Consider the following 56,208-nt stretch of genomic DNA (forward strand, 5'->3'; position numbering starts at 1 on the left):
GTGCTCTGTACGTGCCACGGGTATTCGGTACCGCGGTACAGGTGCAGGTCCGGCGTGGTCAGCAGGGTGATTTCGCTGGCTTTCAGGTGTTCGACCTTGTCAGCGGTCATTTCGTACTGCAGCTTGCCGTCGGGCAGGAACTGCACGCTGTGGGCGTTGACTGCGTAGTAGTCGATGGCGCTTTCGTCGACCTGGGCCACAGGCTTGTCGAGGAAGCTTTCCGGGCTGACATTCCAGTAGCCGATCGCCACCAGCAGGGCGGCGATCACCGCGAGCAGCGCAATGTTGCGGGCTTTCTTGCTGAACATGGGCAGCCTTACAGGTAGTTGGCGTTGGCAGCGTCCAGGGTGCCCTGGGCCTGCATGATCAGTTCGCAGAATTCACGGGCCGCACCTTCGCCGCCACGTGCCTGGGTCACGCCATGGGCGTGCTGGCGAACGAACGGCGCGGCGTTGGCCACCGCCATGCCCAGTGCGACCCGGCGGATCACCGGCAGGTCGGGCAGGTCGTCGCCAAGGTAGGCCACTTGAGCATAGCTCAGGCCCAGTTCGGCGAGCAGGCCGTCCAGCACCACCAGTTTGTCCTCGCGGCCCTGGTACAGGTGCGGGATGCCGAGGTTCTTCGCCCGGCGCTCGACCACCGGGGTCTTGCGCCCGCTGATGATCGCGGTGGTCACGCCCGAGGCCATGAGCATCTTGATGCCCTGGCCGTCGAGGGTGTTGAAGGTCTTGAACTCGCTGCCGTCCTCGAGGAAGTACAGACGCCCGTCGGTGAGCACGCCGTCCACGTCGAACACTGCCAGCTTGATTTCCTTGCCGCGTTGCATGAGGTCCTGGTTCATTCCATCGCTCCTTTACATCACGCCGGCGCGCAGCAGGTCGTGCATGTTCAGGGCGCCGGTGGGGCGGTCCTCGCGGTCCACCACCACCAGAGCGCCGATCTTGTGGTCTTCCATGATCTTCAGGGCCTCGGCCGCGAGCATTTCGGCGCGGGCCGTCTTGCCGTGCACGGTCATGACCTGATCGATCAGGGTGGTGTGGACGTCGATGTTGCGGTCCAGGCTGCGGCGCAGGTCGCCGTCGGTGAAGATCCCGGCCAGCTTGCCGTCGGCTTCGACGATCACGGTCATGCCCAGGCCTTTGCGGGACATTTCAAGGAGTGCGTCCTTGAGCAGGGTGCCGCGGGGCACCTGGGGCAGTTCGTCGCCGGCGTGCATCACGTTCTCCACCTTGAGCAGCAGGCGGCGGCCCAGTGCACCACCCGGGTGCGAGAAGGCAAAGTCCTCGGCGGTGAAGCCGCGGGCTTCGAGCAGGGCAATGGCCAGCGCGTCGCCCAGCACCAGCGATGCGGTGGTGGAGGAGGTGGGGGCCAGGTTCAGCGGGCAGGCCTCTTGTTCGACGCGGGCGTCGAGGTTGACCTCGGCAGCCTGGGCCAGGGGCGAGTCCGGGTTGCCGGTCAGACTGATCAGCTTGATGCCCAGGCGCTTGATCAGCGGCAGCAGGGTGACGATTTCGGCGGTGCTGCCGGAATTCGACAGGGCAAGGATGACATCATCGCGGGTGATCATGCCCATGTCGCCATGGCTGGCTTCGGCCGGGTGCACGAAAAATGCCGGTGTGCCGGTGCTGGCCAGGGTGGCGGCGATCTTGTTGCCGATGTGCCCGGACTTGCCCATGCCGACCACGACGACCCGGCCCTTGCTGGCCAGGATCAGTTCGCAGGCCTTGACGAAATTGTCGTCGATGCGCGCCAGCAGGGCCTCTACGGCCTCGAGTTCCAGGCGCAGGGTGCGTTGGGCGGATTGGATCAGCTCGCTGGATTGGCTCATGTCGAAAAAGCAATGCCTGATGAAAAGGCGGCGATTATAGCTGCAATGAAAGAAACCCTCACGCTTTCGATTGCCGTGGTGAATGTCTCGCCAGCCTGTCGCAGGGCTGAACGACTCGCTAGCCGACCTTGGGGCGGCGCTGTCAGCGGTGCTATAGTTCGCCGCTATTCGGCCTGCCAGGGGCGCTTGTGCCTTCCAGATGGAGGCCGACGTCCATTAGGACGAGGCTGCACCAGCAAGGAGTCTAGATGAGTGTGGATAGCGCCTACGCGGTCGAGTTGAAGGGGGTTACCTTCAAACGTGGTTCGCGCAGCATTTTCAGCAACGTCGACATTCGCATCCCGCGCGGCAAGGTCACCGGTATCATGGGGCCATCGGGTTGCGGCAAGACCACGTTGCTCCGCCTGATGGGCGCGCAGTTGCGCCCCTCCAGCGGTGAGGTCTGGGTTGCCGGGCAGAACCTGCCGACGTTGTCGCGCAGCGACCTGTTCGACGCCCGCAAGCAAATGGGGGTGCTGTTCCAGAGCGGCGCGCTGTTCACCGATCTCGATGTGTTCGAGAACGTCGCGTTTCCGCTGCGCGTGCACACCCAGCTGTCGGACGAGATGATCCGCGATATCGTGCTGATGAAGCTGCAGGCCGTGGGGTTGCGCGGTGCCATCGACCTGATGCCCGACGAGCTGTCCGGTGGCATGAAGCGCCGTGTGGCGTTGGCCCGTGCGATTGCCCTGGACCCGCAGATTCTCATGTACGACGAACCGTTCGTCGGCCAGGACCCGATCGCCATGGGTGTATTGGTGCGTCTGATCCGCCTGCTCAACGACGCCTTGGGTATCACCAGCATCGTCGTTTCCCACGACCTGGCGGAAACCGCCAGCATCGCCGACTACATCTATGTCGTAGGTGATGGCCAGGTGCTGGGCCAGGGGACGCCTGACGAGCTGATGGGCTCGGACAATCCGCGGATTCGCCAGTTCATGAAGGGCGACCCGGACGGCCCGGTGCCTTTCCATTTCCCTGCGCCTGACTACCGCGCCGACCTGCTGGGAGCGCGTTGATGCGCAGAAAATCCTTACTCGAACGTGTCCGCCTGCTGGGGCGCTCGGCCATCGACGTATTGGCGGTGCTGGGGCGCTCCTGCCTGTTCCTGTTCCATGCGCTGATCGGCCGTGGCGGCATCGGCGGCGGCTTCCAGCTGCTGACCAAGCAGCTGTACTCGGTGGGCGTGCTGTCGCTGGCGATCATCGTTGTGTCCGGGGTGTTCATCGGCATGGTGCTGGCGCTGCAGGGCTTCAGCATCCTGACCAAGTACGGCTCGGAGCAGGCGGTGGGGCAGATGGTCGCCCTGACCCTGCTGCGTGAGCTCGGCCCGGTGGTAACGGCGTTGCTGTTCGCCGGCCGTGCCGGTTCGGCGCTGACCGCAGAAATCGGCAACATGAAGTCCACCGAGCAGTTGTCGAGCCTTGAAATGATCGGCGTCGACCCGCTCAAGTACATCGTCGCGCCGCGCCTGTGGGCCGGTTTCATCTCGCTGCCGTTGCTGGCGCTGATTTTCAGCGTGGTCGGCATCTGGGGTGGATCGTGGGTGGCGGTGGACTGGCTGGGCGTCTACGAGGGCTCGTTCTGGGCCAACATGCAGAACAGTGTTTCGTTCACCGACGACGTGCTCAACGGGCTGATCAAGAGCCTGGTATTTGCCTTCGTCACGACCTGGATCGCCGTATTCCAGGGGTACGACTGTGAGCCCACCTCAGAAGGGATCAGCCGTGCCACCACCAAGACCGTGGTCTATGCCTCGTTGGCAGTGCTGGGTCTGGACTTTATTCTGACCGCCTTGATGTTTGGAGATTTCTGATGCAAAACCGCACCCTGGAAATCGGTGTCGGCCTGTTCCTCCTGGCCGGGATCCTGGCGCTGCTGCTGCTGGCCCTGCGTGTCAGCGGGCTGTCGGCCAGCCCGAGCAGCGATACCTATAAAGTTTATGCCTACTTCGACAATATCGCCGGTTTGACGGTCAGAGCTAAAGTGACCATGGCCGGTGTGACCATCGGCAAGGTTACCGCCATCGATCTGGACCGCGACTCCTACACCGGTCGGGTGACGCTGCAGCTGGACAAGTCGGTGGACAACCTGCCGACCGACTCGACTGCCTCGATCCTGACCGCCGGGTTGCTTGGCGAGAAGTACATCGGCATCAGCGTGGGCGGTGAGGACCAGGTGCTCAAGGACGGCGGGACCATCCACGACACCCAGTCGGCACTGGTGCTGGAAGATCTGATTGGCAAGTTCCTGCTCAACTCCGTTGGCAAAGAACCGAAAGAAGCGCAACCGGCTAATTAAGGAGTTTCCATGATTTCCATCCTGCGACGTGGCCTGCTGGTCCTGCTGGCAGCCTTCCCCCTGCTGACCGTGGCTGCGCAGACGCCACACGATGTGGTTCAGGGCACCACCACTGAACTGCTGGGCGACCTCAAGGCCAACAAGGAACAGTACAAGTCCAACCCCAATGCCTTCTACGATGCGCTGAACCGCATCCTCGGCCCGGTGGTGGACGCTGACGGTATTTCCAAGAGCATCATGACCGTCAAGTACTCGCGCAAGGCCACCCCCGAGCAGATGCAGCGCTTCCAGGAAAACTTCAAGCGCAGCCTGATGCAGTTCTATGGCAATGCCCTGCTCGAGTACAACAACCAGGGCATCACCGTCGACCCGGCCAAGGCTGATGACGGCAAGCGCGCCAGCGTTGGCATGAAGGTCACCGGCAACAACGGTGCCGTGTATCCCGTGCAGTACACGCTGGAGAACATCGGTGGCGAGTGGAAGGTGCGTAACGTGATCGTCAACGGCATCAACATCGGCAAGCTGTTCCGCGACCAGTTCGCCGACGCCATGCAGCGCAATGGCAACGACCTGGACAAGACCATCGACGGCTGGGCCGGCGAAGTGGCGAAGGCCAAGCAGGCCGCCGACAACTCCCCGGAGAAGACCGTCAAATGAGTGAGGCCGGTGTAAGCATGGCCGAGCCGGGCGTGCTGCGCCTGGCCGGCGTGCTGGACTACCGCAGCGGGCCGGTCCTGCGCAAGCAGGGCAAGGCGCTGATCGCGGCATGCCGCGAGGCGCAGCTGGTGCTCGATTGTTCGGCAGTGCAGCGTTCCACCAGTGTCGGCCTGTCGTTGCTGCTGGCCTTCATGCGCGATGCCCAGGCCGCCGGCAAGGGTTGTCAGGTGCGCAGCATGCCGGACGACATGCGGGAAATTGCCGAGGTCTATGACCTCGATGAAGTGCTGGCAACCTGATGGCCCGGCACGGATGATGGCCCCTCGGTCAGTGAAGCCCTCGTTGGGCTTCGCAGGCGAGGGGCTTTTTTGTATGATGGCCGACCCGTGCGCATCGGGCGCCGATTGAGGTTGAGCATGCAGGCCGTAGAAGTTAAAAGCTTCCTTGAAGAGAAATTGCCGGGTTCCCGGGTCGAAGTTGAAGGCGAAGGCTGCAACTTCCAGTTGAACGTGATCAGCGACGAGTTGGCTGGCCTGAGCCCGGTCAAACGCCAGCAGGCGATCTATGCTCACCTGAATCCGTGGATCGCCAATGGCAGCATCCATGCGGTAACCATGAAATTTTTCAGCAGCGCAGCCTGGGCTGAGCGCACCTGAGCCAACGTGGCGGCGAGATTCCAATGGACAAACTGATTATTACTGGCGGCGCTTGCCTTGATGGCGAGATCCGCATTTCGGGCGCGAAGAACGCAGCCTTGCCAATTCTGGCGGCGACCCTGCTGGCCGACGGCCCGGTCACCGTGGGCAACCTGCCGCACCTGCACGACATCACCACCATGATCGAGCTCTTCGGCCGCATGGGCATCGAGCCGGTGATCGACGAAAAGCTGGCTGTCGAGATCGACCCTCGCACCATCAAGACACTGGTTGCACCTTACGAGCTGGTCAAGACCATGCGCGCCTCGATCCTGGTGCTGGGCCCGATGGTTGCCCGTTTCGGCGAGGCCGAAGTGGCCCTGCCTGGCGGTTGCGCCATTGGTTCGCGCCCGGTCGACCTGCACATCCGTGGCCTCGAGGCCATGGGCGCGAAGATCGAAGTCGAAGGCGGCTACATCAAGGCCAAGGCACCTGAGGGTGGCCTGCGCGGTGCGCACTTCTTCTTCGACACCGTCAGCGTGACCGGTACCGAGAACATCATGATGGCCGCTGCCCTGGCCAAGGGCCGCAGCGTGCTGCAGAACGCCGCGCGCGAGCCGGAAGTGGTCGACCTGGCCAACTTCATCAACGCCATGGGCGGCAAGGTCCAGGGCGCTGGTACCGACACCATCGTCATCGATGGCGTCGAGCGCCTGCACTCGGCCAACTACCGCGTGATGCCGGACCGTATCGAGACCGGTACCTACCTGGTTGCCGCTGCCGTGACCGGCGGCCGCGTCAAGGTCAAGGACACCGACCCGACCATCCTTGAAGCCGTACTGGAAAAACTCAAGGAAGCCGGCGCCGACATCAACACTGGCGAAGACTGGATCGAGCTGGACATGCACGGCAAACGGCCGAAAGCCGTCAACCTGCGTACCGCCCCGTACCCGGCGTTCCCGACCGACATGCAGGCGCAGTTCATCTCGCTCAACGCCATTGCCGAAGGCACCGGTGCAGTGATCGAGACGATCTTCGAAAACCGCTTCATGCACGTCTACGAAATGCACCGCATGGGCGCGCAGATCCAGGTCGAAGGCAACACTGCCATCGTCACTGGCGTCAAGGCGCTGAAGGGTGCCCCGGTAATGGCCACCGACCTGCGTGCTTCCGCCAGCCTGGTGCTGTCGGCGCTGGTAGCCGAAGGCGATACCCTGATCGATCGCATCTACCACATCGACCGTGGTTACGAGTGCATCGAAGAAAAACTGCAGATGCTGGGCGCGAAGATCCGTCGCGTACCGGGCTAGTCGTCTGCCTGGTGCATCCTGTGGGGGTGGGATTTGCCCGCTTTCGCAGGATGTGCCTAACGAATTGAATGCGGTCGGGCTCGACGCCCGGCCGGCAGTAGCCGCTTAAGGACCGACGTTCCAATGTTGACCATCGCGCTTTCCAAAGGCCGTATTCTCGACGATACCCTGCCGTTGCTGGCCGAGGCCGGTATCGTGCCGACCGAGAACCCGGACAAGAGCCGCAAACTGATCATCCCCACCACGCAGGACGATGTGCGCCTGCTGATCGTGCGTGCGACCGACGTGCCGACCTATGTCGAGCATGGTGCCGCCGACCTGGGTGTGGCCGGCAAGGATGTGCTGATGGAGTACGGCGGCCAGGGCCTTTACGAGCCCCTGGACCTGCAGATTGCCCGTTGCAAGCTGATGACCGCTGGCGTGGTCGGCGCACCCGAGCCCAAGGGCCGTCTGCGCGTGGCTACCAAGTTCGTCAACGTAGCCAAGCGCTACTACGCCGAACAGGGCCGCCAGGTCGACATCATCAAGCTGTACGGCTCGATGGAACTGGCTCCGCTGATCAACCTCGCCGACAAGATCATCGACGTGGTCGACACCGGCAACACCCTGCGTGCCAACGGCCTGGAGCCCCAGGAACTGATCGCCACGATCAGCTCGCGCCTGGTGGTCAACAAGGCCTCCATGAAAATGCAGCACGCCCGTATCCAGAGCCTGATCGACACGCTGCGCGGAGCGGTCGAATCGCGACACCGCGGCTGACTCTCTACCGACTGCGCGCGGCCTTCGCTGCCGCGCCCGTCTATCCGCGTCATAGCCATTTTTCTCGGGTGCCCGCGCGGATGGACTGGTAGCCTAGGGCGCCTGAGCATTCGCCAATAATCGAGGCCCTCGCCATGACCGTGTCCACTGCAATTGCCCGTCTCAACGCTGCTGATCCGGATTTCGCCCGACATCTGGATCATCTGCTGAGCTGGGAAAGTGTGTCCGATGACGCGGTCAACCAGCGCGTGCTCGACATCATCAAGGCCGTGCGCGAGCGCGGCGATGCGGCACTGGTGGAATTCACCCAGCGTTTCGATGGTGTCGATGCCAAGTCCATCGATGACCTGATCCTCGGTCGCGAGCGCCTGGAGCTGGCGCTGACCCGCATTACCCCGGCCCAGCGCGAAGCCCTGGAGAAGGCCGCCAACCGTGTGCGCATGTACCACGAGCGGCAGAAGCAGGACTCCTGGCAGTACACTGAGGCCGACGGCACCGTGCTCGGCCAGAAGGTCACCCCGCTGGACCGCGCCGGCCTGTATGTGCCGGGTGGCAAGGCGTCGTACCCGTCGTCGGTGCTGATGAACGCCATCCCGGCCAAGGTCGCCGGCGTGGCCGAAGTGGTGATGGTGGTGCCGACCCCGCGTGGCGAGGTCAACGAACTGGTGCTGGCGGCTGCCTGCATCGCCGGTGTCGACCGTGTGTTCACCGTCGGTGGCGCCCAGGCTGTTGCCGCGCTGGCCTACGGTACCGAAAGCGTGCCGCAGGTGGACAAGATCGTCGGCCCGGGCAACATCTACGTCGCCACCGCCAAGCGCCACGTGTTTGGCCAGGTGGGTATCGACATGATCGCCGGCCCGTCGGAAATCCTCGTGGTATGCGACGGCCAGACCGACCCGGACTGGATCGCCATGGACCTGTTCTCCCAGGCCGAGCACGATGAAGATGCCCAGGCCATCCTGGTCAGCCCGGACGCCGCCTTCCTCGACCGCGTTGCCGCCAGCATCGACAAGTTGCTGCCGACCATGGAACGTGCCGAGATCATCGAGAAGTCGATCAATGGCCGTGGCGCGCTGATCCAGGTGCGTGACATGCAACAGGCCATGGAAGTGGCCAACCGCATTGCCCCGGAGCACCTGGAGCTGTCGGTCGCCGACCCGCAGGCCTGGCTGCCGCACATCCGCCACGCTGGCGCGATCTTCATGGGCCGCCACACCAGCGAAGCGCTGGGCGACTACTGCGCAGGGCCCAACCACGTGCTGCCGACCTCCGGTACCGCGCGTTTCTCGTCGCCGCTGGGGGTGTATGACTTCCAGAAGCGTTCGTCGATCATTTTCTGCTCCGAGCAGGGCGCGTCCGAGCTGGGCCACACCGCCTCGGTCCTGGCCCGTGGCGAGTCGCTTACCGCCCACGCCCGTAGCGCTGAATACCGCATTCTGACCCAAGAGAAGGGGAACTGAGCATGAGTCGATTCTGGAGCCCCTTCGTCAAGGACCTGGTGCCTTACGTGCCGGGCGAACAGCCCAAGCTGGCCCGCCTGGTCAAGCTGAACACCAACGAAAACCCCTACGGCCCGTCGCCCAAGGCGCTGGAGGCCATGCGCGGCGAGCTGAACGACAACCTGCGCCTGTACCCGGACCCGAATGGTGACCGGCTGAAGCAGGCGGTGGCCGAGTACTACGGCGTGACCCCGGCACAAGTGTTCGTCGGCAACGGCTCGGACGAGGTACTGGCGCACATCTTCCACGGGCTGTTCCAGCACGACGCACCGCTGCTGTTCCCGGACATCAGCTACAGCTTCTACCCGGTCTACTGCGGTCTTTACGGTATCGCCTTCGAGCAGGTGGCTTTGGACGAGCAGTTCCAGATTCGCATCGAGGACTACAACAAGCCCAACGCCGGCATCATCTTCCCCAACCCCAATGCGCCGACCGGCTGCCTGATGCCGCTGCAGGCGGTGGAGCAGTTGCTGCAAGCCAACCGTGATTCGGTGGTGGTGGTGGATGAAGCCTACATCGACTTCGGTGGCGAAACGGCGATCAGCCTGGTGGACCGCTACGACAACCTGCTGGTCACCCAGACCCTGTCGAAGTCGCGCTCGCTGGCGGGGCTGCGGGTTGGCCTGGCGGTTGGCCACCCGGACCTGATCGAAGCGCTGGAGCGGATCAAGAACAGCTTCAACTCCTACCCGCTGGACCGTGCCGCGATCGTCGGCGCAGCGGTGGCGTTCGAGGACCGCGAGTACTTCGAAGAAACCTGCCGCAAGGTGATCGACAGCCGCGAGGTATTGGTCGGGCAACTGCGGGCCAAGGGCTTCGAAGTGCTGCCGTCGGCGGCCAACTTCATCTTCGCCCGCCACCCGCAGCACGATGCCGGTGAGTTGGCTGCACGCCTGCGCGAGCAGGGGGTGATTGTGCGCCACTTCAAGCAGCCGCGTATTGCCCAGTTCCTGCGCATCACCATCGGTACGCCAGAGATGAACCAGGCGCTGCTCGATGCGTTGACTTGACGCCATCCACTGCCCTGCGCGGTCCTTGTAGGAGCGGCCTTGTGTCGCGAAAGGGCCGCAAAGCGGCCCCAGCAGTTTTTGCATCTGCGCTGAAATCCAGGGGCCGCTTTGCGGCCCTTTCGCGACACAAGGCCGCTCCTACAAAAAATCGCGGCAGGTTTTTAATCGCTGCTCTCTCCAATGACAAACACTTTGCCCACCGGTATGCTGCGCCAATTCATCGGATGATTGGTTGAGTTGCATGAGTACCGAATTGACCAAGCGCTCCCTGGTCGAACTGGCCGTCGAGCGTATGCGCGAACGCATCGTGCTGGGCGATTGGCAGGTTGGCCAGCGTTTGCCGACCGAGCCGGAACTGGCCCTGCAGTTGGGCATAAGCCGCAACACCGTACGCGAGGCCATGCGTGTGCTGGCGTTCAGTGGCCTGGTGGAGATTCGCCAGGGGGATGGCAGCTACCTGCGCACGGCCCAGGACCCGCTACAGGCGGTGCAGGCGATGTCACGCTGCACGCCCGAGCAGGCCCGTGAGACCCGGCACATCCTTGAAGCCGAGGCCATCGGCCTGGCCGCGCTGCGCCGAACCGACGCCGATCTTCAGGCGCTTCGTGATGCCCTGGCCAACAGTGCCGGGCATTTTCACGGTGATATCGATGCTTATGTGGCCTGCGACCTGGTGTTTCACCAGCGGCTGGTCGATGCCGCCCACAACCCGGCCTTGAGTGAGCTGTATCGATACTTTTCCGGGGTGGTGGCTGCCGCGCTGCAGCACAACATGGCAACCGTGCCGCGCTGCCAGGCCACGTTCGACCTGCATGGGCAGATCCTTGCCGCAATCGAGCAACGCGATGCGGAGCAGGCCAAGCGCCTGAGCCGTACCCTTATCGAATCCTGACTCCGAGAAGGCCATGGCTGATTCCATCACCCGTAACACCCCACCGAGCGAGCGGGACCTCGATGAGTTGCTGATCGACGCCGAGGCTGACGACGAGCAGGTCCAACAGCAGCCGGTACAGATACAGCGGCCTTGGCTGTTGTTGCTCGGCCTGGTGCTGGTGGCATTGAACCTGCGCCCGGCATTGTCGAGCATGGCGCCGGTGCTGGGCCAGGTGTCCGAAGGCTTGGGGCTGAATGCCTCGCAGGCCGGTTTGCTGACCACCTTGCCAGTGCTGTGCCTGGGCCTGTTCGCTCCCTTGGCGCCGGTGCTGGCGAGGCGTTTTGGCAGCGAGCGGGTGATCCTCGGCATCCTCGCCACCCTGGCGCTTGGCATCGTCGTGCGCAGTAGCCTGGGGGCCACCGGGGTGTTCCTCGGCAGCCTGATGGCCGGGGCCAGTATCGGCATCATTGGCGTGCTGTTGCCGGGCATCGTCAAGCGCGATTTCCCGCAACACGCTGGCACCTTGACCGGCGTATACACCATGGCGCTGTGCCTGGGCGCCGCCATGGCTGCAGGCGCCACGGTGCCTCTGGCCCAGCACTTCAACGACAGCTGGGCGCTGGGGCTTGGCTTCTGGATGCTGCCGGCCCTGCTGGCCATGCTGGTATGGCTGCCGCAGGCCCGCCAGGGTCATGGCCTGCACAAGGTGGCTTATCGCGTGCGTGGGCTATGGCGGGACCCGCTGGCCTGGCAGGTGACCCTGTACATGGGCCTGCAGTCGTCACTGGCCTATATCGTCTTTGGCTGGTTGCCATCGATCCTGATCGGTCGCGGCCTGAGCCCGACCGAGGCGGGGCTGGTGCTGTCGGGGTCGGTAATCGTGCAGCTGGTCAGTTCGCTCAGTGCGCCCTGGCTGGCCACTCGCGGCAAGGACCAGCGCCTGGCCATCGTGCTGGTCATGCTGATTACCCTGACCGGCCTGTTCGGTTGCCTGTATGCGCCGCTTTCCGGGCTGTGGGGCTGGGCGGTTGTGCTGGGCCTGGGGCAGGGCGGTACCTTTGCCCTGGCGCTGACCTTGATCGTGCTGCGCTCGAAGGATGCCCATGTCGCGGCGAACCTGTCGAGCATGGCGCAGGGGGTGGGTTATACCCTGGCGTCGATGGGGCCGTTTGCGGTGGGGCTGGTACATGACCTGACCGGGGGCTGGGTGGCAGTGGGGTGGATTTTTGCCGTGCTGGGGGCGGGGGCCATCGTGTTCGGCCTGGGGGCTGGGCGGGCTTTGCATGTGCAGGTGAGCAGCGAGAAAGTCTGAAGCTGATATTGGCAGTGCTGGCCCTTTCGCGGGTAAACCCGCTCCTACAGGGATCGCACATAGCTTGAAGCCGTGATGTATCCGCGAAAGGGCCGGTACTGGCATAAGCAACCGGGGCAGATTATCGTGCTGCTTTCATCCCCAGGACGGACCAGCCCACATGAGCGACGCCAACCGCGACCTGATCACCCGCTTCTACCAGGCCTTCCAGCGCCTGGACGCCGAGGCCATGGTCGCCTGCTACAGCGACGATATCGTCTTCAGCGACCCGGTCTTCGGCACCTTGCGTGGCAAGGATGCAGGCGACATGTGGCGAATGCTCACCAGCCGGGCCAAGGACTTCACCCTGACCTTCGACAACGTCCGCGCCGATGAACGCACGGGCGCCGCACATTGGGTGGCCACCTACCTTTTCAGCCAGACCGGCCGCATCGTGGTCAATGATATCCAGGCGCGTTTCGTGATCCGTGACGGTTTGATCTGCCAGCACGATGACCACTTCGACTTGTGGCGTTGGTCGCGGCAGGCGCTGGGTGTGCCTGGCATGCTGCTGGGCTGGTCGCCGCTGGTGCAGAACAAGGTACGCCAGCAGGCGTTCAAAGGATTGCGAGCATTCCAGCAGGCCCAGGGTGAGTGACCCCGTTGAAATTGCCGCCAGCAAACCCTGGTATGTCTACTTGGTAAGGGCTGCCAATGGATCGCTGTATTGCGGTATCAGCGATGACCCGCAGCGGCGCTTTCTGGCGCACCAGAAAGGGCAGGGCGCGCGTTACTTCAAGACCAGCCCGGCCCAGGCGCTGGTGTATGTGGAGCAATGGCCGGACAAGGGCGAGGCGTTACGCCAGGAGCGGCTGGTGAAGCGGCTGCGCAAGTCGGCGAAGGAGGCGTTGGTGGCCTCCTATGGCGCAGTAGTGGCTGCTAATTAGGGCCGCTTCGCGCCCCATCGCCGGCAAGCCAGCTCCCACTTCGACTGCATAGACCTCAGGCCTGTGCAGTACCTGTGGGAGCTGGCTTGCCGGCGATGGGCTGCGCAGCAGCCCCGGGGTCATCAGTCCTTGCGCCGCTTCAACTGATCCACCAAGGTGGTCGGAAGGCCCTTGATGATCAAGGTCCCTGCCGCTTCGTCATACTCGACCTTGTCCCCCAGCAGGTGCGCTTCGAAGCTGATCGACAACCCCTCGGCACGGCCGGTGAAGCGGCGGAACTGGTTGAGGGTGCGCTTGTCCGCAGGGATTTCCGGCGACAGACCGTAGTCCTTGTTGCGGATGTGGTCGTAGAACGCCTTGGGCCGATCCTCGTCGATCAGGCTGGACAGCTCCTCCAGCGTGACCGGTTCGCCGAGCTTGGTCTGGGTAGTGGCGTACTCGACCAGGGTCTGGGTTTTTTCGCGGGCGGACTCTTCCGGCAGGTCTTCGCTCTCGACGAAGTCGCTGAAGGCCTTGAGCAGGGTGCGGGTTTCGCCCGGGCCGTCGACGCCCTCCTGGCAGCCGATGAAGTCACGGAAGTAGTCCGAGACCTTCTTGCCATTCTTGCCCTTGATGAACGAAATGTACTGTTTGGAGTTCTGGTTGTTCTTCCACTCCGACAGGTTGATGCGCGCCGCCAGGTGCAGCTGGCCAAGGTCGAGGTGCCGCGAAGGCGTCACATCAAGCTCGGCGTTCACTGCCACACCTTCGCTGTGGTGCAGAAGGGCGATCGCCAGGTATTCGGTCATGCCTTGCTGGTAGTGGGCAAACAGGATGTGGCCGCCGGTGGACAGGTTGGACTCTTCCATCAGCTTTTGCAGGTGCTCCACGGCCACACGGCTGAAGGAGGTAAAGTCCTTTTCTTCGTCCAGGTACTGCTTCAGCCAGCCGCTCAGCGGGTAGGCGCCGGACTCGCCGTGGAAAAAGCCCCAGGCCTTGCCTTGCTTGGCGTTGTAGCTGTCATTGAGGTCGGCCAGAAGGTTTTCGATGGCGTCGGAGGCAGCCAGTTCGGAATCGCGGGCATGCAGCACGGCGGGGCTGCCATCGGGCTTTTTGTCGATCAGGTGAACGATGCAATGACGGATTGGCATGGAATTCTCGGCGAGCTGCAAAAGTTGTCCAGTTTACCCTAGACACCAGGTGATGCAGTGGCCGGATGTTGGCAGAAATGCCGGTTGTTCGTTTTTTGTTCAATTTTGTGCGTTTTAGGCTAAAACCCCCGAAAAACCTGCATTAAATCGAAGCGTGCAGCGGATATTTATCTGCTCCTGTGGTAGCTTTGCGCGGTCTTGCGCCCCTTGTGTGGCGCATTGCTGGCAGCGTGCTGTCGTCGTGTCGAACCAAACGTCGATTTGCGTATCTACATACGCGATTGGCGCGGCCCTCCACTTTCAGGGGCTGGCCCGATAACGTCGTAGTCCGCTGCATAACCATCGAATTTGATAGGGAAGGAACACCACCATGGCATTGACCAAAGACCAACTGATTGCCGACATCGCCGAATCGATCGCCGCGCCCAAAGCCACCGCCAAGAACGCTCTGGAGCAACTGGGCCAGATCGTTGCCGACCAGCTGGAAAACGGCGCTGAAATCACTCTGCCAGGTATCGGCAAACTGAAAGTCGCTGAGCGTCCTGCCCGTACCGGCCGCAACCCTTCGACTGGCGCTGCCATCGAAATCGCTGCCAAGAAAGTCGTCAAGTTCGTTCCGGCCAAAGTGCTGACCGACGCCATCAACAAGTAATTGTTGAAGCTTTGACGAAACCGCGCCCGGCTTGCCCGGACGCGGTTTTTTCATGCCTGGGTTTTACGCCCGGCGTGCCAGGCTTGGCGCGCCTCGTCGTCGTGGAAGCTCCAGGCGACCATGCGGCTTTGCTTCTGCCCCTGGCCCATTTCACTGATGCGCACGGCCCTGGCGCCCGCTTTCCTGAGCGCAGCCTCGATCCCCGGCAAGTTGCTGGCCTTGGACACCAGGCTGGTGAACCACAGTACCCGTTCGGCGTACTGCACGCTTTCACTGACCAGTTGGCTGACAAAGCGGATCTCGCCGCCCTCGCACCACAGTTCGTTGTTCTGGCCACCGAAGTTGAGCACCGGCAGCTTGCGCTTGGGGTCCTGCTTGCCGAGGTTCTTCCACTTGCGCTGGCTACCACGGGTGGCTTCGTCGCGTGAGGCATGGAAGGGTGGGTTGCACAGGGTCAGGTCGAAGCGTTCGCCCTCCTGCAGCAGGCCGCTGAGGATGTGCGCACGGTTGGCCTGTTGGCGCAGGGTGATGGCCTTGCCCAGGCCGTTGGCCTGGACGATGGCCTTGGCCGAAGCCAGGGCCACGGGGTCGATGTCCGAGCCAAGGAAGCGCCAGCGGTAGTCGCTGTGGCCCAGCAACGGGTAGATGCAGTTGGCCCCCACGCCGATGTCCAGCGCACGCACCTGGGCGCCCTTGGGAATCTCGCCGGCATTGTCATCGGCCAGCAGGTCGGCGGCGACGTGGATGTAGTCGGCGCGGCCAGGAATCGGCGGGCACAGGTAGTCGGCGGGGATATCCCAGTGCTGGATGCCGTACTGGGCCTTCAGCAGAGCACGGTTGAACACCCGTACGGCCTCGGGGTTGGCGAAGTCGATGCTGGGTTTGCCGTGGGGGTTGGTGATGGTGAAGCGCGCCAGGTCAGGGTGGGCCTTGATCAGGCTGGGGAAGTCGTAGCGGCCCTGGTGGCGGTTGCGCGGGTGCAGGGTGGGTTTGTTCGGGGTCATGGCAGTGTCCAGCCCTATACGAGCGGTGGCTGATAGAGCCTGGGGCTGCTTTGCAGCCCTTTCGCGACACAAGGCCGCTCCTACAGGATAGCGGCGCCCTTCAGACCGGCGCCGTCCCTGTAGGAGCGGCCTTGTGTCGCGAAAGGGCCGCAAAGCGGCCCCAGCTTTTCTCTAGTGATTAAAGCGCTGCAATCCGCGCATGCTGCTCGGTGAAGTTGGCCAGGGCCTGTTCGGACTCGGCCAGCTTGGCGCGTTCCTTCTCGATCACGGCAGGTGGTGCCTTGTCGACGAAGGCGGCGTTGGACAGCTTGCCACCCACGCGTGCCACTTCACCCTGCAGGCGCTGGATTTCCTTGTTCAGGCGCGCCAGCTCGGCATCCTTGTCGATCAGGCCGGCCATTGGCACCAGCACTTGCAGGTCACCGACCAGGGCGGTGGCCGACAGCGGCGCTTCGTCGGCATCGCCCAGTACGGTAAACGATTCGACCTTGGCCAGCTTCTTCAGCAGGGCTTCGTTTTCCTGCAGGCGACGCTGGTCGTCGGCGTTGGCGTTCTTCAGGAACAGCGGCAGCGGCTTGCCCGGGCCGATGTTCATTTCGGCGCGGATGTTGCGCAGGCCGACCATCAGCTCCTTGAGCCACTCGATGTCGCCTTCGGCGGCAGCATCGATGCGGCTTTCATTGGCCACCGGCCATGGCTGCAGCATGATGGTCTTGCCTTCGATGCCGGCCAGCGGCGCGATGCGCTGCCAGATTTCTTCGGTGATGAACGGCATGAACGGATGCGCCAGGCGCAGCGCCACTTCCAGCACGCGCACCAGGGTGCGGCGGGTGCCACGGGCGCGCTCGACCGGGGCGTTCTCGTCCCACAGCACCGGCTTGGACAGCTCCAGGTACCAGTCGCAGTACTGGTTCCAGATGAACTCGTACAGCGCCTGGCTGGCCAGGTCGAAGCGGAACTGCTCCAGCTGGCGGGTCACTTCGGCTTCGGTACGCTGCAGCTGCGAGATGATCCAGCGGTCAGCCAGCGACAGCTCGTAGGCCTCGCCGTTCTGGCCGCAGTCTTCGCCCTTATCCAGCACGTAGCGGGCGGCGTTCCAGATCTTGTTGCAGAAGTTGCGGTAGCCTTCGACGCGGCCCATGTCGAACTTGATGTCACGGCCGGTGGAGGCCAACGAGCAGAAGGTGAAGCGCAGGGCGTCGGTGCCGTAGCTGGCGATACCTTCGGGGAACTCGGCCTTGGTCTGCTTGGCGATTTTTTCGGCAAGCTTGGGCTGCATCATGCCGCTGGTGCGTTTTTCCAGCAGGGCGTCGAGGGTGATGCCGTCGACGATGTCCAGCGGGTCCAGCACGTTGCCTTTGGACTTGGACATCTTCTGGCCCTGGCCGTCACGTACCAGGCCGTGCACGTACACGGTCTTGAACGGTACCTGCGGGGTGCCATCCTCGTTCTTGATCAGGTGCATGGTCAGCATGATCATGCGCGCAACCCAGAAGAAGATGATGTCGAAGCCGGTTACCAGCACGTCGGTGGAGTGGAATTTCTTGAGGAACTCGGTCTGTTCCGGCCAGCCCAGGGTGGAGAAGGTCCACAGGCCCGAGCTGAACCAGGTGTCGAGTACGTCGTCGTCCTGGCGCAGGACCACGTCGGCGCCCAGGTTGTGCTTGGCGCGCACTTCTTCCTCGTTGCGGCCGACATAGACCTGGCCGGCCTCGTCGTACCATGCCGGGATGCGGTGGCCCCACCACAGCTGTCGGCTGATGCACCAGTCCTGGATGTCACGCATCCAGGAGAAGTACATGTTCTCGTACTGCTTGGGCACGAACTGGATGCGGCCATCTTCCACGGCGGCGATGGCAGGTTCTGCCAGCGGCTTGGTGGAAACGTACCACTGGTCGGTCAGCCACGGCTCGATGACGGTGCCCGAACGGTCGCCTTTCGGCACTTTCAGCGCGTGGTCGTCGATGCTCACCAGCAGGCCCTGGGCATCCAGGTCGGCGACGATCTGCTTGCGTGCGACGAAGCGGTCGAGGTTGGCGTACTGGGCCGGCAGGCGGGTGTCCACCTGATCGTTGATGCTGCCGTCGAGGTTGAAGGCCTGCGCGCTGGCCAGCACGAAGGCATTCTTGTCGAAGATGTTCAGCAGCGGCAGGTTGTGGCGTTTGCCGACTTCGTAGTCGTTGAAGTCGTGGGCCGGGGTGATCTTCACGCAGCCGGTACCGAACTCGGGGTCGCAGTAGTCGTCGGCGATGATCGGGATGCGGCGGCCGACCAGCGGCAATTCGACGAACTTGCCGATCAGTGCCTGGTAGCGCTCGTCGTTCGGGTTGACTGCCACGGCCGCGTCACCCAGCAGGGTTTCCGGACGGGTGGTGGCGACGACCAGGTAGTCCTTGCCTTCGGCGGTCTTGGCGCCGTCGGCCAGCGGGTAGCGCAGGTTCCACAGGTGGCCCTTCTCGTCGTGGTTTTCCACTTCGAGGTCGGAGATGGCCGTGTGCAGCTTGGTGTCCCAGTTGACCAGGCGCTTGCCGCGGTAGATCAGGCCGTCTTCATGCAGGCGCACGAAGGCTTCCTTGACCGCTTCGGACAGGCCGTCGTCCATGGTGAAACGCTCGCGGCTCCAGTCGACCGACGAGCCCAGACGGCGGATCTGACGGCTGATGTTGCCGCCGGACTGGTCCTTCCATTCCCAGACCTTTTCCAGGAACTTTTCGCGGCCCAGGTCATGACGGTTCTGGCCCTTGGCCTCTAGCTGGCGCTCGACCAGCATCTGGGTGGCGATACCGGCGTGGTCGGTGCCTGGCTGCCACAGGGTGTCGCGGCCTTGCATGCGGCGGAAACGGATCAGGGCGTCCATGATCGCGTTGTTGAACCCGTGGCCCATGTGCAGGCTGCCGGTCACGTTCGGCGGCGGGATCATGATGGTGTAGGACTCGCCTGCACCTTGTGGGGCGAAATAGTTCTCGGACTCCCAGGTGTTGTACCAGGAAGTTTCGATGGCGTGCGGCTGGTAGGTCTTATCCATGCGCGGCGGGACCCTGTGCATTTATTCGGGAAAGCCGGGAAGTATAACCAAGCTAGGGGCCGCAGGCGACAAGCTGCTGCTATCTGGCAGGCAGGGACGGCCTATTCGCGGGTAAACCCGCGAAGAAGGCACCGCCGAATTTCGGTTTTACTCGGAACGCTTGATCAACCGCTCGATCCGCGCATCCAGCCGGCGCTTGATCTCGTTCTCGATGTGGGGGGTAAAGTCGTTGATCACGTCCTGCATGATCATCTGCGCCGCCGCACGCAGTTCGCTTTCCAGGTGCAGGAGGGTGTCCTGGCGGCGGGTCTGCGGGTCGTCTTCGGGTTCGGCAGCTATCGGTTCGGCCGCAGGCACATGGTTGCCGGGCGCTTCTTCCAGCAGCAACGGGATCTGCTCCACCGTCTCGGTCAGCAGCGGCGGTTGCAGGTCGGCGTCGCCAAGCAGCTGGCGTATCGACTCGAGGTCATCGAGCAGATGGGCGGAATCGGGCAGGGGGGAGGGCTTGTCCATCGTCGTCAAAGTCGCTGTAAGCGGTGGTCTTGCAGAGCATAGCCCTGTTCACGGTAGAAACGGAATCGTTCACGGGCCGATTGGCGGATGCCAGGCTCTTCAACGACGATTTCGGCCACTCGCTCGAACTGGCCGACGAAGGCCGGTACGCCGGTGCCCAGGTTGATCAACAGGTCGTGGTGGTCGCCCGCACTGTCGGCGGCCAGGCCCAATGCCACGCTGGCATCGGCATGTACCTCCGCGAGGTCGTGGGGCACGAAGGCCTCGCCCTTGAAGCGCCACAGGCGTTGGTCCAGCTCGCTGCGCTGCTCGGCGTCCTGGCAATGCAGGTAGACCCGGTGGCCAAGGCGCCAGGCCTTTTCGCACAGCTTGCAGGCGAAATCGAGCCGCGCCGACAGCGAGTCGGTGGGCAGGATGTAGAAATCGACTTTGCTCATGGTGGTATCGCCGGCCGGTGGAGCGCGGGGCGCCACCGGCTCAATGGCGTCAGGCGCCGGCGCGGTCCAGCAGGTACTGGGTCAGCAGGGGTACAGGGCGGCCAGTGGCGCCCTTGTCCTTGCCGCCGCTGACCCAGGCGGTGCCGGCGATGTCCATGTGCGCCCAGTCGTAGGCCTTGGCAAAGCGCGACAGGAAGCAGCCGGCGGTGATGGTGCCGGCCTTCGGCCCGCCGATGTTGCCCATGTCGGCGAACGGGCTGTCCAGCTGCTCCTGGTACTCATCGAACAGCGGCAGCTGCCAGGCACGGTCGTCGGCGCGCTTGCCGGCGTCGAGCAACTGGCCGACCAGGTCGTCGTTGTTGCCCATCAGGCCAGTGGTGTGGCTGCCCAGGGCGACGATGCAGGCACCGGTCAGGGTAGCGATGTCGATGACTGCCTGCGGTTTGAAGCGCTCGGCGTAGGTCAGGGTGTCGCACAGCACCAGGCGGCCTTCGGCGTCGGTGTTGAGGATTTCCACGGTCTGCCCGCTCATGGTGGTGACGATGTCACCCGGACGGGTGGCGCCGCCGCTCGGCATGTTCTCGGCGCAGGCCAGCAGGCACACCAGGTTGACCGGCAGCTGCAGCTCGAGCACCGCACGCAGGGTGCCGAGCACGCTGGCGGCACCGCACATGTCGTACTTCATTTCGTCCATGCCGGCACCAGGCTTCAGGCTGATGCCGCCGGTGTCGAAGGTAATGCCCTTGCCCACCAGCACGAACGGCTTGTCCGCCTTCTTGCCGCCCTGGTAGTTGAGCACGATCAGGCGTGGCGGCTGGTCGCTGCCCTGGCCGACGGCGTAGAACGCGCCCATGCCCAGGTCCTTGATCTTCTTCTCGTCCAGCACTTCGACCTTCAGCGCCTTGTGCGCCTTGGCCAGGTCCTTGGCCTGTTCGGCCAGGAAGCTTGGGTGGCACAGGTTGGGCGGCAGGTTGCCCAGGTCGCGCGTGAAGGCCATGCCGGTGGCGATGGCACTGGCATGCTTGACGGCACGTTCGACCTCGGCCTGGCCGGCCTTGTCGGCCAGCAGGGTGACCTTCTTCAGTGCGCGTGGCTCGGCCTTCTGGCTCTTGAAGCGATCGAACACGTATTCGCCGTCGAGCAGGGTTTCGGCCAGCAGGCGGTACTTGCCGTAGTGGGCGTCACGGTTGCTGACCGCGATGTCGTCCAGGGCAAGCACGGCGTCAGCGCCGTTCAGGCCCTTGAGCACGCCGGCGACGCTGGCGACCAGTTTGCGCCAGGCGCGGTCGCCCAGGGCTTCGTCCTTGCCGCTGCCCACCAGCAGTACGCGCTCGGCCTTCAGGCCCGCGAGGTTCTGCAGGAGCAGGGTCTGGCCCGGCTTGCCGGCCAGGTCGCCACGCTTGAGCACGGCACTGATGGCGCCTTCGCTGGCCTGGTCGACGGCCTTGGCCACGGCGCCGAGCTTGCGGTTTTCACCTACCGGGAGGACCAGGGTGGCGGTTTTTACGGATGCAGCAGCTACGCTTTTTACAACCAGTTCCATGTCAGGATCCCCGAATGATCGATACAGTCGGCGCTGTGTATTCCAGCGCTCTGGACGGGCCTGGCCGCGTCGTCGCGCGCCAGCGGAAAAGCTGCCAGTTTGAGCCTGCGGGAAGCGTGCTGACAACCCCGTTATGCGCCTTCATGCGCGGCGAAGTGACAGGGGCGGTCAATCACAGGATAATGCGCGCACTTTACATGGAGGTTCGCCTTTGGCGAACCGGCATTGGTCTTGGCTGTACTAAGTCATTGTCTGGCGCCATTGATTGGCAGTCCGCCCTGACAACCCAGGAGTGTCTGGTTTGATCGTCTTTCGTTATCTGTCCCGCGAGGTCCTGGTGACCTTGAGCGCCGTCAGCGCCGTGCTGCTGGTGATCATCATGAGCGGGCGCTTCATCAAGTACCTGGCCCAGGCTGCCCAGGGTGTGCTCGACCCGAGCGTGCTGTTCCTGATCATGGGCTTCCGTCTGCCGGGCTTCCTGCAGCTGATCCTGCCTCTGGGGCTGTTCCTCGGCATTCTCCTGGCGTACGGGCGCCTGTACCTGGAAAGCGAGATGACCGTGCTGTCGGCCACCGGCATGAGCCAGCAGCGCCTGCTGGGCCTGACCATGGCGCCGGCCGCCCTGGTCGCCCTGCTGGTGGCCTGGCTTAGCCTGAGCCTGGCACCGCTGGGCGTGGCCCAGGTGCAGCAGATCATCGCCCAGCAGGATGCCCTGACCGAGTTCGACACCCTGGTGCCGGGCCGCTTCCAGACCCTGCGCGACGGCTCGCGGGTGACTTACACCGAAGAGCTGTCGGACGACCGCATCAACCTGGCCGGGGTGTTCATTTCCGAGAAGCGCTTCAACCAGGACAAGACCAAGGACCGCGCCCCGTCGGTGCTGGTTGCCGAAAAAGGCCACCAGGAAATCCAGGCCGACGGCAACCGCTACCTGGTGCTGGAAAACGGCTACCGTTACGACGGCAACCCGGGCCAGGCCGATTACCGTGCAATCAAGTACGACACCTACGGCGTGCTGCTGCCCAAGCCGGAAGTCGCCGAGGAAGTGACCGATCGCGAAGCCATCCCCACTTCCGAGCTGATCGGCAAGAAGGGCCTGCGTGAGCGCGCCGAGCTGCAATGGCGGCTGTCGCTGCCGATCCTGGTGTTCATCGTCACCATGCTGGCGGTGCCGCTGTCCCGGGTCAACCCGCGCCAGGGCCGCTTCCTCAAGCTGCTGCCGGCAATTCTTCTGTACATGGCCTACCTGACAATGCTGATTTCCGTACGCGGCGCCCTCGAGAAGGGCAAACTGCCGATCGCCCTGGGCATGTGGTGGGTCCACGGCCTGTTCCTGCTGATCGGCCTGGGCCTGATGTACTGGGAGCCGCTGCGCCTCAAGCGCGCCGCCCGTCGTGCGGAGGTGGCCCATGGGTAAGCTCGACCGCTACATCGGCCAGAGCGTGCTGCTGGCCATCCTCGCCGTGCTGGGGATCATCCTCGGCCTGGCTTCGCTGTTTGCCTTCATCGACGAGATGAGCGACCTGAGTGACACCTACACGGTGATGGAGGCGGGCAACTTCGTCCTGCTGACCGCACCGCGGCGGCTGTACGAAATGCTGCCGATGGCCGCCTTGATCGGCTGCCTGATCGGCCTGGGCAGTCTGGCCAGCAGCAGCGAACTGACCATCATGCGTGCTGCCGGGGTTTCCATCGGGCGCATCGTCTGGGCGGTGATGAAGCCGATGCTGGTACTGATGCTGGTGGGCCTGCTGATCGGCGAGTACGTGGCGCCGGTGACCGAGAACAAGGCCCAGGCCGACCGTTCCCTGGCCCAGGGCGGTGGTGAGGCGCAAAGCTCCAAGCGCGGCATGTGGCACCGCCAGGGCGAGGAGTACGTGCACATCAACGCCGTGCAGCCTAACGGCCTGCTGCTGGGTGTGACCCGTTACCGCTTCGACAGCGAGCGCAAGATCGTCACCTCGAGCTTCGCCCGCCGTGCACAGTACCAGGACGACCACTGGATGCTCAGCGACGTGCGCACCACCTTCTTCCGTGGCGACCACACCGAAGTGGTGACCGCGCCACAGGAGCGCTGGGACGTTTCGCTCACGCCGCAACTGCTCAATACTGTGATCCTCGCGCCGGAGTCGCTGTCCATCACCGGGCTGTGGGACTACATCCACTACCTGTCCGACCAGGGCCTGAACAATGCCCGTTACTGGCTGGCGTTCTGGACCAAGGTATTGCAGCCGATGGTGACCGCGGCGCTGGTGCTGATGGCCATTTCCTTCATCTTCGGCCCGCTGCGTTCGGTAACCCTTGGCCAGCGCGTGTTCACCGGTGTACTGGTGGGCTTTGTGTTCCGCATCGCCCAGGACCTGCTGGGGCCTTCGAGCCAGGTGTTCGGCTTCCCGCCGCTGCTGGCGGTGGTGATCCCGGCAGGCATCTGTGCGCTGGCCGGCGTGTGGTTGTTGCGCCGGGCAGGTTGATGGCCTGAGCTGTACAAAAAAAGCCGACCTCAGGGTCGGCTTTTTGCTGCTTGACCAATAGCTGTAGGCTTGCGGCGAACTTGAAGGAGCAGCCTTGTGCTGCGAAAGGGCCGGTCTGGCAAAACACTCTCGTTGCCAGTGATGGCCTCTTCGCAGCACAAGGCTGCTCCTACAGGTACATTGGTTGCCCTGAAGCTTGTACTTATCTCTTCTGCTTAGGCACCCGCACCAGATGGCTTTCCGAATAGATGTCATGCCAGCCCCGCTGGCGCTTGTCGATCAACGCCCAGAAAAAACCCAGCCCCAGGCACAGCCACGAAGCAATCGACACCACGAAGCGCAGCAGCGCCTGCCACAGGCTGATGGCCGTGCCATCGGCGTTCTGCACCCGCACGCCCCACACCTGCATGCCCAGGGTCTGCCCGCCATGGGTCCAGAACTTGGCAAAGAAACCGAACAGGACGAACAGCAGCACCGTCGACAGCAGCGGGTCGCCGTCCAGTGCGCCAGCCTCGGTCAATTCACGCATGCGGGCTTCGCCGATGATCGCCATCTGGATCATCTTGTAGGCACCTGCGGTCACGATCAGCAGCGCCGTGCACAGCAGGAAGTCGTAGAACATCGCCGCCAGGCGTCGGCCCAGGCCGACCGGAGGAAAATCACCCTGGGGTGTGAGCAGAGGCTTGGACATGCAAAACGGCTCCAGAAGACGAAGCCGCTATTCTACGGGCAAAAAAAAGCCCCTGCACTTGGCAGGGGCTTTTCTCGAAGTCGGGTTCGGCTTAGCCGGCGACCTGAACTTTGTCAGCCTGCATGCCTTTCTGGCCCTGGACTGCTTCGAAGGTGACCTTCTGGCCTTCTTTCAGGCTCTTGAAGCCGTTACCTTCGATAGCGCGGAAGTGCACGAACAGATCCGGACCGCTTTCTGGGGTGATGAAGCCGTAACCTTTTTCGTCATTGAACCACTTGACGGTACCGTTCTGACGCTCAGCCATTGTCTTATTTCCTATGAAGCTTGAATTTTGATGACAGTTTCTTTTGCAATAAAGGAAGCAAAAGATTACTGGGCTGGGTTGCAGGAAAGTAAGAGACGTCGAACGGGTTGTAGCAGATTGCGGCTACTGGCCCAGGTCACGAACTGTTGCGACCCATGCAAACACAGTGCAGTGACTCTACGCCAACTCCCGAGCGAAAAACAAGCCCTTGGTCGTATGGAAAATCGGCCGTTTGCCGATAACCGACCGATTTGTCGGAAACGGCATGGCGCCTGGCCTGGCGCCATGTTCAAAAGTTATTGGACAGGTTCGAAAACGAATATGTCGAACCTGCCCGCAACCTTCACAAAGCGGCTTCAGCCCCGGTAGTAACGTTGTGCCACGAAAGGCATTTTGCTGACTTTCAAGGCAACCTTCTTGCCACGCACCACGGCAAACAGTGGGGTGTCGATAGCGGTATGTTCACTATCGATATAACCCATTGCTACAGGTGCACCGAGTGTCGGGCCAAAGCCGCCGCTGCAAACTTTGCCTACAGGTTTATCGTTTGCATCGACAATATCCGCGCCTTCGCGTACTGGCGTACGTTCCTGCGGCAACAGGCCCACACGTTTGCTCGACACGCCCTCGCGCTGATGGGCGAATATGGCCTCGGCACCCGGGAAGCCGGCGGCACGCGCGCCATCGGCACGGCGAACCTTGGAAATGGCCCACAGCAGGCTGGCTTCCACTGGCGTGGTTTCGGTATTCATGTCGTGGCCATACAGGCACAGGCCGGCTTCCAGGCGTAGCGAGTCACGCGCACCCAGGCCGATCGGTTGTACTTCGGGCTCTGCCAGCAGGCGGCGAGCCAGGGCTTCGGCGGCATGCACCGGTACCGAAATTTCGTAGCCATCTTCGCCGGTGTAGCCTGAGCGGCTGACGAAGCAGTCTTCACCCAGCAGTTTCACCGGGCGGAACTGCATGAAGGTCATGCCGGCCACTTCCGGGGCCAGGCGTTCCAGCACCTTGACTGCCGCCGGGCCTTGCAGGGCCAGCAGTGCGCGTTGCTCGAACAGCGGCTGCACCTCGCAACGGCTGCCGATGTGCGCTTGCAGGTGGGCCAGGTCCTGATCCTTGCAGGCGGCGTTGACCACCAGGAACAGCGTGTCGTCGCCCAGGTTGGCAACCATCAGGTCGTCGAGGATGCCGCCTTGCTCATTGGTGAACATGGCATAGCGCTGCATGCCCACCGGCAGGTCGATGATATCCACCGGCACCAGGCTTTCCAGGGCCTTGGCGGCATCGGTGCCGCGCAGGGTGATCTGGCCCATGTGCGAGACATCGAACAGGCCGGCCTGCTCGCGGGTGTGCAAGTGTTCCTTGAGCACGCCCAACGGGTACTGCACCGGCATGTCATAGCCGGCGAACGGCACCATGCGCGCACCCAGTTCCAGGTGCAGGGCGTGCAGTGGGGTCTTGAGCAGTGTTTCGGACATCGGTGACTCCTTGCTGTTGTTGTCGGGTCAACATTCGATGATGTTGACGGCCAGGCCGCCACGGGCGGTCTCTTTGTATTTGCTTTTCATGTCGGCGCCGGTCTGGCGCATGGTGCGGATGACCTTGTCGAGCGACACGTAGTGCTGCCCGTCGCCGCGCAAGGCCATGCGCACCGCGTTGATCGCCTTCACCGAGCCCATGGCGTTGCGCTCGATGCAAGGCACCTGGACCAGCCCGCCAATCGGGTCGCAGGTCAGGCCCAGGTTGTGTTCCATGCCGATTTCGGCAGCGTTTTCCACCTGTTGCACGGTGCCGCCCATCACCTCGCACAGCGCGCCGGCGGCCATCGAACAGGCCACGCCAACCTCGCCCTGGCAGCCTACTTCGGCACCGGAAATGGAGGCGTTTTCCTTGTACAGGATGCCGATGGCCGCGGCGGTGAGCAGAAACCGCACCACCCCGTCCTCGTTGGCTCCCGGTACGAAGCGCATGTAGTAATGCAGCACCGCCGGGACAATGCCCGCCGCGCCGTTGGTCGGCGCAGTGACCACACGCCCGCCGTAGGCGTTTTCCTCGTTCACTGCCAGGGCATAGAGGTTGACCCAGTCGAGCACCGACAGGGCATCGCGCAGGCTGGCCTCGGGATTGCGGCTCAGTTGGCGGTACAACGCCGGCGCCCGGCGCTTGACCTTGAGCCCGCCCGGCAGGATGCCTTCATGCTGGCAACCGGCTTCGACGCAGTCCTGCATCACCTGCCAGATGCGCAGCAGCCCGGCACGGGTTTCCGCCTCGGGGCGCCAAGCCGCCTCGTTGGCCAGCATTACCTGGCTGATCGACAGGTTTTGCCCGGTGCAATGGCCGAGCAGCTCCTTGGCGGTCTTGAACGGGTAGGTCAGCGGTGTGCTGTCCTCGACGATGCGGTCGTGGCCGGCAGCGTCCTGGTCGACCACGAAACCGCCGCCCACCGAGTAGTACTCGCGGCTGCGGATTTGCAAGCCGGCCTCGTCGAAGGCGCGGAAGATCATGCCGTTGGGGTGGTAGTCCAGCGGCTTGCGGATCATCGCCAGGTGCTGCTTTTCGATGAACGCGATGCTGTGCTCGCCGAGCAGGTTCAGCCGACCGCTGTCGCGGATGGCCTGCAGGCGGGCAGGGATGGTGTCGGTGTCGATGACATCGGGGTGTTCGCCTTCAAGGCCCAGCAGCACGGCCTTGTCGCTGCCGTGGCCCTTGCCGGTGGCGCCGAGCGAGCCGTACAGCTCGGCCTTGACGCTAACCGTGCGGGCGAGCAGGCCATCACGACGCAGCCCTTCGGCGAAACGCGCGGCGGCGCGCATCGGGCCGACCGTGTGCGAGCTGGAGGGGCCGATGCCGATCTTGAACAGGTCGAAGACGCTCAAAGACATTGCTCATTCCCTCCGAAAGGTAAGGCGAGTGCTGCGCACTCGATCGCCGGCAAGCCAGCTCCCACAGGTACTGCACCAGCCTTGGAAAACAGGTGAGCCCTTTAGGGCTGGCAAGCCAGCTCTCACAGGTATTGCTCCAGCCTTGGGTGCGGTGAGGCCCCTGTGGGAGCTGGCTTGCCGGCGATGAGGCCAGAGCGCCGGGTCAGGCGTCCTGATAGCTCTCGATCGACGGGCAGGCGCACACCAGGTTGCGGTCGCCGAATACGTTGTCGACCCGGCCGACCGGCGGCCAGTACTTGCCTTCCACCAGGCTTGGCAGCGGGTACACCGCCTGCTCGCGGCTGTAGCCATGGGCCCATTCGCCAACCAGTTCGGCCGCAGTGTGCGGGGCGTTCTTCAGCGGGTTGTCGTCCTTGTCCAGGCTACCGTTCTCGACCGCGCGAATTTCTTCTCGGATCTGGATCATCGCGTCGCAGAAGCGGTCCAGTTCTTCCTTGGACTCGCTTTCGGTCGGTTCGATCATCAGCGTGCCCGCCACCGGGAAGGACATGGTCGGGGCGTGGAAGCCAAAGTCGATCAGGCGCTTGGCCACGTCGTCGACGCTGATACCGCTGGTGTCCTTCAGCGGGCGCAGGTCGAGGATGCACTCGTGCGCCACCAGGCCGTTGCCGCCGGTATAGAGAACAGGATAGTGCTCTTCCAGGCGACGGGCGATGTAGTTGGCGTTGAGGATTGCCATCTGCGAGGCACGCTTGAGGCCGGCACCGCCCATCATGCGGATATACATCCAGGTGATCGGCAGGATGCTGGCGCTGCCGAACGGCGCGGCACAAACCGCGCCCTCGGTGTTTTCCAGCTGCGCGTGGCCGGGCAGGAACGGCGCCAGGTGCGACTTGACGCCGATCGGGCCGACGCCCGGGCCGCCACCGCCGTGCGGGATGCAGAAGGTCTTGTGCAGGTTCAGGTGGGAAACGTCGCCGCCGAACTTGCCTGGGGCGCACAGGCCGACCATGGCGTTCATGTTGGCGCCGTCGATGTACACCTGGCCACCGTTGTCGTGGATGATCGCGCAGATTTCGCCGATCGCTTCCTCGAACACGCCGTGGGTCGACGGGTAGGTGATCATGATCGCGGCCAGGCGCTCGCGGTGCTCGATGGCCTTGGCGCGCAGGTCCTCGACATCGACGTTGCCGCGGGCATCACAGGCGGTGACCACCACGCGCATGCCGGCCATGTGCGCGGTTGCCGGGTTGGTGCCATGGGCCGACGACGGGATCAGGCAGATGTCGCGGTGGCCTTCGCCACGGCTGCGGTGGTAGGCGCGAATGGCCAGCAGGCCTGCATACTCACCTTGGGAACCGGCGTTGGGCTGCAGCGACACGGCGTCGTAGCCGGTGGCGGCGCAGAGCATGGCTTCCAGCTCGGTGGTCATCTGCAGGTAGCCCTGGCTCTGCTCGGCGGGGGCGAACGGGTGCAGGTTGCCGAACTCGGCCCAGGTGACCGGGATCATTTCGCTGGCGGCGTTCAGCTTCATGGTGCACGAGCCCAGCGGGATCATGCTGCGATCCAGCGCCAGGTCCTTGTCGGCAAGGCGGCGCAGGTAGCGCATCAGCTCGGTTTCGCTGTGGTAGCGGTTGAATACTGGGTGCGAGAGGATGGCCGACTGGCGCAGCAGGGCGGCAGGCAGCAGCGAGCCGGTGCTGGCGGCCAGCGCGTTGAAGTCCGGCTGGGCCTGGTCGCCACCGATCAGTTGCCACAGGGTCTCGACATCGGCCTGGCTAGTGGTTTCGTCCAGCGACAGGCCCACGTGGGCGGCGTCGATCTGGCGCAGGTTGATGCCCTGGGCGCGGGCCTTGTCATGCAGGCTGGCAGTGGCGCTGCCGGTGGCCAGGGTCAGGGTGTCGAAGGCGCTGGCGCCCACTACCTGCACGCCCAGCGTCTTCAGGCCGGCGGCCAGGATCGCGGTCAGGGCATGGGTACGTTCGGCGATGCGCTTGAGGCCGGCCGGGCCGTGGTACACGGCGAACATGCTGGCGATGTTGGCCAGCAGCACCTGGGCGGTGCAGATGTTGCTGGTGGCCTTTTCGCGGCGGATGTGCTGTTCGCGGGTCTGCATGGCCAGGCGCAGGGCGGTCTTGCCGAAGCGGTCGATCGACACGCCGACCAGGCGGCCTGGCATGTCGCGCTTGAATGCGTCACGGGTGGAGAAGTAGGCCGCGTGCGGGCCACCAAAGCCCAGCGGCACACCGAAGCGCTGGGCGCTGCCGATGGCCACGTCGGCACCGAACTCGCCCGGCGGGGTCAGCAGGGTCAGGGCCAGCAGGTCGGCGGCCACGGCGACCAGGGCGTTGGCGGCGTGGAAGCGCTCGACCACTTCGCGGTAGTCGAACACTTCACCGTTGCTGGCCGGGTACTGCAGCAGGGCGCCGAAGAAGGCGCTGACATCGCCCAGCTCGCGTTCGTCGCCGACCACGATCTCGATACCCAGCGGCTCGGCACGGGTGCGCAGCACGTCGAGGGTTTGCGGGTGGCAGTGCACGGAGGCGAAGAAGGCGTGGCTGGCCTTGTTCTTCGACAGGCGCTTGCAGAAGGTCATGGCCTCGGCCGCAGCTGTGGCTTCGTCGAGCAGGGAGGCGTTGGCGATCGGCAGGCCGGTCAGGTCGCTGATCAGGGTCTGGAAGTTCAGCAGCGCTTCCAGGCGGCCCTGGGAAATTTCTGGCTGGTACGGGGTATAGGCGGTGTACCAGGCCGGGTTTTCCAGCAGGTTGCGCAGGATCGGCGCCGGGGTGTGGGTGTTGTAGTAGCCCTGGCCGATGTAGCTCTTGAACAGCTGGTTCTTGCCGGCGATGGCCTTGAGCGCGGCAAGCGCGTCGGCTTCGCTCTGCCCGTCGTGCGAGCCGAGCACGCTGGTGCCCTTGATGCTGTCAGGGATGACCGCTGCGGTCATGGCTTCCAGCGAGTCGAAGCCGAGGGCGGCCAGCATGGCCTGCTCGTCAGCGGCGCGCGGGCCGATGTGGCGGGCGATGAATTCGTTGGCGGTGCCGAGGTTGATGGTCATGGCGGGGTTCCTCAGGCGTCGTCGTTGGCTTTGATCAGGCGGTCGTAGGCGTCTTGGTCGAGCAGGGCGGTGACTTCGCTCATGTCGGCCGGGTTGAAGCGGAAGAACCAGCCGTCTCCCAGCGGGTCTTCGTTGACCAGCTCGGGGCTGTCGTTGAGGGCTTCGTTGACGGCGACCACTTCACCGGCCAGGGGCATGTACACGCCGCTGGCGGCTTTCACCGATTCCACGGTGGAGGCTTCGGCGCCTTTGTCGTACTGCTGCAGCTCTGGCAGTTGCACGTAGACCACATCGCCAAGGGCGTTCTGGGCGTAGGCGGTGATGCCCACGGTAACGCTGCCATCGGCTTCGACGCGCAGCCATTCGTGATCTTCAGTGAAACGCAACTCGCTCATGGGGAATCCTCGGGAAGCAGGGCGTTAGGCGCGGTGGCTCCGCGCTCTTGGGGTTGGGATTCCCTTAGCAAAAATGCGGCCAATCGTTAAAAAACCTTTTAAATCAATATGTTAATTGTTTTACGTATTCAGTTTGTCATTCTTGTGGAATGAAAACGCTACAGCGGGAGGGGGATGGAAAAGGGTTTGGGGATCAAACCCTTGCACTGCCGTATCTGAATGTGTGTGTATCGATTTGAATACGGTGTATTTAAATCGATACGGTATTGCCTGCGGGGTGCCAGCCTGGCACCGCTGACCGTTTCGACATTGTGCGAGTATTTTTGCGGTCATGGTGTAACTACTTCCTGGTCCTGGTCCTGGTCCTGGTCCTGGTCCTGGTCCTGGTCCTGGTGGGCGCGCTATGTTGTTCAAACCAGCCGTGGTCACGATACCACGCCACCGTATCGGCGATTGTCAGCTCCAGCGCCCGAAAGCTCAGGCCAAGCGCGTGCTCGCTTTTGCTGTGGTTGAAACGCGTACGATCCTTTTCGCGTACCAGCAGGCGCAGCGTGGCCAAGCTCAGCAGGATGGGCTGGCCGGTGAGCCGTGAATACATTTCCTGTACTGCGGCCAGGCAGAATAACAACGGCAACGGTAAATGCCGCGCGGGCGTTCGTACGCCGGCCAGACGGCCTACTATTGGTACCAGTTCAGCCATGGTCATATGTCGCCCGGCCGCCAGGTAGCGTTCGCCGCTTCGTCCTTGTGTGGCTGCGGCAATCTGCGCCAACGCTACATCGCGGGCGTCGACCACCGAGAAACTACCCGGGATCAAGCCAGGCAATTTGCCGCGCACGACATCGTTGACCAGTTGCCCGGCTGACGTAGGGCCGATGTCGCCAGGGCCCCACATCCAGCCGGGGAGCACCATGCAGGCGTGCATGTCGGGGCAGGCATCGAGAAACTCAGTCACGACGCGGTCGGCGAGGAGCTTGCTGCGGTAGTAGTCATCTGCATCTGCTTCGGCCCGCAGGCATGTCTCATCGATCGACGTGCCTGGTGCCCCGTCGAGCACTGCAATGGACGAGGTATGGATAAACCGCCGGATGCCGGCCAGGTAGGCTTGCTCCAACAGGTGGCGGGTACCGGTCACGTTGATCTGCTCGAGTGCTTGCCAGTGGCTACCGCCTTTGTAGTTGTCACGAAAGAACGCTGCAGTATGGAACACCGTATCGCAGCCGCGCAGCGACGCCGCGAAAGCGTCGACATCGGCCATGTCGCCTTCGACCAGCTCTACTTCGGGCAGATCAGCGAACTGCTGTTCCCCCTTTGCTCTTGACCGCACCAGCCCTTTGACCGTGTAGCCATGAGCGACCAGTTCACGGACCAGGTTGTTGCCCAGCAAGCCGGTTGCTCCGGTAACGAACACATTGCGCATGGCTCAACCCTCGCTCTGTTCGGCAGATGGCTTCAACATGGCACTGTCGAAAAACACCGCTTCACGGATGGCCAGGCCATTTCTGAAGGTGAAGTGCGCCGCATAGTGCACGCAAATCCGACGCCCATGGGCCGGAACGATCACGCCTGCTGGCAGCAGCAGCGGGGCAGTGAAGGTGCCGGTCAGGACGGCGGTCATTGCCAGCCGATCGTCCGAGACCATGAATGGGGTCAGGGCCACCTGGGCATCAGGGAGTGCGCTGAACAGCGCCATCTCCCGCGCGCGCATGGCTTCGCGCCCGGTTTGGGTCGTCATGCCGTCCAGGTACACGAAGTCTTCGTCGACCAGTGCCAGCAGCCCTTGCACATCACGCTGGTTAAAGGCATTGGCGGCGCGTTGGGCATAGTCCTTGGGGCTAGTCATCATGCAATCCATTCCATTTGTTCAGAGGGGCCCAAGGTATACTCCCGCGCTTGCTGTCGAAAAACAGCGCCTACTGCATAGTGGGTTTGCGAATTTGCAGACCAGGGAGAGGCCAGCACATATGGCATTGCAGGAAAACTGGGACGATCTTCGGCTGCTATTGGCCGTATCGCGGCGTGGCAGCTTTCTTCGCGCTGGCGAGTTGCTGGGTATTGCACCATCGACCGTTTCGCGTCGCCTGACCCAGCTTGAGGCAGCATTGGGCGAGCCGCTCGTCGAGCGGGGCGTAGAGGGATGCAGGCTGACCTCGCGCGGTCAATCGCTGGTCGAAGTGGCCCAGGCAGCAGAAGCTGGGCTACGGCGCCAGACGCCTGCTGGCGCAGCCGAGCTGCCTTGCGAACTCTCTGGCACTGTGCAGGTGAGCGCAGGGGAAGGCTTCTCGACTTGCGTACTGGAGGCGGCCAATCGCTTCACCGGACTACACCCGGGGTGCTCGGTGGAGTTGACCGTGACCGCCGACTTCCACAAGATCGTCCGGGGTGTGGCGGACATTGCCGTGCGCACGGCCCACCTGGGTGAGCCCTCACTGATTTATCGGCCGATAGGCCGGCTTGGCTATGGTGTGTTCGCCGCTGCTGGTTACCTGCACCGTTTTCCGGGGGTTACCCCTGCGACGGCGGTCAATATCGGCCTGCTTCCGCCGCTGGACGTGTTGCCGCAAGTACGTGCGGCAAAGGCGGGGGGGCTGGAACGTGCGCCGATCCGCGTGACCTCGTTCAGCGCACAGCTCGAATCGGTGAGACGAGGCATGGGGGTGGCGGTACTGCCCCGGATTCTGGCCAAGGATTTGATCGAGTTGTTCGTCGACCTTCCCCTTCCAGATTTGGAGGTCTACATGGTGACCCGGCCACAGGCATTGAAGCAGCCTCACATAAAGTGCTTTTTCTCGATCCTGGAGGAAATGCTGCACCAGGCCCTGTCTACGGATTCTGGGCAGGACCTGGCGCAGCAACATACCGGCTGAGCGTTCAGCGTCTGGCTCAAAAGAACGGCAACGCCAGATACAGCTTGATCACGATGACATTGATGATGTCGATGAAGAACGCCCCCACCATCGGCACCACCAGGAAGGCAATGCGCGAGGCTCCGTAGCGCTGGGTCACCGCTTGCATGTTGGCGATTGCCGTTGGCGTTGCACCCAGGCCGAAACCACAGTGCCCGGCGGCCAGTACCGCTGCATCATAGTTGCGGCCCATGACCCGGAACGTGACGAATATCGCGAACAGTGCCATGACCAATGTCTGTGCGGCGAGCAATGCAAAGAATGGTAATGCCAGCGCTGAAAGGTCCCACAACTTGAGCGACATCAAGGCAATGGCCAGGAATAACGACAAACTCACATTGCCCAATACCGAGACTTCCCGTTCGAAGACTTGATAAAAGCCGAGCGCCGAAAGGCCGTTTCGCAACACCACGCCCACAAACAACACGCAAACGAACGTAGGCAGTTCAAACGCAGTGCCTTTCAGCATACCGTTAAGTAACGAGCCTGCGAGCAAACTGACAGCGATCAGCGCCAATGTTTCGATAAATGAAAACGGCGTGATCAAGCGTTCTTTGTCTGGTTGTTCGAAACCCTTGGGCAGTTGTGGTGCTGGTTCTTCGATACCAGGTGTCGTTACCCGTCTGATCAACAACCGGGCGACCGGGCCACCAATAAGGCCACCCAGTACCAGGCCGAAGGTAGCTGATGCCATTGCCAGTTCGGAGGCCGACGCCAGACCGAACTTTTCGGTGAAAGTGGCCCCCCACGCGGCGCCTGTACCGTGACCGCCGGACAAGGTAATAGAGCCGGCCAGCAGGCCCGTCAGCGGGTCGAGGCCCAGCGCCGTTGCCAGGCCGATACCCATGGCGTTCTGGACCAGCAACAAGCCGGTCACCACCAGCAGGAACACGGTAACCACGCGGCCACCTTTTTTCAGGCTGGCGAAGTCTGCACTCAAACCGATGGTGGCGAAGAATGCCAGCATCAGAGGAGTTTGCAGTGAAGTATCGAATTGCACGTGGATATCGAAACTGCGCAACGCCAGGAACGCCAAGGCCACTACCAGGCCGCCAGCGACAGGTTCCGGAATATTGTAAGTGCGCAGGAAACCAATACGCGCGACCAGGCCGCGCCCCAATAACAGTACCAAAGAGGCGGCTACAAGCGTCCCGTAAAAATCGAGTTCAAACATCAGGTGCTCTCGTTATATCCAGTAGCGGACCACTTCCCGCTATGGGGCGGACAAGTGGGGTGACAGGTGGGAATACACTGTCACCATTCTACGAGGCATACGTGGGAGAGTATCTTTCACTGGCGTAGGAAAAGCCTGAATAACAACCGGGTTATTACAATAACTATCAGGGGCCGCTTTGCGGCCCATCGCAGGCAAGCCAGCTCTCACATGGCACAACACATGACTCATTGGTTCAGCGAGGTACTGTAGGAGCAGCCTTGTGCTGCGAAGAGGCCGGTACTGACAAAGCCTGTCTATTGCTTGTACCGGCCTCTTCGCAGCACAAGGCTGCTCCTACAAAGGACGCTTCAATCGAGCGATATTTGTTCTCTGCGCGACAGCGCAGCCCAAAAGGGCTGGCTTGCCTGCGATGGGCTACGTAGCAGCCCCGTTGACGCTATCTGACACGTATCAGGCTTTGCTCGGTATTCCATATTTGCGCAGGCGCTGCGCAATGGCGGTATGTGAAGTTTGCAAGCGCCCGGCCAGTTGCCGCGTGGATGGGTAGCTGGCGTACAGGCGTTGCAGCAGTTCGCGCTCGAAATCACTCACGGCCTGTTCCAGGCTGGCCACTTCGCCGTCCTGACCACGGGCCACCGAGGTGCCGGCGATGTCCAGGTCACCAATATCCACCAGGTTGCCCTCGCAGATGGCTGCGGCGCGGAATATCACGTTCTGCAGCTGGCGCACATTGCCCGGCCAAGGGTTGGCCAGTAGCGCCGAATGGGTGGCCGGGGTCAGCCTGCAGGGTGGACGCTGGATCTGCGTGCAGGCCTGCTGCATGAAGAAATGCGCCAGCATCAGGATGTCCTGGCCACGGTCGCGCAGCGGTGGCACTTGCAGATTGAGCACGTTCAGGCGGTAGAACAGGTCTTCGCGGAAGCTGCCTTCGGCGACCATGCGCTCCAGGTCGCGGTGGGTGGCGCTGATGATGCGTACATCCACCTTCACTTCGCGGTCACCACCCACCCGGCGGAAGCTGCCATCGCTGAGAAAGCGCAGCAGCTTGGCCTGCAGGTATGGCGACATCTCGCCGATTTCATCGAGGAATACCGTGCCCTGGTTGGCCAGCTCCATCAGCCCGGGCTTGCCGCCCCGTTGTGCGCCGGTGAAGGCCCCGGGGGCGTAGCCGAACAGTTCGCTTTCGGCCAGGCTCTCGGGCAGCGCAGCACAGTTCAGCGCCAGGAATGGTGCCGCGTGGCGGCTGCTGATGGCGTGGCAGGCGCGGGCTACCAGTTCTTTGCCGGTGCCGGTTTCGCCATGCACCAGCAGCGGTGCATCGAGCGCCGCCACGCGCAGGGCGCGGGCCTTGAGGGTGCGGATGGCCGGTGACTCGCCGAGCAAGGCATCGAAGCCTTCGGCATGGTCGTGGTGCAGGGCCGACAGGCGTTCGCCCATGCGCGTAGGCGGGTACAGCGTCAGCAGGCCACCGGCGTTGGTGATCGGCATGGCGTCCAGCAACAGGCTCTGGCCGTTGAGCTGCATCTCGCGCATGGGCAGGTGGAAGTTGTTGTCCAGCAGGGCCTGCAGCAGCGCCGGGTCGCCGAACAGCTCACCCACCGAGCGCCCGGCCGATTCGCGGCCGCACAGTTCGATCAGCGCCGGGTTGGCCAGCAGCACCTTGCCGGCACTGTCCACGGCCAGCACCGGGTCGCTCATCGCAGCCAGCAGGGCATCGAGCTGCAGGTGCCGGCGTTGGCCAGGGAGGATGTCGACCACGTCCACCGATTGCACGCCATGTACCTCGAACAGCGCGTCGTGCAGTTCTTCGAGCACGGCGGGGCTGAGGGTAGGGGCGTCGATGTATACGTTCGGCGGGACCATCTCCACGGCGTCCAGGTTGAGGTTGCGGGCACCGAGCAGGGCGAGGACTTCCTGGGTGATGCCGACGCGGTCGATGAAGCTGACGTGGATGCGCATGGGGAGGGTGCGGTTGTGGCTGGGGGAGGGCGGTAGTATGCCTCAACATTGTCGGGGCCGCTTTGCGGCCCATCGCGACACAAGGCCGCTCCTACAGGTACAGCGCCACACCCTGTAGGAGCGGCCTTGTGTCGCGATGGGCTGCAAAGCAGCCCCCGGATCCTGAAATCACTCCAGATGTTCAGGCTTGATCGGATCGCCCGATTTCACATCCAGCTTTTCGCGAATGTCCGCGAACATATGGTCATAAAGCTTGTGCGGCGAGCTCAGGCTCTCGAATTTCTTCGGTGGCTTCAGATACGACTGCGCCCTTCGGCTCAGTTGCATAAGGAAGCTGGGCAATACCTGGTCCTTGGCCAGGAAGAACTTTTCTTCCACTGGCTTGCCTTCGATGCTGCCATGCATCTTGAACTGGATGCCTCTACCTTCCTTGGGGTCCGACACTGCCTCGTATTCGATGTTCAGGTCATAGCTGTGGTCATTCTGGTTCAGCGCGGTGCGCTCGATGTGTACATGACCGGGTTGGTACTGGGCCATGGCAAGCTCCTTTGGAAGGTCGAAAATGGCGGACGCTGGCGCCCGCCTACTGCACTCAACGGTAGCTGATCCCCGGCTTCGCGGTGGAAACGCGCGTGCCGGCGGTGCCTTTGACGATGTCTTCGATGTTCTCCAGCGAACTGATCACTGCCACTTTGCCGGTGTTGCGGGCAAAGTCGCAGGCGGCCTGCACCTTCGGCCCCATGGAGCCGGCGGCGAAGCCAAGGCGTTCGAGTTCGTCGGGGTGGGCCTGGGCAATGGCCTTTTGTGTGGGCTTGCCCCAGTCAACATAGGCCGCATCGACGTCGGTGGCAATGATCAGTAGGTCGGCGTCCAGCTGCTCTGCCAGCAGGGCCGAGCACAGGTCCTTGTCGATCACCGCCTCGATGCCCTTGAGCTTGCGGTTCTCATCGTACATGGTGGGGATGCCGCCGCCGCCGGCGCAAATCACGATGCTGCTCTTTTCCAGCAGCCACTTGATCGGGCGGATCTCGAAGATGCGTTTGGGTTTCGGGCTGGCCACCACTCGGCGGTACTTGTCGCCGTCGGCCTTGACCACCCAACCCTTTTCCTTGGCCAGGCGCTCGGCCTCTTCCTTGCCATAGACCGGGCCGATGAACTTGGTCGGGTCCTTGAAGGCGGGGTCGTTGGCGTCCACTTCGACCTGGGTCAGCAGGGTGGCGAACGGCACTTCGAAGGCCAGCAAGTTGCCCAGTTCCTGTTCGATCATGTAGCCGATCATGCCCTCGGTCTCGGCCCCAAGCACGTCCAGCGGGTAGGCCTCGTCGGGCTTGTAGGACAGGCCCTGCAGCGACAGCAGGCCAACTTGCGGGCCGTTGCCGTGGGCAATGACCAGTTCGTTGCCTGGGTGGATCTTGGCGATCTGTTCGGTGGCGGTGCGAATATTGGCGCGCTGGTTGTCAGCGGTCATGGGCTCGCCGCGACGCAGCAGGGCGTTGCCGCCCAATGCAACAACGATACGCATGGGGAATGTCCTTTGCGGATATAGGGTGAGCGCCTCGATCCATTGTGGGAGCTGGCTTGCCGGCGATCACCGGCGAAGCCGGTGCCATGCACCGAGTTGCCTGTATCGCCGGCAAGCCAGCTCCCACAGGATCGAGGTGGTTGTCAGAGGTCAGCCAGTGTCGACACCAGGATCGCCTTGATCGTGTGCATGCGGTTTTCCGCCTGCTCGAAGGCGATGCAGGCCGGCGACTCGAAGACGTCGTCGGTCACTTCGATACCGTTGGCCAGGTCCGGGTACTGTTCGGCGATCTGCTTGCCTACCTTGGTTTCGGAGTTGTGGAACGCCGGCAGGCAGTGCATGAACTTGGTCCGCGGGTTGCCGGTGGACTTCATCAGCTGTGCATTCACCTGATACGGCTTGAGCAGCTTGATGCGCTCACCCCAGGCTTCGATCGGCTCACCCATCGATACCCACACGTCGGTGTGCACGAAGTCCACACCCTTGACCGCGGCAACCGGGTCTTCGGTGAGAGTGATGCGTGCGCCGCTTTCCTCGGCGTACTTGTGGCAACGTTCGACCAGGTCGTCATGCGGCCACAGCGCCTTGGGCGCGGCGATGCGTACGTCCATGCCAAGCTTGGCGCCGATCAGCAGCAGCGAGTTGCCCATGTTGTTGCGGGCGTCGCCCAGGTAGGCGTAGCTGATGTCGTGCAGCGGCTTGTCGCTGTGCTCGCGCATGGTCAGCACGTCGGCAATCATCTGGGTTGGGTGGTATTCGTCGGTCAGGCCGTTGAACACCGGAACGCCGGCGAACTTGGCCAGCTCTTCGACGATTTCCTGCTTGAAGCCCCGGTACTCGATGGCGTCGTACATGCGCCCGAGCACGCGGGCAGTGTCCTTCATGCTTTCCTTGTGGCCGATCTGCGAGGAGGTCGGGTCGATGTAGGTGACATTGGCCCCCTGGTCATAGGCGGCCACTTCGAAGGCGCAGCGGGTACGGGTAGAGGTTTTTTCGAAGATCAGCGCGATGTTGTTGCCTTTCAGGTGCTGCTGCTCGGTACCGGTGTACTTGGCGCGCTTGAGGTCGCGGGACAGGTCCAGCAGGTAGCGCAGCTCGCGGGTGGTGTGGTGTTCCAGGCTGAGCAGATTGCGGTTGTGAATATTGAACGCCATGACTTTTCTCCTTGAGTTTGGTGAACGCACCGGCCGCCGCTTGGTGAGGGCGGCCGGGGGGTAATGGTCGTTAGTAGTCGATCGGGTCGCGCACGATCGGGCAGGTCATGCAGTGGCCGCCGCCCCGGCCCCGGCCCAGTTCGCCGGCACTGATGGTGATGACCTCGATCCCGGCCTTGCGTAGCAGGGTATTGGTGTAGGTGTTGCGGTCGTAGCCAATGACCACGCCCGGTTCCATGGCCACCACGTTGTTGCCGTCATCCCACTGTTCGCGCTCGGCGGCAAAGCTGTTGCCACCGGTTTCGACCACGCGCAGCTTGACCCCAAGCTGCTCGCCCACCACCTCGATGAACGACTTGTTCTCGCGGCGCACGTCCATGCCGTAAGGCTTGCTTTCGTCCGGGCGGATGATGAACGGCACGATCTCTTTCACCACTTCCGGGAAGACCGTGACCAGGTCGCGGTCGCAGAAGCTGAACACGGTGTCCAGGTGCATGGCAGCACGGGATTTCGGCAGGCCGGCGACGATGACTTTTTCCACCGCGCCCTTGGCGAACAGGTTTTGCGCCAACTGGCCGATGGCCTGGCGCGAGGTGCGCTCGCCCATGCCGATCAGCACGATGCCTTTGCCGATCGGCATCACGTCACCGCCTTCGAGGGTAGCGTTGCCGTGGTCCTTGTCCGGGTCGCCGTACCACACCTGGAAGTCGGCGCCGGTGAACTCCTTGTGGAACTTGTAGATGGCGGTGGTCAACAGGGTTTCCTGGCGGCGCGCCGGCCAGTACATCGGGTTGAGCGTGACGCCGCCATAGATCCAGCAGGTGGTGTCGCGGGTGAACTGGGTGTTGGGCAACGGTGGCAGGATGAAGCTGGAGTGGCCCAGGTAGTCGTTGTACATCTTGACCACGCTGGCGCCTTCGCTTTCCGGCAAGTCCTGGCCTGCCACGCCGCCGATCAGGAACTCGGCCAGATGGCGTGGCTCGAGGCCTTCGAGCCAGCTTCTCACTTCGTTGGTCAGGCCGACGCCGACAGTGTCGGAGGTGATCTTGCGATCGAGGATCCACTTCAGTGCTTCGGGTTGCTGGACGATGTCGGTCAGCAGGTTGTGCATCTCCAGCACATCCACGCCACGCTCGCGCATCTTGGTGACAAAGTCGAAATGGTCACGCTTGGCCTGGTCGACCCAGATCACGTCGTCGAACAGCAGCTCGTCACAGTTGCTCGGCGTCAGGCGCTTGTGCGCGAGGCCCGGCGAGCAAACCATCACTTTGCGCAGTTTGCCGGCTTCGGAGTGGACACCGTACTTCTGTTTTTCAGCGGACATGATTTCATTCCTCCAGTTGAACGAAGACGTGGGTCAAAGGGTCAGGAAGCCGTCGTACAGGCCAAAGGCTGCCACCAGGGCACCGATGACCACGGCTGCGAAGATCAGTTTTTCCACGTTGGTGAAGACAGGTTGGCCAACCTCACGCTTGGCCTTGGCGAACAGGATTGCGCCAGGTGCGTAGAGCAGGGCCGAGAGCAGCAGGTATTTCACGCCACCGGCGTACAGCAGCCAGACGGCGTACAACAGGGCGATACCACCGATCACCAGGTCCTTCTGCCGTTCGGCCAGGGCCTGCTCGTAGGTTTCGCTACGCAGAGCCAGCAGGAAGGCATAGGCGGCCGACCACAGGTAGGGCACCAGGATCATCGAGGTGGCCAGGTAGATCAGCGACAGGTAGGTACTGCTGGAGAACAGCGTGATCACCAGGAAGATCTGCACCATGGCGTTGGTCAGCCACAGGGCGTTGGCCGGTACCTGGTTGGCGTTCTCGCGGCGCAGGAACTCCGGCATGGTATGGTCCTTGGCGGCGGCGAACATGATCTCGGCGCACAGCAGCACCCACGACAGCAGGGCCCCGAGCAGCGAGATGATCAGGCCGACGCTGATCAGTACCGCGCCCCAGTGGCCGACCACATGCTCCAGTACGGCAGCCATCGACGGGTTCTGCAGCTTGGCCAGTTCTGGTTGGGTCATGATGCCCAGCGACAGCACGTTGACCAGCACCAGGAACAGCAGCACGGTGACGAAGCCGATGACCGTGGCCTTGCCCACGTCAGAGCGTTTTTCCGCCCGCGACGAGAAGATGCTCGCACCCTCGATGCCGATGAACACCCACACGGTGACCAGCATCATGTTGCGCACCTGGTTCATCACGCTGCCCAGCTCTGGCGTACCTACCGCCCAGATGTCGGCGGTGAAGATGTCGAGCTTGAAGGCGAACAGGCAGATCAGGGCGAACAGCAGCAGCGGTACCACCTTGGCCACGGTGGTGATCAGGTTGATGAATGCTGCTTCCTTGATGCCGCGCAGCACCAGGAAATGCACGGCCCACAGCAGCACTGATGCGCCGATGATGGCGGCCGGGGTGTTGCCTTCGCCGAAGATCGGGAAGAAGTAGCCCAGGGTACTGAACAGCAGCACGAAGTAGCCGACGTTGCCCAGCCAGGCACTGATCCAGTAGCCCCAGGCCGAGGAGAAGCCCATGTAGTCGCCAAAACCGGCCTTGGCGTAGGCATACACCCCGCCATCCAGGTCAGGCTTGCGGTTGGCCAGGGTCTGGAACACGAACGCCAGGGTCAGCATGCCGACCGCGGTGATCGCCCAGCCGATCAGTACAGCGCCAACCCCTGCGCTGGCAGCCATGTTTTGCGGCAGCGAGAAGATCCCGCCACCAATCATCGAACCGACGACAAGTGCAACTAACGCGCCGAGCTTTAGTTTTCCGGATGAATCAGACATTTAACAACTCCTGCCAGGAGAAAGTTGACGACAGAGTAAATCCGACGCCGCTGCCATTCGCTGACTTGGGTCAGTTCATGGCGACGTGAAGTAGGAAAATTCCTTCACGAAGCTCCTGGAGAGTGCCGACAACTTATGCCGCAGGCCTTGCATGCTGGCACCTCCATGTCCATCTAGAGCAAACGCTCTGTTCAGCCTGCGATGCTTGACGCTAGCCGTTTTTGCCGCTTTCGCAAATTTTTCACAAGAATTTCGAGTTTTATCGGATTCTTTTCTAGTTGCTCCGGAGCTGCTAGGTTTTACTCAAAAGCTGGCATAGACAAAGCAGTTATTAGTGCTATAGCTTCATTGGTCAGGATCATTATAAGTAGCAACACTTATATGGACCGCATGGCTGTTTCAAGCCCATGACAGTGCGCAAAAAAAGGAAGGCTCATGAGCGAACCGGGACAGAAGCTGCGCCTGGGCGCGCTGATCGCATTGGTGGTCGGCTCGATGATTGGAGGCGGGATCTTCTCGTTGCCGCAGAACATGGCGGCGCGTGCCGATGTGGGGGCTGTGCTGATCGGTTGGGGTATCACCGCAGTCGGCATGTTGGCCCTGGCTTTCGTATTCCAGACCCTGGCCAACCGCAAGCCGGAGCTGGACTCGGGAGTGTACGCCTACGCCAAGGCCGGCTTTGGCGAATACATGGGTTTTTCCTCGGCCTGGGGCTACTGGATCAGTGCCTGGCTGGGCAACGTCGGCTACTTCGTGCTGCTGTTCAGCACCCTGGGCTTCTACTTCCCGGTGTTCGGCGAGGGCAACACGCCAATTGCCATCGGTTGCGCCTCGCTGCTGCTGTGGGCGGTGCATTTCCTGGTGCTGCGCGGCATCAAGGAAGCGGCGTTCATCAACCAGGTGACCACCGTGGCCAAGGTGGTACCGTTGCTGATTTTCGTGGTGATCGCGGCGTTCGCCTTCCGCGCCGATATCTTCACACGTGACATCTGGGGCCTGAGCAACCCGCAGTTCGGCAGCGTGCTGGAGCAGGTGCGCAACATGATGCTGGTCACCGTGTTCGTGTTCATCGGTATCGAGGGCGCCAGCGTGTATTCCGGGCGCGCCCAGCGCCGCTCGGATGTGGGCAAGGCCACGGTGATCGGTTTCCTGGGAGTGCTGGCGCTGCTGGTGCTGGTCAACGTGCTGTCGCTGGGGGTGATGACCCAGCCGCAACTGGCCGGGCTGCAGAACCCGTCACTGGCTTCGGTGCTGGAGCATATCGTCGGGCCATGGGGTGCCTTGCTGATCAGTATCGGCCTGGCGGTTTCGCTGCTTGGCGCGCTGCTGTCGTGGGCGTTGCTGTGTGCCGAGATCCTCTACGCCACGGCGCGGGACAAGACCATGCCGCGTTTCCTGGCCAAGGAAAACGCCAACCATGTACCGGCCAACGCCCTGTGGCTGACCAACTGCATGATCCAGGGCTTCCTGCTGATCACGCTGTTTTCCGCCGGTACCTATACCAGCCTGATCTACCTGGCCTCGTCGATGATTCTTGTGCCCTACCTGTGGTCGGCGGCCTACGCCGTGCTGCTGGCGGTACGTGCAGAAACCTACGACGAGCAGCCGGCCCTGCGCCGCAAGGACCTGCTGGTGGCGCTGGTTGCCCTGGTATATGCCGTGTGGCTGTTGTACGCCGGCGGGCTGAAGTACCTGCTGCTGTCGGCGCTGCTGTACGCGCCGGGCGTGATCCTGTTCGCCAGGGCCAAGCATGAGCAGGGTAAAACCTTGTTCACCACTTGGGAAAAGCTGATTTTCGCTGCCGTGCTGGCAGGTGCCGCGCTGGCGGCCTATGCCCTGTACTCAGGGCTGCTGAGCTTGTGACGGGGCAGGGCAGGGGGCGTGCTCGGGGCGGGACCAGATCCACAGGTTGCCCAGGGTCATGCCGGCAATGGCCAGGAACACCGGCCAGCGGTGTTCCAGGAACGTCAGCATCAGGCCCGCGCACAGCAGCATGCTGAGGGTCGCGCTGACCTTGGCCCGGCGCTGGATCACCTTGCCATTGCGCCAGTTGTGCAGGATCGGCCCGAACAACCGGTGGTTTTCCAGCCAGGCAGACAGGCGCGGCGAACTGCGTGTGGCCGCCCAGGCAGCCAGCAGGATGAATTCGGTGGTCGGCAGGCCGGGAATGACGATCGCGACCAGGCCCACGCCCAGGCTCACGTAAGCCAAGGTCGCATACAGCAGGCGGGCGAGTTTCGAACGGGCGGGTCGGGTCATGGTCTCACTGCATGGAAGCGGTTCGGCCACCGGTAGGGTGGCCGGGGTATGGCGTGTCAAACCAGCGCGGCATCTGCAGCATAGGCATGCTTGAGCAGCTTGGTGAAGCGCTCGAAGGCAGCAACTGCGCCGCGTTCGGCAGCGGCTTCCTCTTCGGCCGACAGGGCCAGGCCATCAAGAATGCGGGTGAACTGTTTCCAGCCTTCGGCACGGCCACCGGCCGGTTCGCCCAGGTGTCGGGCACCGAAAGTTTCGGACAGTTCCAGGGCCACGGCACGCTTGATCAGAAACGCAGCGCCCAGTTTGGAGCCTTCGGAGACGAAGATCCAGCCCATTGCCTCGCCCAGGCTCGGGTTGCGCAGGGCCCCCGGTACGGCTGGCGGTACTTCGGTGTCGAGGTCGGCGAGGTCCAGGCGGGCCTGTTCGGCACGGCAGCGCTCGGCCAGGTCGGGGATGATGGCGATCAGTTGCGGGTCGTTGTACAGGGCCTGCAGCTCGGCCTGGAACAGGTACTGGGCGACCACGAAGCGGGCGAAGCTTTCGCGGCTGTCGAAGGGCGCGTGGGCTTTGACCAGGGCATCCAGTTCGGCGTGGGGGGCGTGGGTGATCTGGTTGAGGCGCTGGGAGCGCAGGGCTGGGCGGTCGGTCATGGGGCAGTCCTTGGAAAAGGGGGCGTCTAGAGACAAGACGAAACAGCGGGGCTGGGACAGTAAAAAAATCGGGTTTTCGTGTTGCCTGTACTGGCCTCTTCGCGGGCTTGCCCGCTCCCACAGGTCCATCGCAGGCCCAAGGCTTGCGCAGTATCTGTGGGAGCGGGCGAGCCCGCGAATAGGCCGGTACAGACGCAAGGGGTCAGATATCCCAAACCACATTGATGCCGAAGTTGCGCCCCGGCATGGTCAGGCGGTCGATGTTGGCCGGCTGAGTCACGGCCGCTTCACCCTGGCCGTCGTAGCTGCGTACCGAATCCCACTGCCAGTACTTCTTGTCGGTGAGGTTGTACAGGCCGGCGTTGATGGTCACGTCGTCGGTGACCTTGTAGTAACCGGTCAGGTCCAGCACCCCGTAGCCCGGGGTGCGGAACTTGGAGCTCGAGCCGTCGGGCGAGTAGAAGGTGCTGTCGCCGACGCGGGTCTTGCGCTTGACCAATGTCCAGCTCAGCAGGCCGCCGTAGTGTTGTTGTTCGTAACCCAGGCCGAACACGCCCTTGAGCGGGTTGACGCTGTTCAGTGGCTCGCCGGTGTCATCGTTTCGGCCATAGGTGTAGGCGATCGAGCCCTGGGTATACAGGCCCTGCGGCGCACCGAAGTGGTCCAGGTTCAGGCGGCCCTTGACCTCGGTACCCTTGATGGTGGCGTGCTTGATGTTGTTGGCCTTGAAGGTCTGCTCCAGGTTGGCGCTTTGTACGGCATCTTCGTCGATGAAGTCGCGGTACTTGTTGTAGAACACCGCCACGTCGAAATTACCGGCGTCGAAGTTGCCACGCAGGCCGGTTTCATAGCTTTTGCTCTTTTCGGGTTCGAGCCCCGGGTTGCCTTCGACGCGGTAGCCTTGCTCGATGTTCTCAAACTTCCCGTACATGGATTTGGCGGTCGGGGTGCGGAAACCTTCGGCGTACTGGCCATACCAGGTGTAGTTGTCGTTGAAGGCGTAGGTCAGGCCGAACTTGGGCGAGACGCGGTGCCACTTCTTGTCCGAGTCGTCCTGGGAGGTTGGTGCGGTGCCGCTGGACTCCAGGCCACGCAGGAATTCCTCGGTGAACCTGGGCTCCATGCGCGTGTAGTCGTAACGGGCACCAGGCATGAAGGTCCAGTTGTTCCAGCGGATTTCATCCTGCACGAACAGGCTGTAGGTGTTCACCGTCGGGTCCGGGAAGTCGCTGACCAGGGCCTGGCCGTCTGCCGGGCGCTCGGCGCCAGCGGCAGAACAGCCTGAACCAACGGCCAGGCAGGTACCGGTGCCGCTGCGGGAACCGGTGACCTTCTCGTGCTTGAGGGTGGTGCCGTACGTCAACAGGTGGTCGGTGGCGCCGAGGCTGAAGGCCTTGTCCAGCTGGGCGTCGAATACCCACTGGCGGTCCTTGTACAGGGTGTCTCGGGTACGCAGTACCTGACGGCCAGGCGGTGCGTAGACTTCCTCGGTGTGCTGGTCGGTCTTGGCGATCTGGTAGTTCAGGCTCCACTTCACATGGTCGGCGACCAGCGAATCCAGGCCGAACTCATGATTGATGCCAAAGCGTTCGCGGGTGATGGTGTCGTTGCCATTGCGCGCCTTGTAGTACCCCGAGGCACCAAAGCCAGGAATGAAAGGCCCGCCCACCGCACTGAGGATGTTCTGGTCGCGGTCATCCTTGTAGCGCTCGTAGGTGAAGCCCAGGCGCGCTTCGTCGGCGTAGTTCCAGCCCAGCTTGGCCAGCACGTTTGTGGTGCGCACGTCCATCGGGTTGGCTTCGGTACGCGCCAGGCCGTCACCGCTGTGGCCGCCGTGGGTCTCGGTTTCGTGACCGTTGCGCTGGCTCAGGTGCAACAGGCCGTCGAAGTCGCCCTGGCGGCCGGCGACGGTGGCGGAGGTCAGCCAGCTTTCGTCGGCCGAGCTGTAGCCGGTCTTCAGGCGGGCACCGGCGTCCTTGCCAGGCTTGATGATGTCGTCCGGGTCTAGGGTGAAGTAGCTCACCGCCCCGCCGATGGCGTTGCTGCCATACAGCACCGAGGCCGGGCCGCGGAGGATTTCCACACGCTTGACGATCTCCGGGTCAACGTAGTTGCGCTGGGTCTGGGCGTAGGGGCCGAAGAAGAAACTGTCGGGGATCGACACGCCGTCCACCTGGGTGAGGATGCGCTCGCCATCGATACCACGGATGTTGTAGCCGTTCAGGCCGCTGCGCTGGCCGGTGCCGGCTACCGACACACCCGGTTCGTAGCGCACCAGGTCCTGGATGTTGTTCACGTTCTGCCGGTCCAGTTGCTCGCGGGTCTGCACGCTGACGGTGCTCGGCACCTGGCTGACGTCCTGGGCGCTGCGGGTGGCGCTGACTGTCACCTGCTGCAGGGCAATCACATTGGCGCTGGCCTGGCGTTCGAGCACCACATTGCCGTTGCTGATCTTGCGAAAGCCCAGGCCGGTGCCGTGCAGCAGGCGCTTGAGCGCGGCTTCCGGTGGTAGCGAACCCTGCACCCCTGGCGATGCCACGCCGTCGGCCAGTTCGGCGCTGAAGCCGACCTGCCAGCCGGTGACCTGGCTGAAAGCATTGATGGCCGTAACCAGCGGCTGCTGGCCGATGCTGAAGCGGTAGTCGCCCATGCGCGGGCTGCTGGCCTGTGCCGGCTCGGCGGCCAGCGCCGGCAGGCTGATGGCGCCACTGGCGAGCAGGGCCAGGTTCAGTAGGGAAAGGCTCAGGAGGGACAGTTGCCCTCCATGGCGAGGAAGGGTGGAGGGGCGGGTAGGACCTGTGGACATCGGAAGCGCTCCCTGACGCGCGGACTGTTATAGGTGATGGCTGTCCTCGTTTTCAAACGAGAATCAGTTGCATTGGCTATAACGAGACGGGCGGGGTAGCGTGACTGCGTAAAAATAAATTCAGGGGACCATGATCATGTGCTGCCTGCACGGGCCTCATCGCCGGCAAGCCAGCTCTCATAGAACAACACATGACTCATTGGTTCGGCGAGGTTCTGTAGGAGCAGCCTTGTGCTGCGAAGAGGCCGGTACTGACAAAGCCTGTCTGTTGCTTGTACCGGCCTCTTCGCAGCACAAGGCTGCTCCTACAAAGGCCGCGTCAGACGAGCGATATTTGTTCTCTGCGCGACGCGCAGCCCAAAAGGGCTGGGTAATCTCCCACAGGGACATCGCATTGCTTGAGGCCAATGCGGTCGGGGTGGGAGCTGGCTTGCCGGCGATGAGGCCGAGACAGGCAAAAGATCAGTTCAGGATAACCAGCGCCGGGTACTCATGCAGCTGTGCCGCGGTGATGTGGGCCAGTGCACGCAGGGTTTCCAGCGGCTGGTCGAGGCGGTAGTTGCCGGTGACCGCCATGTCTTCCAGCTGCGCATTGCGGTTGATGATCCAGCCCGGGTAGTAGCGCTGCACCTCGGCCAGCACCTGGCTCAGCGGGCAGTTCTCGAACACCAGGCGGCCGTCGACCCAGGCCAGGTCCTTGTGCATGTCGGGGCGCTGGCGCTGGCCGAACCCCTTGGGGCCGACGCTGATGCTGTCGCCGGCGCTCAGGCGGATGCGCTGGTCGCGGGCCCCCTGCAGGTCGACATCGCCGCGCTGCACCCGCACCTGTGCCTCGCCGTCGAGGTAGCGCACGGCAAAGTCGGTGTCGCGCACCTGCGCGCGCAACGGCCCGGCCTGCACTTCCAGTGGTAGCAGCGCGCCCTCGGGGACCTGAAAATAGGCCTCACCCTGCAATAGGCGGGCGACCTGGCGACCATCACGCTGCTCGCTGGCAAATGCCGAATTGGTGTTGAGCAGCACTTTCGCCCCATCTTCCAGCTGCAGGCGCTGGCGTTCTCCCACCACTGTCAGGTGGTCGGCCTGCAGGCGCATGGGCAGGTTGCCGAGGGTGAACAGCCCGACCAGCAGCAGCGCTGCCGTGGCCAGGGGTTTCCAGTGGCTGCGCAGGCGCCCGCGCCACGAGCGGCGCTGTTGCCGATGCATCTGCACGGCCACCTGGTGCAGCGGCGCGCCGTTCCACAGGGCTTCTGCCTCCACATAGGCCTCGGCATTTTCCGGCGCTGCGCTCAGCCAGGCTTCGAAGGCCTGTGTGTCGTCGGCATCGGCGCATTGCAGGCGCACCAGCCAGTCCAGCGCCTCGTCCATGGCACGAGCACGGGCGCTGGGCCCGGCGGGTGACGGGCGAGGGGCAGGGCTGTCGGTCACGGTGAATCCTTGAATGGTTTTTTGCGAATGATCAAGGCTGAGGCGGGGTGTGGCAAGGGCTTTGCGTTGCCTCACTTGAGGCGGTCGGCGACACCCATGCAGATCGCCATGATCAGTTTCAGTTCCTTCTGTACCGTGCTGGGCGAAACATTCAGTTGTTCGGCGATTTCCAGGTAGGTGGCGCCATGCAGGCGGCTGAGGATGAAGATGCGCTGCTGGCGTTCGCTCAACTGGTTGAGGCTGATGCTCAGGTGCCTGAGCAACTGCTCGGCATGGGCCGCATCCTCGCTGCTGGTGGCCGGTGCGGCCACGCTGTGCAGGACCTCGTCGGGCACGTCGTCGACCAGCATGCGCGATTGCACCCGGCGTGCGCGCAGGTGGTCGAGGGCCAGGTTGCGCGCGGTCTGGAACACGAACGGCTCGATGTGTTCGATGGGCCGCTCACCGAGCGCGCGGGACACCCGCAGGTAGGTTTCCTGCAACAGGTCCTCGGCCGTATTGGGGTTGCCCACCATGCGCTGCAGGGTGCGCAGCAGGGTAAGGCGCTGGACGAGGAAGACAGAGTTGAACCGGGACTGACTCACTGGGGGACCTGGCCGACGAAAGGTTAATGATAATGCTTATCATCCACCTCGAAGGTCAAGCCTGGAAATGTTAGGAAAAGGTAAAGATTGTGAGTCCCAGCCTTGCGCGGTCCCGTGTAGGAGCGGCCTTGTGTCGCGATGGGCTGCGCAGCAGTCCCAGCATTTTGGCCTTGGCACAGATTGCAGGGGGCTGCTGCGCAGCCCATCGCGACACAAGGCCGCTCCTACAGGGAGCGTGCCGAAGCTCAGCGGGCGCGGCACAACGCCAGGCAGTTATCCAGCATGCGGTTGGAGAACCCCCACTCGTTGTCATACCAGGCCAGCACCTTGAGCATGCGCCCGTTGGCCCGGGTATGGTTGGCATCGAAGATCGACGACAGCGGGTTGTGGTTGAAATCGCAGGAAACCAGCGGCAAGGCGTTGTAGCCCAATACCCTGGAATGCTTGCTGGCCTCGAGGAACAGCTGGTTGACCTGTTCGGCCGTGGCCTCGCGCTTGAGATTGACCGTGAGGTCCACCAGCGACACGTTGATCACCGGCACCCGTACCGCCATGCCGGTCAGCTTGCCGGCCAGCTCCGGCAGCACCAGGCCCACGGCCTCGGCAGCGCCGGTCTTGCTCGGGATCATCGACTGGGTCGCCGAGCGCGCACGGTACGGGTCGCCGTGGTACACATCGGTCAGCACCTGATCGTTGGTATAGGCATGGATGGTAGTCATCAGGCCCTGGTCGATGCCGAACTCGCGGTGCAGCACCTGGGCAATCGGTGCCAGGCAGTTGGTAGTGCAGGAGGCATTGGAGATGATCTGGTGCGAGGCCCGCAGGATGTCATGGTTGACCCCGTACACCACGGTGGCATCGGCGCCTTTGGCCGGTGCCGAGACAATCACCTTGCCAGCCCCCGCAGCCAGGTGGGCGGCGGCCTTGGCACGCTCGGTGAACAGCCCGGTGCATTCGAACACCACGTCGATCGCCTCGGCCTTCCAGGGCAGTTCGGCCGGGTTGCGGATGGCACTGACCGCGATACGGTCACCGTTGACCGTGAGGCTTTCGTGGTCGGCCTCGACGCTGGCGTCGAAGGTGCCGTGCACGCTGTCGTACTTGAGCAGGTGGGCATTCATGGCGCTGTCGCCCAGGTCGTTGATGGCGACGACCTGCAGGTCCTGGCGGTAGCCTTGGGTATACAGTGCGCGCAGGACGTTGCGCCCGATGCGGCCGAATCCATTGATGGCGATGCGTAGGGTCATGGCAGTACCTCTGGCAGTCCGAGTGAAAGCTGTGGCACAAAGGAGCTTCACTGAAACGGTTTTGTTGTTGGAATTACAAGATTATTCACCTGCCGATAGAAAACAAGCCTTTTTAGTGGCAGTATTTTGTTTAAACATACAACGAGTGGTTGGGCGACGTGCCTCCACCGATGCAGCGGGCTCCTCTACCTTGAGCCTAGGCCGCAATCGTTTGGAGGGGAAATGCCCGGCAAACCGCCCTTACAATTAGCCTGGAGTCCAGTACATGCATCCGCGCATCCTTGAGGTCACCCAGCGGCTGGTCGAACGTAGCCGTGCCACCCGCGAACGCTACCTGCAACTGATTCGCGGCGCGGCCAGTGACGGCCCCATGCGTGCCAGCCTGCAGTGCGCCAACTTCGCCCATGGCGTGGCCGGTTGCGGCAGCGACGACAAGCAGACCCTGCGCCTGATGAACGCGGCCAACGTGGCCATTGTCTCGGCCTACAACGACATGCTTTCGGCGCACCAGCCGTATCAGCACTTCCCCGAGCAGATCAAGCAGGCCTTGCGTGAAGTCGGCTCGGTCGGCCAGTTCGCCGGTGGCGTGCCAGCCATGTGCGATGGCGTGACTCAGGGCGAGCCGGGCATGGAGCTGGCCATCGCCAGCCGCGAAGTGATCGCCATGTCCACTGCCGTGGCCCTGTCGCACAACATGTTCGATGCCGCGCTGATGCTGGGCATCTGCGACAAGATCGTTCCCGGCCTGATGATGGGGGCGCTGCGCTTCGGCCACCTGCCGACCATCTTCGTTCCGGGCGGGCCGATGGTCTCCGGCATTTCCAACAAGCAGAAGGCCGATGTGCGCCAGCGCTACGCCGAAGGCAAGGCCAGCCGCGAAGAGCTGCTGGAGTCGGAGATGAAGTCCTACCACAGTCCTGGCACCTGCACCTTCTACGGCACTGCCAATACCAACCAGTTGGTGATGGAGGTGATGGGCCTGCACCTGCCGGGCGCCTCGTTCGTCAACCCGTACACACCGCTGCGCGACGCGCTCACCGCCGAGGCCGCGCAGCAGGTCACGCGCATGACCAAGGCCAGCGGCAGCTTCATGCCGCTGGGTGAAATCGTCGACGAGAAGGCGTTGGTCAACTCCATCGTCGCCCTGCATGCCACCGGCGGCTCGACCAACCATACCCTGCACATCCCGGCGATTGCCCAGGCTGCGGGTATCCAGCTGACCTGGCAGGACATGGCTGACCTGTCCGAGGTGGTACCGACCCTGTCCCACGTCTACCCCAACGGCAAGGCCGACATCAACCACTTCCAGGCCGCTGGCGGCATGGCCTTCCTGATCCGCGAGCTGCTCGATGCCGGGCTGCTGCACGAAGATGTCAACACCGTGGCCGGCCATGGCCTGCGCCGCTACACCCAGGAGCCGTTCCTCGACAACGGCAGGCTGGTGTGGCGCGAAGGGCCGCAGCACAGCCTGGACGAAAGCATCCTGCGCCCGGTGGCGCGGCCGTTCTCGGCCGAAGGCGGGCTGCGGGTGATGGAGGGCAACCTCGGCCGCGGCGTGATGAAGGTGTCCGCTGTTGCCCCCGAGCACCAGGTGGTCGAGGCCCCGGCGCGGGTGTTCCACGACCAGCAGTCGCTGGCCGATGCGTTCAAGGCCGGCGAGCTGGAGCGTGACTTCGTCGCCGTGGTGCGCTTCCAGGGCCCGCGCTGCAACGGCATGCCGGAGCTGCACAAGCTCACACCGTTCCTCGGTGTGCTGCAGGACCGTGGCTTCAAGGTGGCACTGGTCACCGACGGTCGCATGTCCGGTGCCTCGGGCAAGATCCCGGCGGCCATTCACGTTTGCCCCGAGGCTTATGACGGCGGCCCGCTGGCACGGGTGCGCGATGGTGATATTGTGCGGGTCGATGGTGTCGAAGGCACGCTGCGGGTAATGGTGTCGGCCGAAGAACTGGCCAGCCGCGACCTGCCGCCAGCGCCACAGGGCAACGACCTGGGCTGCGGCCGCGAGCTGTTCGGCTTCATGCGCATGGCGTTCAGCCCGGCAGAGCAGGGCGCCAGTGCGTTTACCTCGGCCCTGGAGAACCTCAAATGAAGGACCTGCTGGTTGGCGACATCGGCGGCACCAATGCCCGTTTTGCGTTGTGGCGTGACAACCAGCTGCATGAAGTGAAGGTCTTTGCCACCGAGGACTACACCAGCCCGGAACAGGCCATCGAGGCTTACCTTGAAGGCTTGGGCATTCCCCGCGGCGGCGTGACTGCTGCCTGCCTGGCGGTGGCCGGTCCGGTCGATGGCGATGAGTTCCGCTTCACCAACAACCACTGGCGCCTCAGCCGCGTGGCCTTCTGCCAGACATTGCAGGTCGAGCGGCTGCTGCTGATCAACGATTTTACCGCCATGGCGCTGGGCATGACCCGCCTGCGCCCCGGCGAGTTCCGCGAAGTGTGCCCAGGCCAGGCGGACCTGTCTCGGCCGGCATTGGTCATTGGCCCGGGTACCGGGCTGGGCGTTGGCGCGCTATTGCGCCTGGGCGAACAGCACTGGCATGCCTTGCCGGGAGAGGGCGGGCACGTCGACCTGCCGGTGGGCAATGCCCGCGAAGCGGCGATTCACCAACAGATTCACGGGCAGATCGGCCATGTCAGCGCCGAGACCGTGCTCAGTGGCGGTGGCCTGCTGCGCCTGTACCAGGCAATTTGCTCGCTGGACGGCGACACACCCCGACACAAGACCCCGGCACAGATCACCGATGCCGCGCTCGGCGGCGAGCCGCGGGCGCTGGCGGTGATCGAGCAGTTCTGCCGGTTCCTCGGCCGAGTCGCTGGTAACAATGTTCTGACGCTGGGCGCACGGGGTGGGGTCTATATTGTCGGCGGCGTGATCCCGCGCTTTGCCGAGCTGTTCGTGCGCAGCGGGTTTGCCGCGAGTTTTTCCGACAAGGGCTGCATGAGTGGCTATTTCGCTGGCGTGCCGGTTTGGCTGGTGACGGCGGAGTTTTCCGGGTTGCTGGGGGCCGGGGTGGCTTTGCAGCAGGCGCTGGATAACCGATAGGTAGCAGGGGGCCGCTGTGCGGCCCATCGCGACACAAGGCCGCTCCTACACGGGGCCGCGCCATTCTGTAGGAGCGGCCTTGTGTCGCGATGGGCTGCAAGGCAGCCCCAGAAAGCAACACCCGACAGCAGGCAAAAAGACCTGCAATCAACAAGAGGAAGGACCACCTTGAGCACTGCCGGCAAATCGATCCTGATGGTCGACGACGACCAGGAAATCCGCGAACTGCTGCAAACCTACCTGAGCCGCTCCGGCTTCCAGGTGCATGCCGAAGCCGACGGCAAGGGCTTTCGCCGCGCGCTGGAAACCACCCCCTGCGACCTGGTCATCCTCGATGTCATGCTGCCCGACGAAGACGGCTTCAGCTTGTGCCGCTGGGTACGCCAGCACCCGCGACAGGCACGGGTACCGATCATCATGCTCACCGCCAGCTCCGACGAAACCGACCGGGTCATCGGCCTGGAGCTGGGCGCCGACGACTACCTGGGCAAGCCATTCAGCCCCCGCGAACTGCAAGCGCGGATCAAGGCTCTGCTGCGCCGCGCCGAGTTCGGCCAGGCGGCGCCGGGCAGTGCGGTGCTGGCCTTCGACGACTGGCGCCTGGACACGGTCAGCCACCGCCTGTTCCATCGCGACGGTGAGGAAGTGATTCTCTCCGGCGCCGACTTCGCCCTGCTCAAGCTGTTCCTCGACCACCCACAGCAGATCCTCGACCGCGACACCATCGGCAACGCCACCCGTGGTCGCGAGCCGATGCCACTGGACCGCATCGTCGACATGGCGGTCAGCCGCCTGCGCCAGCGCCTGCGCGATACCGACAAACCACCCAGGCTGATCCGCACCGTACGCGGCAGCGGCTACCTGTTGGCTGCCCATGTCTGCAGTGCGCCCTGAGCGGCGCTGGCGACTGCTGCCGCGCTCGCTACTGGGGCGCATGCTGCTGCTGACCCTGCTGGTAGTGCTGCTGGCCCAGGGGTTGTCGAGCATCATCTGGGTTGCCCAATTGCGCGCCAGCCAGTTGCAGGGCCTGCGTGCCAGCGCCAGCAGCCTGGCTCATTCGATGAGTGCCAGTGTCAGCTACTTCCGTTCGTTGCCGGTGGCCTACCGGCCGATGGTCCTCGACCAGCTGCGCAGCATGGGCGGCACGCGCTTTTTCGTGTCGCTCAACGCCAAGCCGCTGGACATGCCGCTACTGCCCGTTACCCCGCGCAAGCAGGCGGTTATCGATGTGTTCCAGCAAGTGCTGCATGAGCGCCTGGGTTCGCAGATGGAAATTTCCGTGGAGTTCGTCGGGCCGGACGACCTGCGTATCTTCAACAGCGGCCTGAAGCTCGACGAACTGCCACGCTCCTGGGCGCATTACTCGCTGACCCTGGAGCCACTCAACCCGCCGGTGCTGGTAACCCAGATCCGCCTGGGCGAGGGTGA

At 63.2% G+C, this 56,208-nt stretch carries 54 protein-coding genes (2 of these 54 running past the window's edge); 24 read left to right on the forward strand and 30 right to left on the reverse strand.

The genetic code is table 11. The features are described 5' to 3' along the window. The 3 genes in view from lptC to GEV38_RS05450 are tightly spaced (at most 12 nt apart) and all read right to left on the reverse strand, a layout consistent with a single transcriptional unit that may run on beyond the window. Positions 1–308 carry the 5' portion of an LPS export ABC transporter periplasmic protein LptC gene (gene lptC, locus GEV38_RS05440; RefSeq protein WP_003257918.1) on the reverse strand. It extends 265 nt beyond the left edge of the window, so only the first 308 of its 573 coding nucleotides appear in the window; the start codon lies at positions 306–308; its stop codon lies beyond the left edge, outside the window. 8 nt (positions 309–316) lie between these two features. Then, complete coding sequence (locus tag GEV38_RS05445) at positions 317–841, reverse strand: HAD family hydrolase (protein WP_015269064.1); 525 nt, start codon at positions 839–841, stop codon at positions 317–319. 12 nt (positions 842–853) lie between these two features. Further along, entirely contained in the window at positions 854–1,828 is a 975-nt protein-coding gene (locus GEV38_RS05450; RefSeq protein ID WP_003257920.1) for an SIS domain-containing protein, read from the reverse strand. Positions 1,829–2,076: 248 nt separating this feature from the next. Here GEV38_RS05450 and GEV38_RS05455 point away from each other — a divergent pair, with 248 nt between their 5' ends. The 14 genes from GEV38_RS05455 (at position 2,077) to GEV38_RS05520 (ending at position 13,150) form a co-directional block, all read left to right on the forward strand. After that, complete coding sequence (locus tag GEV38_RS05455) at positions 2,077–2,886, forward strand: ATP-binding cassette domain-containing protein (RefSeq protein WP_012270662.1); 810 nt, start codon at positions 2,077–2,079, stop codon at positions 2,884–2,886. Then, positions 2,886–3,683: a lipid asymmetry maintenance ABC transporter permease subunit MlaE gene (gene mlaE, locus GEV38_RS05460; RefSeq protein WP_013971083.1), complete on the forward strand. Its 798-nt coding sequence runs from the start codon at positions 2,886–2,888 to the stop codon at positions 3,681–3,683. The genes GEV38_RS05455 and mlaE overlap by 1 nt, the downstream gene beginning before the upstream one ends. Next, positions 3,683–4,168, forward strand: a complete 486-nt coding sequence (gene mlaD, locus GEV38_RS05465; RefSeq protein WP_003257921.1) for an outer membrane lipid asymmetry maintenance protein MlaD — start codon at positions 3,683–3,685, stop codon at positions 4,166–4,168. Before mlaE ends, mlaD begins: the two co-directional genes overlap by 1 nt. A gap of 9 nt (positions 4,169–4,177) precedes the next feature. After that, positions 4,178–4,825 (forward strand): phospholipid-binding protein MlaC, encoded by a 648-nt coding sequence (locus GEV38_RS05470; protein ID WP_003257922.1) that lies wholly within the window; start codon positions 4,178–4,180, stop codon positions 4,823–4,825. After that, a complete protein-coding gene (locus GEV38_RS05475; protein WP_015269065.1) occupies positions 4,822–5,124 on the forward strand; it encodes a lipid asymmetry maintenance protein MlaB in 303 nt (100 codons plus the stop codon). Before GEV38_RS05470 ends, GEV38_RS05475 begins: the two co-directional genes overlap by 4 nt. 117 nt (positions 5,125–5,241) lie before the next feature. Further along, on the forward strand, positions 5,242–5,481 hold the full coding sequence (locus GEV38_RS05480) for a BolA family protein (protein WP_003255121.1): 240 nt from the start codon (positions 5,242–5,244) through the stop codon (positions 5,479–5,481). A gap of 23 nt (positions 5,482–5,504) precedes the next feature. Beyond that, the gene (murA, locus tag GEV38_RS05485; RefSeq protein WP_013971085.1) at positions 5,505–6,770 is read left to right on the forward strand and encodes a UDP-N-acetylglucosamine 1-carboxyvinyltransferase; all 1,266 of its coding nucleotides are present in this window, start codon (positions 5,505–5,507) and stop codon (positions 6,768–6,770) included. Between the two features lie 123 nt (positions 6,771–6,893). Continuing rightward, on the forward strand, positions 6,894–7,529 hold the full coding sequence (gene hisG / locus GEV38_RS05490; RefSeq protein WP_003257924.1) for an ATP phosphoribosyltransferase: 636 nt from the start codon (positions 6,894–6,896) through the stop codon (positions 7,527–7,529). A 134-nt stretch (positions 7,530–7,663) separates the two neighbouring features. Beyond that, the gene (hisD, locus tag GEV38_RS05495; RefSeq protein ID WP_013971086.1) at positions 7,664–8,989 is read left to right on the forward strand and encodes a histidinol dehydrogenase; all 1,326 of its coding nucleotides are present in this window, start codon (positions 7,664–7,666) and stop codon (positions 8,987–8,989) included. Positions 8,990–8,991: 2 nt separating this feature from the next. Beyond that, on the forward strand, positions 8,992–10,038 hold the full coding sequence (gene hisC / locus GEV38_RS05500) for a histidinol-phosphate transaminase (protein WP_015269066.1): 1,047 nt from the start codon (positions 8,992–8,994) through the stop codon (positions 10,036–10,038). 241 nt (positions 10,039–10,279) lie between these two features. Further along, positions 10,280–10,930, forward strand: a complete 651-nt coding sequence (locus GEV38_RS05505) for a FadR/GntR family transcriptional regulator (protein WP_025337831.1) — start codon at positions 10,280–10,282, stop codon at positions 10,928–10,930. 13 nt (positions 10,931–10,943) lie between these two features. Further along, positions 10,944–12,224, forward strand: a complete 1,281-nt coding sequence (locus tag GEV38_RS05510) for an MFS transporter (protein WP_054573145.1) — start codon at positions 10,944–10,946, stop codon at positions 12,222–12,224. Between the two features lie 160 nt (positions 12,225–12,384). Further along, complete coding sequence (locus GEV38_RS05515) at positions 12,385–12,861, forward strand: nuclear transport factor 2 family protein (protein WP_015269068.1); 477 nt, start codon at positions 12,385–12,387, stop codon at positions 12,859–12,861. Beyond that, positions 12,854–13,150 (forward strand): GIY-YIG nuclease family protein, encoded by a 297-nt coding sequence (locus GEV38_RS05520; protein ID WP_054573144.1) that lies wholly within the window; start codon positions 12,854–12,856, stop codon positions 13,148–13,150. The genes GEV38_RS05515 and GEV38_RS05520 overlap by 8 nt, the downstream gene beginning before the upstream one ends. 122 nt (positions 13,151–13,272) lie before the next feature. Here GEV38_RS05520 and yejK read toward each other — a convergent pair whose 3' ends face one another. Beyond that, a complete protein-coding gene (gene yejK / locus GEV38_RS05525; RefSeq protein ID WP_013971093.1) occupies positions 13,273–14,280 on the reverse strand; it encodes a nucleoid-associated protein YejK in 1,008 nt (335 codons plus the stop codon). Between the two features lie 370 nt (positions 14,281–14,650). On the opposite strand from yejK, the gene GEV38_RS05530 reads away from it, so the two are divergent. After that, entirely contained in the window at positions 14,651–14,932 is a 282-nt protein-coding gene (locus GEV38_RS05530) for an HU family DNA-binding protein (protein WP_003257928.1), read from the forward strand. 50 nt (positions 14,933–14,982) lie between these two features. Here GEV38_RS05530 and rlmF read toward each other — a convergent pair whose 3' ends face one another. The 5 genes from rlmF to GEV38_RS05555 form a co-directional block, all read right to left on the reverse strand. Continuing rightward, positions 14,983–15,936 (reverse strand): 23S rRNA (adenine(1618)-N(6))-methyltransferase RlmF, encoded by a 954-nt coding sequence (gene rlmF, locus GEV38_RS05535; RefSeq protein WP_054573143.1) that lies wholly within the window; start codon positions 15,934–15,936, stop codon positions 14,983–14,985. Between the two features lie 178 nt (positions 15,937–16,114). Continuing rightward, positions 16,115–18,961 (reverse strand): valine--tRNA ligase, encoded by a 2,847-nt coding sequence (locus GEV38_RS05540; protein WP_100412848.1) that lies wholly within the window; start codon positions 18,959–18,961, stop codon positions 16,115–16,117. Positions 18,962–19,108: 147 nt separating this feature from the next. Beyond that, on the reverse strand, positions 19,109–19,474 hold the full coding sequence (locus tag GEV38_RS05545; RefSeq protein ID WP_015269071.1) for a hypothetical protein: 366 nt from the start codon (positions 19,472–19,474) through the stop codon (positions 19,109–19,111). 5 nt (positions 19,475–19,479) lie between these two features. Beyond that, on the reverse strand, positions 19,480–19,911 hold the full coding sequence (locus GEV38_RS05550) for a DNA polymerase III subunit chi (protein ID WP_015269072.1): 432 nt from the start codon (positions 19,909–19,911) through the stop codon (positions 19,480–19,482). 49 nt (positions 19,912–19,960) lie between these two features. After that, the gene (locus GEV38_RS05555; RefSeq protein ID WP_015269073.1) at positions 19,961–21,454 is read right to left on the reverse strand and encodes a leucyl aminopeptidase; all 1,494 of its coding nucleotides are present in this window, start codon (positions 21,452–21,454) and stop codon (positions 19,961–19,963) included. Between the two features lie 14 nt (positions 21,455–21,468). Between GEV38_RS05555 and GEV38_RS05560 the strand changes: the two genes are divergently transcribed. Genes GEV38_RS05560 through lptG form a run of 3 tightly spaced genes read left to right on the forward strand, consistent with a single transcriptional unit; the run spans position 21,469 to position 23,925 of the window. Further along, the gene (locus tag GEV38_RS05560) at positions 21,469–21,759 is read left to right on the forward strand and encodes a hypothetical protein (RefSeq protein ID WP_015269074.1); all 291 of its coding nucleotides are present in this window, start codon (positions 21,469–21,471) and stop codon (positions 21,757–21,759) included. Next, on the forward strand, positions 21,756–22,871 hold the full coding sequence (gene lptF, locus GEV38_RS05565) for an LPS export ABC transporter permease LptF (RefSeq protein ID WP_015269075.1): 1,116 nt from the start codon (positions 21,756–21,758) through the stop codon (positions 22,869–22,871). The genes GEV38_RS05560 and lptF overlap by 4 nt, the downstream gene beginning before the upstream one ends. Continuing rightward, on the forward strand, positions 22,864–23,925 hold the full coding sequence (gene lptG, locus GEV38_RS05570; protein ID WP_015269076.1) for an LPS export ABC transporter permease LptG: 1,062 nt from the start codon (positions 22,864–22,866) through the stop codon (positions 23,923–23,925). Before lptF ends, lptG begins: the two co-directional genes overlap by 8 nt. A gap of 202 nt (positions 23,926–24,127) precedes the next feature. Here lptG and GEV38_RS05575 read toward each other — a convergent pair whose 3' ends face one another. From GEV38_RS05575 to GEV38_RS05610, 8 genes are all read right to left on the reverse strand, one after another. Continuing rightward, positions 24,128–24,616, reverse strand: coding sequence for an RDD family protein (locus tag GEV38_RS05575; protein WP_054573141.1), 489 nt, complete (start codon positions 24,614–24,616; stop codon positions 24,128–24,130). A gap of 91 nt (positions 24,617–24,707) precedes the next feature. Next, positions 24,708–24,920 (reverse strand): cold-shock protein, encoded by a 213-nt coding sequence (locus tag GEV38_RS05580; RefSeq protein WP_003257941.1) that lies wholly within the window; start codon positions 24,918–24,920, stop codon positions 24,708–24,710. Positions 24,921–25,276: 356 nt separating this feature from the next. Continuing rightward, positions 25,277–26,398, reverse strand: a complete 1,122-nt coding sequence (gene gcvT, locus GEV38_RS05585; RefSeq protein ID WP_054573140.1) for a glycine cleavage system aminomethyltransferase GcvT — start codon at positions 26,396–26,398, stop codon at positions 25,277–25,279. A gap of 27 nt (positions 26,399–26,425) precedes the next feature. Continuing rightward, entirely contained in the window at positions 26,426–27,802 is a 1,377-nt protein-coding gene (locus GEV38_RS05590) for an L-serine ammonia-lyase (RefSeq protein ID WP_015269079.1), read from the reverse strand. Between the two features lie 202 nt (positions 27,803–28,004). Further along, positions 28,005–30,860, reverse strand: a complete 2,856-nt coding sequence (gene gcvP, locus GEV38_RS05595) for an aminomethyl-transferring glycine dehydrogenase (RefSeq protein WP_015269080.1) — start codon at positions 30,858–30,860, stop codon at positions 28,005–28,007. A gap of 11 nt (positions 30,861–30,871) precedes the next feature. Beyond that, positions 30,872–31,255, reverse strand: coding sequence for a glycine cleavage system protein GcvH (gene gcvH / locus GEV38_RS05600; protein WP_015269081.1), 384 nt, complete (start codon positions 31,253–31,255; stop codon positions 30,872–30,874). Positions 31,256–31,595: 340 nt separating this feature from the next. After that, the gene (locus GEV38_RS05605) at positions 31,596–32,675 is read right to left on the reverse strand and encodes an SDR family oxidoreductase (RefSeq protein WP_173895606.1); all 1,080 of its coding nucleotides are present in this window, start codon (positions 32,673–32,675) and stop codon (positions 31,596–31,598) included. A 3-nt stretch (positions 32,676–32,678) separates the two neighbouring features. Continuing rightward, positions 32,679–33,101, reverse strand: a complete 423-nt coding sequence (locus GEV38_RS05610; protein ID WP_015269083.1) for an ester cyclase — start codon at positions 33,099–33,101, stop codon at positions 32,679–32,681. A gap of 118 nt (positions 33,102–33,219) precedes the next feature. Between GEV38_RS05610 and GEV38_RS05615 the strand changes: the two genes are divergently transcribed. Beyond that, positions 33,220–34,122, forward strand: a complete 903-nt coding sequence (locus GEV38_RS05615; protein ID WP_023661115.1) for a LysR family transcriptional regulator — start codon at positions 33,220–33,222, stop codon at positions 34,120–34,122. A gap of 16 nt (positions 34,123–34,138) precedes the next feature. Here GEV38_RS05615 and gltS read toward each other — a convergent pair whose 3' ends face one another. The 7 genes from gltS to arcD (GEV38_RS05650) all read right to left on the reverse strand — a co-directional run bounded on the left by gltS (position 34,139) and on the right by arcD (GEV38_RS05650) (position 42,758). Continuing rightward, positions 34,139–35,335, reverse strand: a complete 1,197-nt coding sequence (gene gltS, locus GEV38_RS05620) for a sodium/glutamate symporter (protein ID WP_173895608.1) — start codon at positions 35,333–35,335, stop codon at positions 34,139–34,141. 453 nt (positions 35,336–35,788) lie between these two features. Beyond that, positions 35,789–37,297: a sigma-54-dependent transcriptional regulator gene (locus tag GEV38_RS05625; protein WP_015269086.1), complete on the reverse strand. Its 1,509-nt coding sequence runs from the start codon at positions 37,295–37,297 to the stop codon at positions 35,789–35,791. A gap of 168 nt (positions 37,298–37,465) precedes the next feature. Beyond that, the gene (locus tag GEV38_RS05630; protein WP_013971111.1) at positions 37,466–37,834 is read right to left on the reverse strand and encodes a DUF5064 family protein; all 369 of its coding nucleotides are present in this window, start codon (positions 37,832–37,834) and stop codon (positions 37,466–37,468) included. 55 nt (positions 37,835–37,889) lie between these two features. Further along, positions 37,890–38,819, reverse strand: a complete 930-nt coding sequence (gene arcC / locus GEV38_RS05635; protein ID WP_003257953.1) for a carbamate kinase — start codon at positions 38,817–38,819, stop codon at positions 37,890–37,892. A 143-nt stretch (positions 38,820–38,962) separates the two neighbouring features. After that, complete coding sequence (locus GEV38_RS05640; RefSeq protein WP_013971112.1) at positions 38,963–39,973, reverse strand: ornithine carbamoyltransferase; 1,011 nt, start codon at positions 39,971–39,973, stop codon at positions 38,963–38,965. A 70-nt stretch (positions 39,974–40,043) separates the two neighbouring features. Continuing rightward, on the reverse strand, positions 40,044–41,297 hold the full coding sequence (gene arcA / locus GEV38_RS05645; protein ID WP_003257954.1) for an arginine deiminase: 1,254 nt from the start codon (positions 41,295–41,297) through the stop codon (positions 40,044–40,046). Positions 41,298–41,330: 33 nt separating this feature from the next. Next, positions 41,331–42,758: an arginine-ornithine antiporter gene (gene arcD, locus GEV38_RS05650; protein WP_015269087.1), complete on the reverse strand. Its 1,428-nt coding sequence runs from the start codon at positions 42,756–42,758 to the stop codon at positions 41,331–41,333. A 435-nt stretch (positions 42,759–43,193) separates the two neighbouring features. Here arcD (GEV38_RS05650) and arcD (GEV38_RS05655) point away from each other — a divergent pair, with 435 nt between their 5' ends. After that, a complete protein-coding gene (gene arcD / locus GEV38_RS05655) occupies positions 43,194–44,621 on the forward strand; it encodes an arginine-ornithine antiporter (protein WP_013971114.1) in 1,428 nt (475 codons plus the stop codon). On the opposite strand, the gene GEV38_RS05660 is transcribed toward arcD (GEV38_RS05655), so the two are convergent. From GEV38_RS05660 to gap, 6 genes are all read right to left on the reverse strand, one after another. Beyond that, positions 44,601–45,017: a YbaN family protein gene (locus tag GEV38_RS05660; protein ID WP_013971115.1), complete on the reverse strand. Its 417-nt coding sequence runs from the start codon at positions 45,015–45,017 to the stop codon at positions 44,601–44,603. The genes arcD (GEV38_RS05655) and GEV38_RS05660 overlap by 21 nt on opposite strands. Positions 45,018–45,073: 56 nt before the next feature. Next, on the reverse strand, positions 45,074–45,667 hold the full coding sequence (locus GEV38_RS05665) for a biliverdin-producing heme oxygenase (RefSeq protein ID WP_015269088.1): 594 nt from the start codon (positions 45,665–45,667) through the stop codon (positions 45,074–45,076). Positions 45,668–45,869: 202 nt separating this feature from the next. After that, entirely contained in the window at positions 45,870–48,473 is a 2,604-nt protein-coding gene (locus GEV38_RS05670) for a TonB-dependent receptor (RefSeq protein WP_054571882.1), read from the reverse strand. Between the two features lie 462 nt (positions 48,474–48,935). After that, positions 48,936–49,898, reverse strand: a complete 963-nt coding sequence (locus tag GEV38_RS05675) for a FecR domain-containing protein (protein WP_054573362.1) — start codon at positions 49,896–49,898, stop codon at positions 48,936–48,938. Between the two features lie 71 nt (positions 49,899–49,969). Next, positions 49,970–50,482 carry an RNA polymerase sigma factor gene (locus GEV38_RS05680; protein WP_015269091.1) on the reverse strand — a complete coding sequence of 171 codons (513 nt, stop codon included), beginning with the start codon at positions 50,480–50,482 and terminating at the stop codon, positions 49,970–49,972. A 245-nt stretch (positions 50,483–50,727) separates the two neighbouring features. Continuing rightward, positions 50,728–51,729, reverse strand: a complete 1,002-nt coding sequence (gap, locus tag GEV38_RS05685; RefSeq protein ID WP_015269092.1) for a type I glyceraldehyde-3-phosphate dehydrogenase — start codon at positions 51,727–51,729, stop codon at positions 50,728–50,730. A 265-nt stretch (positions 51,730–51,994) separates the two neighbouring features. Here gap and edd point away from each other — a divergent pair, with 265 nt between their 5' ends. From edd to GEV38_RS05705, 4 genes are all read left to right on the forward strand, one after another. Further along, entirely contained in the window at positions 51,995–53,821 is a 1,827-nt protein-coding gene (edd, locus tag GEV38_RS05690) for a phosphogluconate dehydratase (RefSeq protein ID WP_054573361.1), read from the forward strand. Beyond that, positions 53,818–54,780, forward strand: coding sequence for a glucokinase (locus tag GEV38_RS05695; protein ID WP_054573360.1), 963 nt, complete (start codon positions 53,818–53,820; stop codon positions 54,778–54,780). The genes edd and GEV38_RS05695 overlap by 4 nt, the downstream gene beginning before the upstream one ends. Positions 54,781–54,948: 168 nt before the next feature. Beyond that, on the forward strand, positions 54,949–55,674 hold the full coding sequence (gene gltR, locus GEV38_RS05700) for a two-component system response regulator GltR (protein WP_054573359.1): 726 nt from the start codon (positions 54,949–54,951) through the stop codon (positions 55,672–55,674). Then, a protein-coding gene (locus GEV38_RS05705; RefSeq protein ID WP_054573358.1) for an ATP-binding protein crosses the window boundary here: on the forward strand, positions 55,655–56,208 show its 5' portion. The gene runs 901 nt beyond the window's last position; only the first 554 of its 1,455 coding nucleotides appear in the window; it begins with the start codon at positions 55,655–55,657; its stop codon lies off the right edge, out of view. Before gltR ends, GEV38_RS05705 begins: the two co-directional genes overlap by 20 nt.

It is taken from the genome of Pseudomonas sp. 13159349, assembly GCF_013305685.1.
Taxonomy (GTDB): Bacteria; Pseudomonadota; Gammaproteobacteria; order Pseudomonadales; family Pseudomonadaceae; genus Aquipseudomonas; species Aquipseudomonas asiatica.

What these genes read in the sequence shown, in the direction of transcription:
- GEV38_RS05450 (WP_003257920.1), bottom strand. Translation starts at nt 1,828, where the DNA reads ATGAGCCAATCCAGCGAGCTGATCCAATCCGCCCAACGCACCCTGCGC.
- arcC (WP_003257953.1), bottom strand. Translation starts at nt 38,819, where the DNA reads ATGCGTATCGTTGTTGCATTGGGCGGCAACGCCCTGCTGCGTCGCGGC.
- GEV38_RS05695 (WP_054573360.1), top strand. Translation starts at nt 53,818, where the DNA reads ATGAAGGACCTGCTGGTTGGCGACATCGGCGGCACCAATGCCCGTTTT.
- arcA (WP_003257954.1), bottom strand. Translation starts at nt 41,297, where the DNA reads ATGTCCGCTGAAAAACAGAAGTACGGTGTCCACTCCGAAGCCGGCAAA.
- GEV38_RS05540 (WP_100412848.1), bottom strand. Translation starts at nt 18,961, where the DNA reads ATGGATAAGACCTACCAGCCGCACGCCATCGAAACTTCCTGGTACAAC.
- gap (WP_015269092.1), bottom strand. Translation starts at nt 51,729, where the DNA reads ATGACCCTACGCATCGCCATCAATGGATTCGGCCGCATCGGGCGCAAC.
- gcvH (WP_015269081.1), bottom strand. Translation starts at nt 31,255, where the DNA reads ATGAGCGAGTTGCGTTTCACTGAAGATCACGAATGGCTGCGCGTCGAA.
- GEV38_RS05505 (WP_025337831.1), top strand. Translation starts at nt 10,280, where the DNA reads ATGAGTACCGAATTGACCAAGCGCTCCCTGGTCGAACTGGCCGTCGAG.
- GEV38_RS05615 (WP_023661115.1), top strand. Translation starts at nt 33,220, where the DNA reads ATGGCATTGCAGGAAAACTGGGACGATCTTCGGCTGCTATTGGCCGTA.
- murA (WP_013971085.1), top strand. Translation starts at nt 5,505, where the DNA reads ATGGACAAACTGATTATTACTGGCGGCGCTTGCCTTGATGGCGAGATC.
- GEV38_RS05665 (WP_015269088.1), bottom strand. Translation starts at nt 45,667, where the DNA reads ATGACCGACCGCCCAGCCCTGCGCTCCCAGCGCCTCAACCAGATCACC.
- GEV38_RS05660 (WP_013971115.1), bottom strand. Translation starts at nt 45,017, where the DNA reads ATGACCCGACCCGCCCGTTCGAAACTCGCCCGCCTGCTGTATGCGACC.
- rlmF (WP_054573143.1), bottom strand. Translation starts at nt 15,936, where the DNA reads ATGACCCCGAACAAACCCACCCTGCACCCGCGCAACCGCCACCAGGGC.
- edd (WP_054573361.1), top strand. Translation starts at nt 51,995, where the DNA reads ATGCATCCGCGCATCCTTGAGGTCACCCAGCGGCTGGTCGAACGTAGC.
- hisC (WP_015269066.1), top strand. Translation starts at nt 8,992, where the DNA reads ATGAGTCGATTCTGGAGCCCCTTCGTCAAGGACCTGGTGCCTTACGTG.
- GEV38_RS05515 (WP_015269068.1), top strand. Translation starts at nt 12,385, where the DNA reads ATGAGCGACGCCAACCGCGACCTGATCACCCGCTTCTACCAGGCCTTC.
- arcD (WP_013971114.1), top strand. Translation starts at nt 43,194, where the DNA reads ATGAGCGAACCGGGACAGAAGCTGCGCCTGGGCGCGCTGATCGCATTG.
- GEV38_RS05610 (WP_015269083.1), bottom strand. Translation starts at nt 33,101, where the DNA reads ATGATGACTAGCCCCAAGGACTATGCCCAACGCGCCGCCAATGCCTTT.
- gcvP (WP_015269080.1), bottom strand. Translation starts at nt 30,860, where the DNA reads ATGACCATCAACCTCGGCACCGCCAACGAATTCATCGCCCGCCACATC.
- GEV38_RS05550 (WP_015269072.1), bottom strand. Translation starts at nt 19,911, where the DNA reads ATGAGCAAAGTCGATTTCTACATCCTGCCCACCGACTCGCTGTCGGCG.
- GEV38_RS05590 (WP_015269079.1), bottom strand. Translation starts at nt 27,802, where the DNA reads ATGTCTTTGAGCGTCTTCGACCTGTTCAAGATCGGCATCGGCCCCTCC.
- hisG (WP_003257924.1), top strand. Translation starts at nt 6,894, where the DNA reads ATGTTGACCATCGCGCTTTCCAAAGGCCGTATTCTCGACGATACCCTG.
- GEV38_RS05530 (WP_003257928.1), top strand. Translation starts at nt 14,651, where the DNA reads ATGGCATTGACCAAAGACCAACTGATTGCCGACATCGCCGAATCGATC.
- GEV38_RS05630 (WP_013971111.1), bottom strand. Translation starts at nt 37,834, where the DNA reads ATGGCCCAGTACCAACCCGGTCATGTACACATCGAGCGCACCGCGCTG.
- gltS (WP_173895608.1), bottom strand. Translation starts at nt 35,335, where the DNA reads ATGTTTGAACTCGATTTTTACGGGACGCTTGTAGCCGCCTCTTTGGTA.
- GEV38_RS05605 (WP_173895606.1), bottom strand. Translation starts at nt 32,675, where the DNA reads ATGCGCAATGTGTTCGTTACCGGAGCAACCGGCTTGCTGGGCAACAAC.
- GEV38_RS05640 (WP_013971112.1), bottom strand. Translation starts at nt 39,973, where the DNA reads ATGGCGTTCAATATTCACAACCGCAATCTGCTCAGCCTGGAACACCAC.
- GEV38_RS05580 (WP_003257941.1), bottom strand. Translation starts at nt 24,920, where the DNA reads ATGGCTGAGCGTCAGAACGGTACCGTCAAGTGGTTCAATGACGAAAAA.
- GEV38_RS05545 (WP_015269071.1), bottom strand. Translation starts at nt 19,474, where the DNA reads ATGGACAAGCCCTCCCCCCTGCCCGATTCCGCCCATCTGCTCGATGAC.
- GEV38_RS05480 (WP_003255121.1), top strand. Translation starts at nt 5,242, where the DNA reads ATGCAGGCCGTAGAAGTTAAAAGCTTCCTTGAAGAGAAATTGCCGGGT.
- GEV38_RS05670 (WP_054571882.1), bottom strand. Translation starts at nt 48,473, where the DNA reads ATGTCCACAGGTCCTACCCGCCCCTCCACCCTTCCTCGCCATGGAGGG.
- GEV38_RS05475 (WP_015269065.1), top strand. Translation starts at nt 4,822, where the DNA reads ATGAGTGAGGCCGGTGTAAGCATGGCCGAGCCGGGCGTGCTGCGCCTG.
- mlaD (WP_003257921.1), top strand. Translation starts at nt 3,683, where the DNA reads ATGCAAAACCGCACCCTGGAAATCGGTGTCGGCCTGTTCCTCCTGGCC.
- gcvT (WP_054573140.1), bottom strand. Translation starts at nt 26,398, where the DNA reads ATGTCCGAAACACTGCTCAAGACCCCACTGCACGCCCTGCACCTGGAA.
- GEV38_RS05555 (WP_015269073.1), bottom strand. Translation starts at nt 21,454, where the DNA reads ATGGAACTGGTTGTAAAAAGCGTAGCTGCTGCATCCGTAAAAACCGCC.
- GEV38_RS05560 (WP_015269074.1), top strand. Translation starts at nt 21,469, where the DNA reads ATGATCGATACAGTCGGCGCTGTGTATTCCAGCGCTCTGGACGGGCCT.
- GEV38_RS05445 (WP_015269064.1), bottom strand. Translation starts at nt 841, where the DNA reads ATGAACCAGGACCTCATGCAACGCGGCAAGGAAATCAAGCTGGCAGTG.
- GEV38_RS05510 (WP_054573145.1), top strand. Translation starts at nt 10,944, where the DNA reads ATGGCTGATTCCATCACCCGTAACACCCCACCGAGCGAGCGGGACCTC.
- hisD (WP_013971086.1), top strand. Translation starts at nt 7,664, where the DNA reads ATGACCGTGTCCACTGCAATTGCCCGTCTCAACGCTGCTGATCCGGAT.
- GEV38_RS05455 (WP_012270662.1), top strand. Translation starts at nt 2,077, where the DNA reads ATGAGTGTGGATAGCGCCTACGCGGTCGAGTTGAAGGGGGTTACCTTC.
- mlaE (WP_013971083.1), top strand. Translation starts at nt 2,886, where the DNA reads ATGCGCAGAAAATCCTTACTCGAACGTGTCCGCCTGCTGGGGCGCTCG.
- GEV38_RS05470 (WP_003257922.1), top strand. Translation starts at nt 4,178, where the DNA reads ATGATTTCCATCCTGCGACGTGGCCTGCTGGTCCTGCTGGCAGCCTTC.
- GEV38_RS05625 (WP_015269086.1), bottom strand. Translation starts at nt 37,297, where the DNA reads ATGCGCATCCACGTCAGCTTCATCGACCGCGTCGGCATCACCCAGGAA.
- GEV38_RS05575 (WP_054573141.1), bottom strand. Translation starts at nt 24,616, where the DNA reads ATGTCCAAGCCTCTGCTCACACCCCAGGGTGATTTTCCTCCGGTCGGC.
- arcD (WP_015269087.1), bottom strand. Translation starts at nt 42,758, where the DNA reads ATGTCTGATTCATCCGGAAAACTAAAGCTCGGCGCGTTAGTTGCACTT.
- yejK (WP_013971093.1), bottom strand. Translation starts at nt 14,280, where the DNA reads ATGCCAATCCGTCATTGCATCGTTCACCTGATCGACAAAAAGCCCGAT.
- lptG (WP_015269076.1), top strand. Translation starts at nt 22,864, where the DNA reads ATGGGTAAGCTCGACCGCTACATCGGCCAGAGCGTGCTGCTGGCCATC.